Here is a 56,876-nt window from a genome sequence, read left to right on the forward strand (position 1 = left end):
GCTGGGCCTGTTATACCGCGAACTGGGTCGTGTCGAAGCGCTGGTCGAGGATATTCTGCTGGCCAGCCTCGACAGCTGCGTGCTCGAGGGCGAGGCCAGTCTGCCGCGCGACGGTCTGGCACTGGCAGCACTGGCCGAACGCAAGCGTGGTGCCTGGACGGAGCATGCCGAGCGTCTTGCGCGCCTGACCCTGGATATTCTGAAGTTGTGGCACGGTTTGCAGAAGCGCTTCAAGGGCAAGATCGATCTGACCCATGCCGTGGCGTTGAACGATATCAAGCAGCAACTAAGCAATCTGGTCTATCCCGGTTTCGTGCGTGACACCCCCGCGGCGTGGCTGAAGGAAATGCCGCGCCTGCTCAGGGCTGTCGAGCTACGCTTGGAGAAACTGCCGAGCCAGGTGCAGAAAGACCGGGTCTGGAGCGGCGAGCTGTCCGGTCTCTGGAGCCAGTATCAGGCGCGCCTGAACAAGCATGGCCAGGAAGGCAAGCGTGATCCACAGTTGGCGGCCTACCGCTGGCTGCTGGAGGAGTATCGAGTGTCGCTGTTCGCGCAGCAGTTGGGCACCAAGGTGCCGGTATCGGACAAGCGCTTGAGCAAGCAGTGGAGCGCAGTGGACGCCTGAATCTGCCCCGGTCGATTGACCTGGGCCTGCGTGGTGTCCACGTGAATGAGTTGCCCCTAACAATAGAGGAACGACCGTGCATAACGTCGTCATCAGCGGCACCGGCCTGTACACGCCGGCCCAGAGCATCTCCAACGAAGAGCTGGTCGAGTCTTTCAACCGCTACGTCGAAGCGTTCAATGCAGACAACGCCGCCGCCATCGAGCGTGGCGACGAGCAGGCGCTGGCGCCTTCCAGCGCTGCTTTCATCGAGAAGGCCAGCGGCATCAAGAGCCGCTTCGTCATGGACAAGGCGGGGATTCTCGATCCGCAGCGGATGAAGCCGCACCTGCCCGAGCGCAGCAATGACGAGCAGTCCATTCTGTGCCAGATGGCGGTCGCTGCGGCGGAGCAGGCGCTGCAACGGGCCGGTCGCACCGCCGCCGATGTCGACGCGGTGATCGTCGCCTGTTCTAACCTGCAACGTCCCTATCCGGCGGTGGCCATCGAGGTGCAGCAGGCGCTGGGTATTCAGGGTTTCGGCTTCGACATGAACGTGGCCTGTTCCTCGGCCACCTTCGGCATTCAGCAGGCCAGTAACAGCGTTCAGTTGGGGCAGGCGCGCGCAGTACTGGTGGTGAGCCCTGAGATCTGCACCGGGCACCTGAATTTCCGCGACCGCGACAGCCACTTCATCTTCGGCGATGCGGCAACGGCCGTGCTGGTGGAACGGGCGGACCTGGCCACTTCGGCGAACCAGTTCGACATCGTCAGCACCCGTCTGCAGACGCAGTTCTCCAACAATATTCGCAACAACTTCGGTTTCCTCAATCGGGCCGAAGCGTTGGGGGCAGGAGGCGACGACAAGCTGTTCGTGCAGGAAGGCCGCAAGGTGTTCAAGGAAGTCTGCCCAATGGTGGCCGAACTGATCGCCGCCCATCTGGCGCAGAACGACATTGCCGTGCAAAGCGTCAGGCGCTTCTGGCTGCACCAGGCCAACCTGAGCATGAATCACTTGATCGTGAAGAGGCTGCTGGGCCGCGACGCCAGCGTCGACGAGGCGCCGGTGATTCTCGACCGGTATGCCAATACCAGTTCGGCAGGATCGGTGATTGCCTTGCACACCCATCAGGATGATCTGGCACCAGGCTCGCTCGGGGTACTGAGCTCGTTCGGCGCAGGCTACTCCATTGGTAGCGTGATTCTGCGCAAGCGCTGATCGACGACCGCCATGCCAATGAAAAAGGCGCCACCTGCGATGAACTCGCAGGTGGCGCCTTTTTCGTTGCGGCGAAGGGGACTTAGAACTTGGCTTCCAGGTCCAGTTGCAGGGTGTTTACGTCGGCATCGGTGCGGGTCCGGCTGGCAACGTCGGATTCGGCCAGGAAGTAGGTGGCACCGACGGCGAAGTTCTTGTCGATTTCGTAGCCCAGCTTGACCTTGTGGCCGCGCGAGCCAGTGAAGCCGTTGGCGAAGTCGGAATCGGTGAAAGCCCCGACCACGGCGTTGCGCTGCACGTCGCGGTAGTTGTAGTCCAGGCCAAAGCCGGCGAACTTGGTCTTGAAGCCGGTCAGCCAGGCAGTGTCCTGCTTGCCGACCAGAGCGGTGGCTTCGGCATCACCGTTGACCACGTACTGGCCATAGATCGACAGCGGCAACGGCAGACCGGTGATGTCCAGTTGACCGAAGCCTTCGTACAGGGTGAATTCGGTCGAGGCGTTGCCGTTGACAGCGAGCACTGCGGCAGCGTTGGTGGCGTTGTCATTGTCGTAGGAATAGACGCTGCCGCCCAGGGTCATCTTGACGTTGTCGCCCAGCGCAAAGCGCGCGCCGGCCTGACCGGTGTACATGCGCAGGTCGTGCTCGAACTGACGACCTTCGCCGTCGATGTTGTCGGTCAGTACGTAGTAGCCCGTGCTGCCGAACAGCTCAGCGCCGCCCAGGGGCAGCTTGTAGGTGGCGGCCACGCCTTCCGGGTTGATGTCGCCGTCCCAGATCACGTCGCCCATGCTGACCCAGGGTTGGCTCATCTTGCCGCCGATCAAGTGCAGGTCCTTGATGGCAGTAGGGTGCCAGTCCAGGTAGGCCTGGTCGAGCCAGATGGATTTCTTGCTGAAGGCGCCGTCCAGGCTCTGGTTGGTGGAGCGCGCGTCGGCGCTGCTGCCGGTGGCGACGCGGATACCGGCGTCGACCTGCGGGTTGATTTCACTGTAGACCCCGATGCGGGCGCGGATACGCTGGCGGTCCTGGTTGCGATCGCCGCTTGAACCATCACGCTCGCCATCGACGTTGATGCTTTCGTGGCGCAGGCGCACGTCGCCCTTGATCTGCGTCTTTGCGGCCCAGGCGACTTTCTGGTCGAACGCGCTCATCTTCTTCGATTGTTCCGCAGCGGCCACTTGCTGGGCCTGTTTCTCACCGTCGAGCTCGGTCTTCAATTCGGCGTATTGCGCAGCGTTGATCGAGCCGTTGGCGCGCAGCATGTCGAGCAGCTTGGCATCGACTGCGGCACTGGCCTGGGTGCTGATGGCCATCAGGACAGTGGCGCTCAGGCTAACCTTGGTGAGTGTTGAAACACGACGCATGACATTCTCCCTATCGCAAAAAAGGCCGGCAAGCGCCGAGCCTGAAAGTACTTCCGGACGCGCCTGGCAGATGGCGTGGCTGACCCCGGAAAACTGGCGCAAGTATTGCGAGGGGTGATGACAAAACGATGTCAGAACAGTGGCTTGGCGATGACACTGAAATGACTGAATGGCTTGATCCAGAGCCTTCTCTGAATGATGGCACTGTATTGGCGGGTGACCGCGACGAGAGCCTGCGCGATACTGGGCAGCACGTCCCGTCAATTGGAGCCCTACCGATGCCGCTGCATGTAGCTGCCAGCTTGTCCGCCATCGACGCCGCGCAGTGGGACGCGCTGTTGCCTGAACCGCAGCCATTCCTGCGGCATGCTTTTCTCAGTGCGCTGGAGGACAGCGGCAGCCTGGGCGAGCGCTCGGGCTGGGCCCCCGAGCATCTGTTGCAGATCGAAGAAGGGCAGTTGGTAGCGGCCTTGCCCAGCTACCGCAAATGGCATTCCTATGGGGAGTACGTGTTCGATCACGGCTGGGCCGACGCCTGCGAGCGTGCCGGTATCGACTATTACCCCAAGCTGCTGGGCGCGGTGCCCTTCAGTCCGGTGAGCGGCCCACGATTGCTTGCGCGCCGCCCTGGGGATGGGGTCGAGTTGCTGCGCTGTGTGCCGGGCTATCTGGAATTGGAAGGCCTCAGTGGTGCTCACGTCAATTTCACCGACTCCACCCTCGACGAACTGCTGAGGGCCGAGCAGGGCTGGATGGAGCGGCTGGGTTGCCAGTATCACTGGCACAACCGAGGCTATCGCGACTTCGATGATTTTCTCGACGCACTGAGCTCGCGCAAGCGCAAGCAGATGCGCAAGGAGCGCGAGCAGGTGCGGGCCCAGGGTATCGAGTTCGAGTGGCGCGAAGGCGTGCAGGTGAGCGAAGCCGAATGGGATTTCGTCTATGCGTGCTATGCCAATACGTATTTGGTACGCGGGCGTTCGCCATACCTGACCCGTGATTTTTTCAGCCTCTTGGCCGAACGGATGCCCGAGGCTATTCGCCTGGTGCTAGCGACTCATGAGCGGCGGCCGGTGGCCATGGCCTTCAGCCTGTTAGGCGGGGACAGTTTCTACGGACGTTACTGGGGCTGCCTGGCCGAGTATGACCGGCTGCACTTCGAAACCTGCTTCTATCAGGGCATGGACTATGCGATCGCCCACGGCATCAAGCGTTTCGATGCCGGGGCGCAAGGCGAACACAAATTGATCCGGGGGTTCGAGCCGGTGATCACCCGTTCATGGCACTACCTGCGTCATCCTGGGCTGCGCGATGCGGTGGAAAATTTTCTGCAGGCCGAGCGGGCAGGGGTCCTGGCCTACGCCGAGCAGGCGCGGGAGGCCTTGCCGTACCGGCAGGCCTGAACATTCCCTGGGCATGCCTGATGCATCGCGGCAAGCCTTTCGCGGCCGATGACCGCTCCCACAGGGGTGTGGGTGTGACATGCGGTCAACTGTGGGAGCGGTCCGTGGCCGCGAAGGGCGCACTGAGATGTGTCTGGTAGACCGCAGTGTTGCCTTCGCGGGCAGAGCCCGCTCCCACAGGGGGGGGTCAGTCCATGCCTACGAAGCCACCGGTCTGGTGGTGCCACAGCCTTGCATACAGGCCATGCTGCGCCAGCAGCTCGGTATGGCTGCCGATTTCCACCACCTTGCCTTTCTGCAGCACTACCAGGCGATCCATCTTGGCGATGGTGGACAGGCGGTGAGCGATCGCAATCACGGTCTTGCCTTTCATCAGGGTTTCCAGGCTTTCCTGAATCGCCGCTTCGACTTCGGAATCGAGCGCCGAAGTCGCTTCGTCCATGATCAGGATCGGCGCATTCTTCAGCAAAACACGGGCGATCGAGATGCGCTGGCGCTGGCCGCCGGAAAGCTTCACGCCGCGTTCACCGACATGGGCGTCGAAACCACGCCGGCCTTCGCTGTCGGACAGCAGCGGCAGGAAGTCATCGGCGCGAGCCTTGCGTACCGCTTCCCAGACCTGCTCCTCGGTGGCATTGGGCTTGCCGTAACGCAGGTTGTCGAGGATCGAACGGTGCAGCAGAGACGTGTCCTGCGTGATCAAGCCGATCTGTTCGCGCAGACTCTCCTGGGTTACCTCGGCGATGTCCTGGCCATCGATCAGGATGCGGCCGCTGGGCAGGTCGTACAGACGCAGCAGCAAGTTGACCAACGTCGATTTACCCGCGCCCGAGGGGCCGATCAGGCCGATCTTCTCACCCGGACGGATATCCAGGGTCAAACCCTCGATGATGCTGTCGCCCTTGGGGTAATGGAAATGCACGTCTTCGAAGCGCACGTTGCCGCGGTCGACCTTGAGCCGTGGAGCGCCCTTTTTGTCGGTCACGCTGACAGGCTGGGCAATGGTCTGCAGGCCATCCTGCACCATGCCGATGTTTTCGAAGATGCCGTTGACCACCCACATGATCCAGCCGGACATGTTGACGATACGGATCACCAGGCCGGTGGCCAGGGCAATGGCGCCTACCGAGATGAGCGACTGGGTCCACAACCACAGGGCCAGGCCCGTGGTGGCGACGATCAGCAGGCCGTTTATGGTGGTGATGGCGAAGTCCATGGCGGTGATCACCCGGCTTGCCAGTTGGGTTTTCTCGGTCTGCTCGCTGATCGCATCACGTGCGTACTGCTGCTCCATGCTGGTATGGGCGAAGAGCTTGAGGGTGGCGATGTTGGAGTAGCCATCGACAATGCGCCCCATCAGTTTCGAGCGAGCGTCGGAGGACACCACCGAGCGTTCCTTGACCCGTGGAACGAAGTAATACAGCGCGATCACATAGGCGACGATCCACAGGATCAGGGGAATCATCAGCCGCCAGTCGGCTTCGGCGAACAGCACCAGCGCGCTGATCGCGTAGATCAGTACATGCCACAGGGCGTCGACTGCGGCGACCGCCGAGTCGCGCAACGAGTTGCCGGTCTGCATGATCCGCTGGGCAATGCGCCCGGCGAAGTCGCTGTGGAAGAAGTTCATGCTCTGCTTGAGCACGTAGTTGTGGTTCTGCCAGCGAATCAGGCTGGTCATGCCGGGGCTGATCGCCTGGTGTACCAGAAGATCATGCAGGCCGATAAAAATAGGCCTGAACACCAGTGCGACCACCACCATCCAGGTGAGCTCCAGCGCGTTGTCGCTGAAGAAGTGCACATTAGGTGTGCCCTGGGCCATGTCGATGATGCGACTGAGGTAACGGAACAGGGCGACTTCGATCAATGCGCCGATCAAACCCACCACCAACAGCGTGGCGAAGCTGGGCCATACCTGCTTGAGGTAGTAGATGTAGAAGGCCAGGACTTTGTTGGGGGGCGTTTCCGTAGGCGCTTCGCGGAAGATATCGATCCATTGTTCGAAGCGGCGATAAATGCTCAAGCGTGCTCTCCTGTGCGGGTTGACGGTCCTGGCCGGGGCCGGCGGTGCGTGCGGTTCAGTCCACGCGTTTCGCCGATTTGATCATCACCGGATCACTGGGCACGTTCTGCATGCCGCCTTTGGTGATCGTTGGAGCGTTGGCGATGTTGTCGACCACTTCCATGCCCTTGACCACTTTGCCGAAGACCGCATAGCCAAAATCGCGGCCACCATGGTCGAGAAAGTCGTTGTCCTTCTGGTTTATGAAGAACTGGCTGGTGGCCGAGTCCTTTACTTGAGTGCGCGCCATCGCGAGGGTTCCCCGGACGTTGTGCAAACCGTTGTCGGCCTCGTTCTTGATCGGACCCTGGGTTGCCTTTTCACGCATGTCGGCGGTGAAGCCGCCCGCCTGGACCATGAAACCTGGGATCACGCGGTGGAATAGGGTGTTGTTGTAGTGACCCTTATCGACGTAGGCGAGGAAGTTCGCGGTACTGATCGGTGCCTTGGCAGCGTCCAGCTCGACTTCGATCGGGCCCATGCTGGTATCGAGCAACACGTGCGGGTGCTGGGCGTCGGCAGCCATCAGGTGGCTCGCCAGGGAGAGAGAACAGGCGGCCAGAAGGATTTTTTTCAGCATGGATACGAAGTCCTTGAAGAGGGGGAGGCAAATGCTTTGAGCCAAAAGCGGCGCAAGCGTTCGGGGCAATGTGTGGCAAGCGTGCCGCCAAAGGACGGTGAGGGCGAGCCGCAGGGGTAAAATGAATGTTACTTAATGTTCACGGCGCGAAGTTCAGGCGTCTTCGCTCAGGACCGTCTGCTCCATGGCCAGGATCGGCACGTCCAACGGCGCCGTGTCGAAGGTGCGTAGCAGTTCGACGAGAATCTGCGTGGCCGGGCCCAGCGGCTTGTCCTTGTTCGAATACAGATAGAAAGTGGGGTGCCGACTGCCGCCCTGTTCCAGGGGCAGGGCGGCGAGGGTGCCCTCGCGCAGTTCGCGTTCGATCATATGCCGCGGCAACCAGGCGAAGCCCAGGCCGCTGCCGACGAAGCTGGCGGCGGTGGCCAGGCTGCCGACGGTCCAGCGCTGCTCCGCGCCCAGCCAGCCGACGTCGCGCGGTTGCTGGCGGCCCGAGTCACGGATCACCACCTGCATGTGGCCCTGCAGGTCCTGCACGCTCAACGCCCGGCCCGTGGTCAACAGGGCATGTTCGGGGTGCGCAACCGCGATGAACTCGATGGCGCTCATTTCGTTGCCCAGGTAGCCCGGAATGCTGTAGCTGCTGATCGCCAGGTCGGCGACGCCTTCCTGCAGCACTTCCTCGACCCCCGACAGCACTTCTTCGCGCAACCGCACTCGACAGCCGCGGCTCTGCGGCATGAACGCGGTCAGGGCACGAATCAGCCGTGCATTGGGGTAGGCCGCGTCGACCACCAGGCGGACTTCTGCTTCCCAGCCCTGCTCCATGTGGTGCGCCAGGTCTTCCAGCTGGCTGGCCTGCTTGACCAGTTGCCGGGAGCGGCGCAACAGCACGCCACCGGCGTCGGTGAGCACGGCCTTGCGCCCGTCGATGCGCAACAGGGGCACGCCGAGCTGGTCTTGCATACGGGCCACGGTGTAGCTGATCGAAGACTGCGAGCGATGCAGAGCTTCGGCCGCCTGGGCGAAGCCGCCATGGTCGACCACGGCCTGCAGGGTTCGCCATTGATCAAGGGTGACGCGGGGCGCTTTCATCTTCGACTCCTGGTGTCCTGAGCTGGCAGCCCGCCCGAGGGTGTAGCGATCTGTCTCGATGCGACACAGGGTAGAGGAATGATCGGACAAGACAACTTATTTGATGTGTCGTGACAGGTATCCAGGCCTCTTCAATCGAGCCCACGCTTGCTTCACTGGCCTGACCTGCCCCAGATGCGCTAAGGTCCGCGCCTCGCAAATTCGGGACGCACCATGCAATACCTTCTGATCGTCACCCTCATCCAGGCCTTCTCTTTCAGCTTGATCGGCGAATACCTCGCCGGGCATGTCGACAGCTATTTTGCCGTTCTCGCCCGGGTCCTGCTCGCTGGGCTGGTGTTCCTGCCGCTGACCCGCTGGCGCCAGGTCGAGCCGCGCTTTCTGCGCGCCATGCTGCTCATCGGCGCGCTGCAGTTCGGCATTACCTACGTCTGCCTGTACCTCAGTTTTCGCGTGCTGAGCGTGCCCGAAGTGCTGCTGTTCACCATACTGACACCCGTTCATGTGACCTTGATCGAGGATGCGCTGAATCGCCGCTTCAACCGCTGGGCGCTGGTAGCGGCCCTGGTCGCGGTGGCAGGTGCTGCGGTGATCCGCTTCGACCGCGTCAGCCCGGACTTTTTCATCGGTTTCCTGCTGCTGCAGGTCGCCAACTTCACCTATGCTGCCGGCCAGGTCCTGTACAAGCATCTGCTCGCCCGCCACCCCACCGACCAGCCGCAATACCGGCGTTTCGGCTATTTCTACGTGGGTGCCTTACTGGTGGTGCTTCCGGCATTCCTGCTGTTCGGCAACCCCGACCACCTGCCGCAGGCGCCCTTGCAGTGGGGCGTGCTGGCGTTTCTCGGGCTGGTGTCGACGGCGCTCGGCATGTATTGGTGGAACAAGGGCGCAAGCCTCGTGCCGGGGGCGACGCTGGCGGTGATGAACAATCTCCACGTACCGGTCGGTTTGCTGCTCAACCTGTTGATCTGGAATCAGGACGAACCACTGGGACGGCTGTTCCTGGGCGGTGGGGTAATCCTTTTCTCGGTGTGGTTGAGCCGTCTGGGCGTGCGTGACAGCAAGGGGCGAGCATGATGAAAACAGGATCCATGGAAACATCCAAAGGCAGCTGGGCCAGCGTCATCGCGCTGGCACTGGCGGCATTCATCTTCAATACCACGGAGTTCGCACCGGTCGGGCTGCTGACTTCGATCGGTCTGAGCTTCGCCATGCCGACGGCGCAGGTGGGGCTGATGTTGACGGTGTATGCCTGGGTGGTGTCGCTGATGTCGCTGCCAATCATGCTGCTCACCCGCAATATCGAACGTCGCCGGTTGCTGATCGGGGTGTTCATGCTGTTCGTGGTCAGCCATGTGGTCTCCAGTGTCGCCTGGAGCTACGGAGTGTTGCTGGCCAGCCGCATCGGGATCGCCTTTGCCCACGCCCTGTTCTGGTCGATCACGGCATCGCTGGCGGTGCGGCTGGCGCCACCGGGCAAGCACACCCAGGCGTTGGGGCTGCTGGCTACCGGCACGTGCCTGGCCATGGTGCTGGGCGTTCCATTGGGCCGAGTGGTGGGAGAAGCACTCGGCTGGCGCACCACGTTCGTCGGAATCGGTGTGGTGGCGACGGCGGTGGGGCTGTGGCTGGCGAAAAGCCTGCCGGCGCTGCCGAGTCAGAACTCGGGTTCGTTGCGCAGCCTGCCCATGTTGCTCAAGCGTCCAGTGCTGGTCGCGCTGTATGTGACCACGGCGCTGGTGATCACCGCGCAGTACACGGCCTACAGCTACATCGAACCGTTCGTGCAGGCGGCGGCAGGCATGAGCGGGGAGATGACCACGACCCTGCTGTTGCTGTTCGGCGGTGCAGGGGTGATCGGCTCGCTGGTGTTCAGTCGCTACAGCGGTCGCTATCCACGTAGCTTCATGGTGGTGTCGATCGCCCTGCTGGGCCTGTGCCTGATGCTGCTGTTGCCGCTGGCGCGCCACGCCACCTACCTGAGTGCAGTGAGTGTGGTCTGGGGCATTTCGATCATGTGCTTCAGCCTGGCGATGCAGTCCAAGGTGCTCGAGCTGGCGCCGGATGCCACGGACGTGGCCATGGCGCTGCATTCGGGCATCTACAACGTCGGCATTGGCGGTGGGGCGTTGCTGGGCAGTGTGGTGATCACCCAGCTGGGGGTGGCGAACATTGGCAGCGTTGGCGCGCTGATGGCGGGGGCGGGCTTGCTGCTGTGCTGGCACACGACGTATCGGCGCAGTCATCTTGCGCCGACCTCTGAGTGAGTCCTCTGTCATACCGCGTCGATCGCTGACGCGGCTTGCGCCGCTGCTACAGGGGAATCCCGTGTTTCTGGGGTAACGCGTTGAGACCGGATGCAGGGGAATGCGGTGTTTCTGGGGTAACGTGTTGAGGCCGGATGCAGGGGAATGTGATGTTTCTGGGGGAACGCGTTCAGGCCGGATGCAGTGGAATGCGGTTTCTGTAGCAGCGGCGCGAGCCGCGTCGGCGGCGCATGCGGTTTGCCTGGGTGACCGCGCTGTGGCCGGATGCAGCGTCAAAAGCGCAAGTAACGGTTCCGCTTCCAACCCTTTTTAAAATACAATCGATCTCATTTACATCTGATAGGTGCCGATGATGGTCGATCTTGCGGGGGCTGACGTTCGGGCGTTCGAAACGCTCTACCGCGACAATCGCAGCTGGCTGGAGCAATGGCTCGGTCGGCGCCTGGGCAGTGCCTGTGATGCAGCCGACCTCAGCCAGGATACGTTCATCCGGGTCCTGGCCAGCCCCCAGTCGGTTGTCGACCTGCAGAAACCCCGCGCCTATCTCAAGACCGTCGGCAAACGCCTGCTGGTCAATTTCTACAAACGGCGCAGCCTTGAGCAAGCCTATCTGGATGCCCTCGCTACCTCGCCTGCAGACGTCGCACCCTCGCCGGAACAGCGCTGGCAGGTGCTGGAAACCCTGCACGCGCTGGATCAGTTGCTCGACGGCCTGCCCACCGCAGTTCGCCGCGCCTTTCTGCTCAGCCAGCTGGAGGGGTTGGGGTACCGGGAAATCGCGGAGCGGTTGCAGGTCAGCGAGCGCAGCGTCAAGCGCTACATGGCCCAGGCCTACGAGCACTGCCTGTTGGCTGAACTGTGCTGAGCCCGGAGCCAGGCGACGAAGCGCGCCGGGTCGCCCGGTCGGCGGCACGCTGGTGGGTGTGCATCGAGTCTGGCGCGGTCAGCGAGCAGGACCTCGCCCGCCTGCAACGCTGGCGTGAAGCCAGCGACGCTCACGAGTCGGCCTGGCGCCGGGTATCGGCGCTCAAGGGTCGCTTCCAGATTCTGCCGCCGGCGCTGGCCATGGCCAGTCTGGATCGTCCAGCGCCAGGCCGTCGGGACATGCTCAAGGGTTTGCTGGGCCTGGCCGTGGTGGCGCCCGCCGGCTGGTGGCTGACGCGCGAGCTGCCGCTCGACGCCTGGCGCGCCGATGAGACCACCGGGACCGGCGAGCGACGTCGACTGACACTGGCCGATGGCAGCGTGTTGCATATCAACACCTCGACGGCGGTCGATATCGACGCCGAACGACGGCAACTTACGCTGCAGCGTGGAGAAATGATGTTGCGCCTGGCCGATGCGACGCCGTTCGGCATCCGCACGGCACTTGCCGACGTGAGGCTCGATCAAGGTGAAATCAACGTGTGCGAAGGCAGCGGCATCTGCCGTCTGTCGGTGCTTGCCGGGCAGGCAGAGGTTCGGCCCACAGGCTTTGCGCCGTTTACCTTGCGCACAGGGCAACAAATACAGTTATCCAACGCAGGGCCTGGCCCGATCACGGGTTTCGATCCTCGCCAACCGGGTTGGCGCGAAGGCGTGATCGTTGCCCTCAACCAGCCCCTGGGGGAGTTTCTGCGCGAGCTGGACCGTTATCGCTCCGGTATTCTGCGCTGGCAGCCCGAACTGGAAGCCCTGCGGGTCACCGGCAGTTTTCGCCTGGACGATCCGGATCAGGTGCTGAATCTGCTCGCCGTCAGCCTGCCGCTGCGCGTGCGGTGGCGCACGCGCTATTGGGCCACCTTGGTGCCACAGGAAAAACCTGCGTAGCGCCTGTCCCCTTTTGCGCGCTCGCTTGTCATGGAAGGGTAAGCACACTCAAAGAGCCTTCAGCCATGCCCGCACGGCCCCCTCGTTCGTTTCCCCGGTCCACCCGCAAGCCACCGACCCACTATGCTCGTGCGCTGCATCTCAGCGTGCTGCTCGGCCTGGCGCCGATGCCGTTGCAGATGGCCCTTGCCGATGGCGGCGCTCGCGTCTACAGCGTGCCGCAGGGCGATCTCGCCGCTTCCTTGACACGCTTTGCCAGCCAGGCCGGTGTCAGCCTGTCGGTAGCCCCCGCGTTGGTCGACGGTAAGCGCAGCGCCGGGCTGACCGGTGAGTACAGCGTGGAAAGCGGCTTCGCCCAGTTGCTGGCCGGTAGCGGTCTGCGCCTGCAGGCGGCAGGGCAGAATGCCTACATCCTGGTGGCTGCGCCCCAAGGCACGGACGTCGTGGAGATCACGCCCACCACGGTGACCGGTGCCGCGCAAGGCAGTGTTGCGGGCGAGCCGTATGCCGGTGGACAGGTGGCGCGGCGTGGCTCGCAAGGCCTTTTGGGTGCGCGAGACTTCATGGACACGCCGTTCAGCATGACCACCTACACCAGCGAGACCAGCAAGAACCAGCAGGCCCGCACCCTGGGCGATCTGGTGGCCAGCGACCCGGCAGTGCGTACCACCAACCCGGCAGGCGGGCGTTTCGAACAGTTCACCATCCGTGGCTTCAGCCTGTTCAACAGCGATGTGTCGTACAACGGCTTGTACGGAATACTGCCCACGTATTCCATCGACATGGAAATGGCCGACCGAGTGGACATCCTCCGCGGGCCGAGCCAGTTGATCAATGGCATTTCTCCGCGAGGCAGTGTCGGTGGCGGCATCAACGTGGTACCCAAGCGTGCCACCGATACGCCGATCAGCGAGTTCACCGCCAGCTACGCTTCCGACAGCCAGGCCGGCGGCGCGGTGGATATCGGTCGACGCTTTGGTGAAGATGACCGCTTTGGTGTCCGCCTCAATGCAGTGAAGCAGGCCGGCGATACCACCTGGGACGAGCAAAGCGTGGACCGCGAGATGGCCGTGATCGGGCTGGATTTTCGCAGCGAGCGCCTGCGGCTTTCCACTGACCTGGGCCATACCGAACGCGATACCGATGCGCCTCAGGAGCGTGTCCAGGTCGGTGTCAACGCGCGCGTGCCGGGTGCCAACCATGTGCGCGACAACTACGCGCAACGCTGGAGCAAAGCGCGTACCGAGGACACGTTCGGGGCGTTCAATGGCGAATACGATTTGAATGATTCGACCCTGCTGTACGGCAGCATCGGTGCCCGCGAAAGCAACCACGATTTCCTCCGGCACAACGTATCGGTCACCAACGATGCCGGTGACTTCGAGGTACTGCCCCGCGACTTCACCCGGGACGAAAGCGTGCGCACGGCCACGGTGGGCGTGCGCAACTGGTTCCAGACCGGGCCGGTCAGCCATGAGGTGAACCTGGCTGCCAGTCATTTCTACATGGACTTCACCAATGGCGGCGCGCGCTACGCCAGGGGGCGCAGCAACCTTTACAACCCGATAGCCTCGGCAACGCCGACCAACCCCACGCGGCAGGACGCGAAGGTCTATACCGAGAACCGGTTCGACGGCGTGGCGCTCTCCGACACCCTCGGTTTCTTCGACGATCGGCTGTTGTTGACCCTGGGCGGGCGCTGGCAGCGGGTCAAGGTGGATGACTGGAGCGACGGCGTGAAAGGCGATACGGGCTATGACGAGGAAAAGTTCTCGCCGTCGGCGGGGGTGCTCTACAAGCTCAGCGACGAGCTGTCGCTGTACGCCAACTACCTGGAAGGCCTGAGCCAGGGCAAGATCGCACCTTCCACCTCGATCAACGAAGACGAGATATTTCCGCCTTTCATCAGCCGTCAGGTGGAGGTAGGCGCCAAGTATGATCTGGGCAGCCTGGCTATCACCGCTGCGGCGTTTCGCATCAAGCAGCCGGCGTACGAAACCAACGCCGTCACCCGTACCTTCGGGCCCAATGGCAAACGTGAGAACAACGGCGTGGAGTTGAGCGTGTTTGGTGAGCCGCTCACGGGCGTGCGCCTGCTGGGTGGGGTGATGTACATCGACAGTGAGCTGAGCGGTACCACTGCAGGTGCCTTCGATGGCAACCGGGCACCGGCCACGCCCGAGCTCAATGTCAATCTGGGTGCGGAGTGGGATGTGCCGGCGTTGCCTGGTTTGACACTCAGTGGGCGCGGGATCTATTCAAGCGCGCAGTACCTGGATCAGGCCAACAGCAAGGAAATCGACAGCTGGGAACGGTTCGACGTGGGTGCGCGGTACGCGTTCAAGGTGCAGGGCAAGGCCGTCACGCTGCGCGCCAATGTCGAGAACGTGCTGGACAAGCGCTACTGGGCGTCGGCTGGCGCCTCGGACGACAGCGAACCGGGACTGACGCTGGCCACCCCGAGAACCTACCTGGTCTCCGCCACGGTTGGCTTCTGACTGTCTGTGGAAGCGGCCATCTATGGGAGCGGGTGCTGCGGTGTGTCAGGCGTTACACGGTGAGGCCTTCGCGGCCGATGACCGCTCCCACAGGTTGGACGCGGACCCTGTGGGAGCGGGCTCTGCCCGCGAAGGGGGCGCTGCGATGTGTAAGGCGTTACGCGGTGAGGCCTTCGCGGCCGATGACCGCTCCCACAGGTTGGACGCGGACCCTGTGGGAGCGGGCTCTGCCCGCGAAGGGGGCGCTGCGATGTGTCAGGCGTTATGCGGTGAGGCCTTCGCGGCCGATGACCGCTCCCACAGGTAGGCGATTATCGCGAACCCCCAGGTCAATTTTTGCTTGATGTTCATGGCATATTCCGCTGGTTTTATAGGTGTTGGTCGGCAGAAGGGAAGGCGGTGTACGGCGTGCAGTCTCGGGAATTGTTCTTCGCATCGCTTTCAACCTATCGGCGACGAAAGGTCAAGCTGAACCGCGTCCATCGCGCGCCGGACAGGCGGTCGCATCGGCACGCAAAACGGTGATGGGCTGGCAGGCAGCTCGCGGTACTTTTTCAGTCGTGCAGAGTCTACACAGTGACTTTTCTGACAGAGCTTTCGCGCATGCCCACCGTATCTCGTCTTCCACTGTTCGCCTTCGCGCTGGTCGCAGTCATCCAACCAAGCGTGGCCGCATCGCGCAGTGTGCCTTCCATCGATACCGAAGACGCTGCACTGGGCAGTGTCGAGATCGGCGAGGAATCAGGCCGCTTTCACCCGCAACTGAGTGTGGATATCCGCAATGGCGATTTCGCCCGCGGCAACTATGACGATGACGCGGCGAGCCTGGGTCGCGTGCCATTGCATGCCCAGGCTGGTTTTGCCCTCGACCTGCACCAGGCTGTCGACGGTCGTGCCAATGCCTGGCTGGTGTTCAGCACCAGCAACGGTTTTCATGATCCATCGAGCGATGAAACGGTAAGCCCGCGGCGCTGGTACGAAAGCAACAACCTGCTGGGCCTGGTGGTATCGCCGGTCGAAGGGCTGAGGCTGGGGTTTGTCTATACGGTAAAGACCAGTCCGAACGATGTCGCCGACACCACCCAAGAGGCAAGCTTTACTCTGGCCTACCAGGCTGAGTCGGGGTTTGGCGCATGGCGGCCGGGCTTGGCGGTCACCAGCCGTACGCAAGGGGACAGTGGCCGGTATACCCAGGGCAGCGTGGAGCCGGGCGTGGACCTGAGCGATGCTGGTCTGCGCTTGAGTTTTCCCAGCACGGTGGGGATCGGCTGGAATGGATTCTATGGTCCCGATTCCGGCGACCGTCTCTACGCCCGCAGCGGGCTGGCGCTCGAGCAGCCTTTCAAATGGGGGGAAACCCGTTGGAGCGCCCGCGCCGAGGCCTTGGCAATCTACCGCGATGGCACCCTGCGCGAACTCAGCGGCCCGGACGGCGAAACCGACAGCGTGGTGCCCCAGGTGACCATGAGCCTGTCCATGGCGTACTGATAGGTGCCAGTGGTAGCGGTCATCGGCTGCGAAGGCTGCAGTGTGAACTACCTGACACAGAGCGGCGCCTTTTCGCGGCCACGCACCGCTCCCACAGGATATCGGCTCACCAGTGGGAGCGGTCATCGGCCGCGAAAGCTTCACCGCGCAGTGCCTGTACCACCCCGAAGCGCCAGTTCGGCGGCCAAGACACACCTTGATTCAGAATCCCCACTTCGGCAAAAAATGGTAACGGTATGATCTGGCGCATCCCCATCCCTTGCAGAGGTTTCCATGCCGTCCAGACTGATCGCTTACCCGGCCGTCGTCGCGTTGACCGCGCTTCTTGCTGGCTGTGACGCGGCCGAGAATGCTGCGAACAAAGTCATCGAAACGTCCAAGACACAACTGGTCGAAGCTGCGCGCGACACCTTCAGCGAATCCGCCAAGCAGATCAACGAGACGATCGACAAGGCTCAGCAGAGCGCCAAGCCGTGGATGAAGGACGGTGACGAGAAATCCGAAACCCGACACTCTGCAGCCGAACAGCAAGACAAGGCCAAGTCGGAAGGGTGAGTCCTCGCCACTTCTTCCGAACTCACCACGCATCGGGCCTGAAAACCACAGCGGACATGACTAGATCTTGAAGCTGTCCACCAACTGCTTCAAACGGCTGGCCTGCTGGGAAAGCGCATCGCAATTTCGCAGGGTTTCGGTGAGATTGGTCACGCCCTGCTGATTCAGCATGTTGATTTGGCTGATGTCCACATTGAGCGCCTCCACCACCGAAGTCTGCTCCTCGGTCGCCGCCGCAACGGATTGGTTCATGCCGTCGATCTCGCCGATTCGCTGGGTCACGATGGCCAGACGATCCCCGGCCTGGTTGGCCACCGTCATGCTTTCCTGACTGGACGCCTGGCTGGTATTCATCGTCACCACGGCTTCGCGCGAACCCACTTGAAGCGCCGTGATCATCTTGTGGATCTCTTCGGCAGACTCCTGGGTGCGGTGCGCCAGGTTTCGCACCTCATCGGCCACGACTGCAAAGCCACGGCCCGCTTCACCGGCCCGCGCCGCCTCGATGGCAGCGTTCAAGGCCAACAGATTGGTCTGTTGGGAAATACCCTTGATCACGTCGAGGATGTGGCCGATGTTGTCGGTACCCGCGTTCAGGGTTTCGATCTGCTCGCACGACAGGCTGATCTTCTCGGATAACGTACTGATGGCCTCGATGGTGCGCGTCATCACCTGGCGACCATCGTCGGCCTGGCCACTGGCATCGCTGGCCTGACGCGACGCTTGCGCGGCGTTGCGCGCAATCTCCTGAGCTGCAGCGCCCAGTTCGTTGATTGCAGCCGCAACGCTTTCAGTGCGAGCGCTTTGTTCGTCGGAGCCTGCGATGGATTGGTTGGAAGAGTGCATGACCCGTTGGGCCAGCGCATGCACTTCACGGGTGGCCGAGGACACCTCGCCGATGGACGCATGGATACGCTCGACAAACTGGTTGAACGAAGTACCGAGTTCGCCGAATTCATCACGGCTTTCAACTACCAGACGACGCGTCAGATCGCCTTCGCCCTGCGCGATGTCGCGCATTGCCCGGCCCATGGTCACCAATGGACGCATCAATACGTTGATGAGCAGGGTCAGCAGCAAGGCAATGGCCAGCACAGCAACGACCATGGCGATCACGGCCGACGTACGGAACTGGCGCAGTTGGGCGTAGGCCTTGTCCTTGTCGATCGACAGACCCACGTACCAGTCTGCCGAAGGCAGCCCTGTGACCGGCGTGAACGACAGCAGTCTCGCCTCGCCACCGAGGGTGACCTCCTGCAGATTCTTCTCGATTCGCGGCGTGCTGCCGGGGTAGATGTCTTTCAGGTTTTTCATGACCTGATCCTTGTCCGGCGACACCAACACCTGACCGTCTGCGCTGACGAGAAACGCCTGGCCGATACCGCCAAAATCCACCGAGTTGATGATCTGCACCAACGTGTCCAGGCTCAGGTCGCCGCCGACCACACCCATCAATTGACCTTGGCGTTTGACGGGCGCTGCCACCGTGACGACCAGGCCCCCTACCGATGCCAGGTAGGGCGGCGTCAGCATGACCTGATCCGCTGTCACCGCAGCTTTGTACCAGGGCCGCTGACGCGGATCGTACCCATCAGGCATCTTGGTGTCGGGACGCTGGATGAAGGTGCCGTCTGCCTCACCCATGTAGGTGAATTGAAAGTTGGTCGTGATCACAGGCTGGTCCAGCAGGCCCGGGTAGTCAGCCTTGTCGCCCTGATAGGCGATGTTCTGGCGCAGGTTTTCAATCACCAGGATCCGGCCGCTGAGCCAGTTCTTGACGCTGCTGGCGGTCAGCTCGCCCGACTGCTTGACCGATGCGCTGAGGTTTTGCTGGATGGCGCTGCGCTGCAGATAGTCGTTGTAGAGCGTGAACAGTGCGAATGCCAGGATGACGATGCTGCACCCGGCGATCAGGATTTTATGGCTGAATTTCAAGTTCATGGACGCTAGAGGTTCCGGGGCATGGGGGAGCAAAAGCCGGGCGCAGTGCTGAGAATACAGCAGCGCTGTCAGGCAGCAGGTCGGGCTGGGGGCGAGCACCGCATGGCGGCAATCGAGTTGCGCCGATAACGGTGGTCTTGAGCGTTTCGGCTGCGCGCGCGCGAACATGAGAACTGATCGTGGTTTTCCGCCACTTGGTTACCGGCCGAGGAGGGCGCGCTGTGCCTGATACACCGCGGCGGGCCATTCGCGGCCACAGACCGCTCCCACAAAAAACCTGGCCCTCCTGTGGGATACCTGGCCCACCTGTGAAAATGCTGGCCCACCTGTGGGATACCTGGCCCACCTGTGAGAAATCTGGCCCACCTGTGGGATACCTGGCCCACCTGTGAGAAATCTGGCCCTCCTGTGGGATACCTGGCCCACCTGTGAGAAATCTGGCCCACCTGTGGGATACCTGGCCCACCTGTGAGAAATCTGGCCCTCCTGTGGGATACCTGGCCCAACTGTGAGAAATCTGGCCCACCTGTGGGATACCTGGTCCACCTGTGAGAATGCTGGCCCACCTGTGGGAGCGGTCAGCGGCCGCGAAGGGCACACCGCGCGGTGCCTGACACACCGCGGCGGCTCATTCGCGGGCAGAGCCCGCTCCCACAGGAGCTGCGGCATCCCGTAGGAGCGGTCATCGGCCGCGAAGTCGCGTGGTACCTGAAACACCGCGGCGCTTGCTTCGCGGCCACGTACCGCTCCTACGAAGGGAGTTGCTTTCAGTGCGGACCGGTCACTGCGGTCAACCCACCGCGCAGATCGGCGCCGCTGGGCTTCTGGTAGACGCTCAACCCAAACTCGGGCAGCACGGCCAGCAGGTAATCGAAGATATCGCCCTGGATCCGTTCGTACTCGGCCCAGGCCGTGGTGCGCGTGAAGCAGTAGATTTCCAGCGGCACGCCCTCGGCGGTGGCCTCCATCTGGCGGACCATGCAGGTCATGTTCGGCTGGATGTCCGGGTGGGCGTTGAGGTACGCCAGCGCGTAGGCGCGGAAAGTCCCCAGGTTGGTCATGCGCCGCTGGTTGGCGGACAGTTCCGCGACCTCGCCCTGCGCCGCGTTCCACGCCTTGAGTTCGGCCTGCTTGCTACTGACGTAGCCACTGAGCAGGCGAATCTGGGTCAGGCGCAACTGCTCCTGTTCGTCGAGAAAGCGTATGCCGCTGGCGTCGATGTGCAGGCTGCGCTTGATGCGCCGGCCGCCGGACTGCTGCATGCCGCGCCAGTTCTTGAACGACTCGCTCATCAGCCGCCAGGTGGGAATGGAGACTATGGTCTTGTCGAAATTCTGGATCTTCACCGTGTGCAGGGTGATGTCGACGACGTCGCCGTCGGCGCCCACCTGGGGCATCTCGATCCAGTCGCCGACGCGCAGCATGTCGTTGCTGGTCAACTGCACGCTGGCCACGAACGACAGCAGGGTGTCTTTGTAGACCAGCAGGATGACTGCCGACATGGCACCCAGCCCGGACAGCAGCAACAGCGGCGAGCGGTCGATCAGCGTGGCGACGATGATGATGGCACCGAAGATGTACAGGATCATCTTGGCCAGTTGCACGTAGCCCTTTATCGAGCGCGTACGGGCGTGCTCGGTGCGCGCATAGATGTCGATCAGTGCATTGAGCAGGGCCCCCAGGGCCAGCACCAGGAAGAGGATGGTGAAACCCAGCGCGATGTTGCCGATGACGTGCTTGCTGTTGTCGCTCAGCACCGGGATCAGCCCCAGGCTGAATTGCACTACCAGCGATGGCGTCATCTGCGCCAGGCGATGGAAGACCTTGTTGTGCAGGAAGTCGTTGAGCCAGTGCAGCGATGGCCGACGACTGAGCAGCTTGACCGCGTGCAGGGTAAGGAAGCGCGCCAATCGGCCCAGGGCGAAGGCGGCGATCAGCAGCAGGAACAGCGACACACCGGCCTGCAGGACCGGCTGGTCGTCCAGGCCAGTGATGAACGTGACGGTTTGGTGCCAGAGCGATTCGATGTTCATGGGGTGGCGTGCAGCTCCCGGATTGAAAAGGGGCGGGGATTAAAGCCCATCGAGTGGGGCAATCGCCACGTTTGGAAAGATTTGCACGCAATTTACCGACTTACGGGTAAAGAAATTCGGCTAATCGTGCGCAAACCGGTACCCTATGCAGTCGAATTTATGTACTCCGTCGAGGTAACACCCGTGTTTTCCCAATTCGCCCTGCATGAACGCCTGCTCAAAGCCGTCGCCGAGCTGAAATTTGTCGAGCCGACGCCGGTGCAGCTGGCCGCCATTCCCCTGGCATTGCAAGGGCGCGACCTGCGGGTGACGGCGCAAACCGGCAGCGGCAAGACTGCCGCATTCGTTCTGCCGATTCTCAACCGCCTGATGGGCCCGGCCAAGGTGCGCGTCGACATTCGCGTGGTGATCCTGTTGCCCACCCGCGAACTGGCCCAGCAAACCTTGAAGGAAGTGGAGCGCTTCAGCCAGTTCACCTTCATCAAGGCGGGCCTGATCACCGGCGGTGAAGACTTCAAGGTGCAGGCCGCCATGCTGCGCAAGGTCCCGGATATCCTCATCGGCACCCCTGGCCGCCTGCTGGAGCAGCTCAACGCCGGCAACCTGGACCTCAAGAAGGTCGAGGTGCTGGTGCTCGACGAAGCCGACCGCATGCTCGACATGGGCTTCTCCGAAGACGTGACGCGCCTGAGCGACGAGTGCGGCCAGCGCGAACAGACCCTGCTGTTTTCGGCCACCACCGGCGGTGCCGGGCTGCGTGACATGATCGGCAAGGTGTTGAAGGACCCCGAGCATCTGCTGATCAACAACGTCAGCCAGCTGGCCGAAGGCACTCGCCAGCAGATCGTCACCGCCGACCACAATGTGCACAAAGAGCAGATCCTGAACTGGCTGCTGGCCAACGAGACGTATCAGAAGGCAATCGTCTTCACCAACACTCGGGCGATGGCCGACCGTATCTACGGGCGTCTGGTGGCGCAGGAATACAAGGCGTTTGTGCTGCACGGCGACAAGGACCAGAAGGACCGCAAGCTGGCCATCGATCGCCTCAAGCAGGGCGGCGTGAAGATCCTCGTGGCCACCGACGTAGCGGCCCGCGGCCTGGATGTCGACGGCCTGGATCTGGTGGTCAACTTCGACATGCCACGCAGCGGCGATGACTACGTGCACCGCATTGGCCGTACTGGCCGCGCTGGCAACGAGGGCCTGGCGATTTCCCTGATCTGCCACGGTGACTGGAACCTGATGTCCAGCATCGAGCGCTACCTCAAGCAGACCTTCGAGCGCCGGGTGATCAAGGAAGTCAAAGGTACCTACGGCGGACCGAAAAAGGTCAAGGCGTCGGGCAAGGCGGTCGGCGTGAAGAAGAAAAAGACCGACAAGGACAAGAAAGGCGACAAGAAAAGCGTTGCCAAGGGCCCGACCAAGCGCAAGAGCGTCAACCGTCCCAAGGCCGATGCACCGGCGCTGGTAAGCCAAGACGGGCTGGCACCGCTCAAGCGTCGCAAGCCGGCTGTCAGCGAGTAACCTGCGCCAGGCAGGTCGGTCTCCCGCCGGAGGCCAGACCTGCCAAAACACCCCGCAAAGCCGTCTTCGCGCAACTCCCCCGCACCCACCCGGTCCCATGCCTGGCAAGCCCTTTCACTCATGTGTTGGAGGTTCTTCCGGATGACCACTTACGACTGGCAGTTGATCGAGCGGCTTTTGCACGAAGTGCAGAACGGCGCCAATCGGGATTTCACTGTGCACCGCTATGCCCAGGACCACGCCGATGCAACCGCCGCGCAGGGCGACACGCCTGCTGCCGTCGACCAGCTGCAAACCCAGGCGCAAGACTATGAAAAGCTGTTGCTGGCGCGCGGGTTCATCGAGCAGCGTCCTGACAGCGAAGGTGGCACGGGCCGCAATTTCCAGTTGACGATGCGTGGCTCCAGCCTGCTGAGCCTGCTCGACAGCAGCATCCCCGATAACGATCACGGGCTGGAAGTGCTCGACGAGCAGGAAGATGCGCTGGATCCGGCTACCTTCGATGAGTTGGCCAGTAAACCGCAGATTGTTTGAGCCTTTGGCATGGCTTGAAACCGTGTTGCTCTCTTCGCGGCCGATGACCGCTCCCACAGGGGTGATGCGGTATGCCGATGTGGGAGCGGTCAGTGGCCGCGAAAGCCTTGTGACGCGTGGCTTGTTACACTGGCGATTCCTCATTGCCTGAAGGCATCGTCATGTCGTGGTCAATTCGCCGATGAGCATCGAACGCCGTCAGCCCGATGGGTTCGCTCTCAAGGTCATGCTCGGGTTGTGCCTGATCTGGGGTATCCAGCAGGTCACCATAAAATGGGCGGCGCCCGATATCGCCCCGGTGATGCAGGCGGCCATGCGCTCGGGCATTTCTGCGGTCCTGGTGGCCGCACTGATGTGCTGGCGCGGGGGCTGGGCGCACGTGCCCTACACCTGGCGCGCCGGGCTGCTGGCCGGTTCGCTGTTCGGTCTGGAGTTCTTGTTCATTGCCGAGGGTCTTAAACTGACTTCTGCGGCGCATATGTCGGTGTTTCTCTACACCGCCCCGGTCTTCACTGCGCTTGGCCTGCATGCGCTGCTACCCGCAGAGCGCCTGCGGCCCCTGCAATGGCTCGGCATCGCCCTGGCGTTCAGCGGTATTGCCTTCGCTTTTGCCGGTGGAATTTCCTGGCAACATCTGGACCGGCGCATGCTGCTGGGTGATGCGCTGGGCTTGATGGCGGGCTTGTGCTGGGGCGCGACCACGGTGGTGGTGCGCACCTCGCGACTCTCCGACGCGCCCGTTACGCTGACGCTGTTCTACCAGTTGATCGTCTGCGTGGTCGGGTTGTTGATCATCGCTCTGGCTACGGGCCAGTTCACCCAGGTCAGCTTTACCCCGGTCGGTATTGTCAGCGTACTGTTCCAGGGGGTGGTGGTGTCTTTCGCCAGCTTCCTGATCTGGTTTTGGCTGCTGCGCCGCTACCTGGCGTCAAACCTGGCCGTGTTCTCGTTCATGACCCCGGTGTTCGGCGTAACGTTCGGTGTGCTGTTGCTGGGTGAACCGCTGAGCGTGAATTTCATCCTGGGCGCGCTGCTCGTGCTGCTGGGCATTACCTTGGTCAGCGCCGAACAGTGGGTGCGCCGACGGTTGAGAACGTGGATAAGGTAATGAATTACTTGTCTGTCAGATGATCAATACGTAGGACTGCGACTTTTCGACACAAGTGCGTGAATGCATCCTACGTCGCTTAGCGCTATGATCGAATACAAGCGACGGACCATGACCGTCGTTCGGGCTTTTCCCTGAAGGGGGGCGATATGAACGGTAACTTGTACAACTGGCTCCATGATCTGGCTGTCGCACTGGGGCTGGTGCCGCCGCCACCACAGCCTGTGCCCATTCCGGCCGATAACCACCGGCCCCGGCAGCGTCCCCGGCGCTGAGCCCTCCGGGCCCGCCGCGCACCATGCAAAACGCCCCTTACGGGGCGTTTTTCGTTGCTGATAGCGCTCAAGCCGCCTGGGTGTTGGCCCGGCTGGCGTCGACCTTCGCCAGGTACGCATCCAGGCGAGCCGAGGCCGCCTCGTCGACGAACAGCCCCAGCTTGCTGCGACGCCACAAAACGTCGTCGCTGCGCGTGGCCCATTCCTGCTCGTACAGATAATCGACTTCGCGGCTGAACAGCCCCGCGCCCAGCTCCTCGCCCAGATCGGCCACCGACTGTGCACCTTCGATCAAGCGCCAGCTGCGACTGCCGTAGCTGACCGCCCAACGCTCGGCCAGACCGTTCGGCAGCCAGGGAGCTTTCACCCGCATGTCCTGCGCCAGGACCTGCGGTGTGCTCATGTCTTCGCCGCCGGGCAGGGCACTGGTCGCCGTCCAGCTACCACGCATCTGCGCGAAGAATGGCTTCAACTGGGCCATGGCCGACTCGGCCAGCTTGCGGTAGGTGGTCAACTTGCCGCCGAACACCGAAAGGATCGGCGCCTCGCCCTGGCCGCCGCTGAGCGACAGGGTGTAGTCGCGGGTGATGGCCGATGGATTGTCCGATTCGTCGTTGCACAGTGGGCGAACACCGGAATACGTGCGTACGACGTCGCTGCGGCTGACCTGCTTCTTGAAGTGGGCATTTACCACCTTGAGGATGTAGTCAGCCTCGGCGTCGGTGATCTCCACCTTGGACGGGTCGCCTGTGTATTCCCGGTCGGTGGTGCCCAGAATGGTGAAGCGATCCAGGTACGGGATGGTGAACACGATGCGCTGGTCTTCGTTCTGCAGGATGTGCGCCTGCTCGCCTTCGTACAGGCGTGGCACGATCAGGTGGCTGCCCTGGATCAGGCGGATGCCGTATGGGGACTGCAGCTGCAGGTCGTCACGAATGAACTTCGCTACCCAGGGGCCGGCCGCATTGACCAGTGCGCGCGCCTTGAGGGTGAACGTGCTGCCGTCCTCGCGCTGCAGATTGACCTGCCACACACCGTCTACGCGCTTCGCGTCGACACAGCGGGTGCGGGTGTGGATGTGCGCGCCTTTTTCCCGCGCGGCCATGGCGTTCAGTACCACCAGGCGGGCATCGTCGACCCAGCAGTCGGAATATTCGAAACCGCGGGTGATCTCCGGCTTCAACGCACTGTCGGCGCCAAAACGCAGGCTGCGCGAGCCCGGCAGCTTTTCGCGCTTGCCCAGGTTGTCGTAGAGAAACAGGCCGGCGCGGATCATCCAGGCAGGGCGCAGATGGGGCCGGTGCGGCAGGACGAAACGCATCGGCTTGACGATGTGCGGGGCCTTGGCCAGCAGCACTTCGCGCTCGGCCAAGGCTTCGCGGACCAGACGGAATTCGTGATGCTCCAGATAACGCAGGCCGCCGTGGATCAGCTTGCTGCTGGCCGACGAGGTGTGGCTGGCCAGGTCGTCCTTCTCGCAGAGAAACACGGAAAGCCCACGCCCGGCAGCGTCGGCGGCAATCCCCACGCCATTGATGCCACCACCGATCACGGCGACGTCGTAGATTTCAGCCAGCGGTTGGCGGGGCAAGGTCGAATGGGGCATGGCAGCCTCCTGCGTTTATCAAGGAGCGTTCGAATGAGTGCTTTGAATTCGAACATCAATGTTCAATTCCGAAAATACTAGCCCAATACGAAGGGGTTAGCCAGTCGAAGATGATGGAAATTGTTGATCGAAGGGTGCCAAAGCGAAGAAATACGAACATATGACGCTAATGCGGCATAAGGTTGGCGTTGCCAGGCGGGGGGTTGCTGCAGGGCAGGGCGGCTTGCGCCGCTGCCCAAGGGTCAGACGATTTCGAGACGAATCTTGTGTTGTTGCAGCAATTGCAGCAGCGCAGGCACGGGTGGCTGATCGGTGACCAGGCAGTCGATCAGGCTGATCGGGCCCAGGCGGACCATGGCATTGCGGCCGAACTTGCTCGAGTCGGCGGCCAGAATGACCTGGCGCGCATTGGCGATGATCGCCTGGCTGACGCGAACCTCTTGATAGTCGAAGTCCAGCAGGCTGCCGTCTTCGTCGATGCCGCTGATACCGACCAGCGCGAAGTCGACCTTGAACTGGGTGATGAAGTCGATACTGGCCTGGCCCACCACACCGCCGTCACGACGTACGTTGCCGCCGGCCAGCAGCACGTCGAAGTCGTCCTTGCCACTGAGGATCGAAGCCACGTGCAGGTTGTTGGTGATGATCTTCAGGTGGCTGTGGTTGAGCAGTGCGCGGGCGATGGATTCGGTGGTGGTGCCGATGTTGATGAACAGCGAGGCGTGGTCGGGGATCTGTGCGGCGATCGCCTCGGCGATGCGCTGCTTTTCGTCGCGCATCTGGTCGGCACGCATGGCGTAGGCCGTGTTCTCGATGCTTGAATCATAGGCGGCGCCACCGTGGTAACGGCGCAGCAGGTTGACCTCGGCCAGCTGGTTGATGTCACGCCGGATGGTTTGCGGCGTCACGACGAACAGTTGGGCCATTTCCTCGATGCTGACATAGCCGCGTTCGCGTACCAGTTCGAGGATCTGCTGTTGGCGGGGAGGCAGGTTCATGGGGCTTCCTTTGGCTGCCATGCAAAAGGAAGCATGATGCCGCAGGAACGGGCCCCATCGCCAGAAGTGATTCCATGGACCGCAATTGCACAGGCCGGAATTGCCCGGCCCGTGCGCTTACCCGATCACTGCTCTTCGTGCGGTTCCCAGTCACGGGTGCGTTCGACGGCCTTCTTCCAGCCGGCGTAGAGCTTTTCCTTGCCGGTTTCGTCGAGCAGAGGCTCGAAGGTGCGTTCGATCACGGCCTTGCCGCGCAATTCATCCAGGCTGCTCCAGAAGCCGCAAGCCAGACCCGCCAGGTAGGCAGCGCCCAGTGCCGTGGTTTCGCGCATCTGCGGACGCTCCACCGGTGTGCCGAGAATGTCGGCCTGGAACTGCATGAGGAAGTTGTTGGCCACCGCGCCGCCATCCACGCGCAGGGCGCTCAGGCGCTCGCCGGAGTCCTGTTGCATGGCGTCGAGCACGTCGCGGGTCTGGTAGGCAATCGATTCGAGCGCCGCGCGAATGATGTGGTCGACGCGTACGCCGCGGGTCAGGCCGAACAGCGCGCCACGGGCATAGGGGTCCCAGTAGGGCGCGCCCAGGCCGGTGAATGCCGGGACCAGGTAGACACCGTTGGTGTTCTTCACCTTGCTGGCGAAATATTCGGTGTCGTAGGCGTCGTTGACGATCTTCAGTTCGTCACGCAGCCACTGCACGGTCGAGCCACCGTTGAACACGGCGCCTTCCAGGGCGTAGGCGACTTCGCCACGCGGGCCGCAGCCGATGGTGGTGAGCATCCCGTGCTGCGACGTCACGGCCTTCTTGCCGGTGTTCATCAGCAGGAAGCAGCCGGTGCCATAGGTGTTCTTGGCCTGGCCAGGCTCGACGCACATCTGGCCGAACAAGGCGGCTTGCTGGTCGCCGGCGATGCCGGCAATGGCGATGCCGCTCTTGGTATGGCCATAGATTTCCGACGAAGACTTGACCTCTGGAAGCATCTCGCGCGGGATGTCCAGGGTCTGCAGCATCTTCTCGTCCCACTCCAGGGTGTGGATGTTGAAGAGCATGGTGCGCGAGGCGTTGGTGTAGTCGGTGACGTGCACCTTGCCGCCGGTGAATTTCCAGATCAGCCAGCTATCGACGGTGCCGAACAGCAACTCGCCGTTGCGTGCGCGCTCGCGGCTGCCTTCGACGTTGTCGAGGATCCACTTGAGTTTGGTGCCGGAAAAGTACGGGTCGACCACCAGCCCGGTGGTCTGCTTGATGTAGTCTTCCAGGCCATCGCGCTTGAGCTGCTGGCAGATCTCGGTGCTGCGTCGGCACTGCCATACCACGGCGTTGTAGATGGGGCGGCCGCTGTTCTTGTCCCACACCACGGTAGTTTCACGCTGGTTGGTGATGCCGATGGCTGCGACTTGGGCGTGGCTCAACCCGGCCTGGGCCAGGGCTTCGACCATGGTCGCGCTCTGGGTGGCAAAGATTTCCATCGGGTCGTGCTCGACCCAGCCGGCCTGCGGGTAGTGCTGGACGAATTCGCGCTGCGAGGTGCCGACGACATTGGCGTCGCGGTCGAAAATGATGGCCCGGGAGCTGGTGGTGCCTTGGTCCAGGGCAATGATGTAGTTCTTGTTGTCGGTATCGGTCATGTCGATGGCCTTGCGCAAGTGTGCAATAAATGCGGAATGTGGTGTTTGCGCAGGCTCAGGAGGCCTGCACCTTCGATGCGGACGCTTCGGCCGACTCGCTGGCCGAGCTTGGCAAATGGCGTGCGATCAGTACCCGGTAGGCGCCGGCGCCCAGGCAGGCACCTACGATCGGCGCCACGATGGGAACGATGAAATAGGGAATCGTGCGGCCGCCGGTGAAGGCTATTTCACCCCACCCGGCGATGAACGTCATCAGCTTTGGACCGAAATCCCTGGCCGGGTTCATTGCAAAGCCGGTCAGCGGGCCCATGGCACTGCCGATCACGGCGATCAGCAAGCCGACCAGCAGGGGCGCCATGGCACCGCGCGGAAGACCGTTGTGCTCGTCGCCCAGGGCCATGATCACAGCCATCAGGATGGCGGTGATGACCATCTCGACCAGGAAGGCCTGACCGACGGAAAGCGCCGCATGGGGGTAGGTGGAGAAGATACTGGCCGTTTCAAGGCTCGCTTGCGTACCCCTGACGATGCCGTGGGTCTGTTCGTAATCGAAGAACAGGCTGCTGTAGAGCGTGTATACCAGCGCCGCGGAGCAGAACGCGCCGGCCACCTGAGCCAGAATGTAGAAAGGCAGTTTGCGTTTCTCGAAGCCGCCGAACAGGCACAGGGCGATGCTGACTGCCGGGTTCAGATGGGCCCCGGACACGCCGGCCGTCAGGTAGATCGCCATGCTCACGCCGACGCCCCAGATGATGCTGATCTCCCAGAGTCCCAGGCTGGCACCTGCGACCTTGAGCGCCGCGACGCAGCCTGTACCGAAGAAGATAAGCAGTGCTGTGCCGAGAAACTCGGCCGTGCACTGGCCCGACAGGGTCGGTTGTTGCTGTGCGGTCATCGTGTATTACCCCAATTGTTTTTTTTGTCTGACGCGGTTTTCGGCGCCTGGAATCTGCCGTCGTACGATCCCCATCGCACGCCGCAGTACAGCCTTCTTGCACATTGTACTATCGTGCCTATCTTCACAAACGAAAAAATATAGACAAGAAACGCCGCTGTCAAAGGTCGAAAGCGAACGAGTTCGTTCAGTGGGTGCGAACTTTTCCGCGCATTTCCGGCAAAGCCACGGTTGGCGTGGCTTGCCTGCCTGTGTCCTAATGCCGGGCATGTTTTTTATTTGTCTGGAGTCCCTGCATGACCCCCGCCCTGGACCTCTTGAAGAAGCACCGCGCCGAGCATCGGGTGCATGCCTATGAACATGATCCCAAGGCGGCTTCCTATGGGCTGGAAGCGGTGGAAAAGCTCGGTCTGGCCGCCGCGCAGGTATTCAAGACGCTGCTGGCGGCGACCGAAAGGAGCGAGCTGCTGGTGGCGGTGGTGCCCGTGACCGGCACGTTGGATCTCAAGGCGCTTGCACAGGCAGCCGGCGTGAAGAAGTGCGAGATGGCCGATCCGCAGGCGGCGCAGCGGGCCACCGGGTATCTGTTGGGCGGGATCAGCCCGCTGGGGCAGAAAAAGCGCTTGCGGACCTTCATCGATCAAACCGCCGAGGCATTGCCCAGCATGTTCGTCAGCGCCGGTCGGCGCGGGCTGGAAGTCGAGCTGGCGCCGCAGCTGCTGGCCGAGCATACCCAAGGACGCTTCGCCGATATCGGCCGCGCCTGATGAACCAAGGAAATTATTCATCGACTTGACCAGTCGAACGCCGATAGCCAGATGGCTTGGCCACTAACCCCTTTCCGCAACAGCGAGGATTGCCATGCAACTGGATTTCCATCAGGTCGATGCGTTTACCCAACATCCCTTTGCTGGCAACCCGGCGATGGTCTACCGCCTCGACAGCTGGCTGGCCGACGAGCTGATGCAGAAGATCGCCGCCGAGCACAACCTGGCGGAGACCGCGTTCATGGTTCGCGAGGCTCAGGGCTGGCACATCCGCTGGTTCACTCCGCGCACCGAGGTGCCCTTGTGTGGCCATGCCACCCTGGCCAGCGCCTACGTGCTGTTTCATGTCTATGGCGAGACAGCGTCGAGCCTGTCGTTCGCCAGCCGCTCGGGCAACCTGACCGTCAGCCGCGAGGGCGACCGCCTGTGGCTCGACTTCCCGGCGATGATGCCCGAGGAGCAGTTGGGCCTGACCCTGGAGGTGGAACGTGCCCTGGGTTGCGAAGCGGTCGATGTGATGGCGGCGGCATCGCTGTTCGTCCTGCTGGAGTCGGAGCAGGCGGTACGCCAGTGTCGTCCGAACATGGCGGCCCTGGCGCGCTTGCCGTGGCCCGGGGTGATCGTCACCGCCCGGGGCGACCATCAGGATTTCGTTTCGCGCTACTTCGCTCCTGCCATCGGCATCGACGAAGACGCGGTCACCGGCTCCACCCATTGCAGCCTCATCCCGTACTGGTCGAGGCGTCTGGTCAAGACCAGCCTCACCGCTTATCAATGCTCGGCCCGTGGTGGCGAGCTGTTTTGCCGGATGGAAGGCGAACGGGTCAAGATCGGCGGCTATGCCACCTTGATCAGCAGCGGCCGCCTATTGCTCGGCCCCCAGCTCTGATCCAGCCGCAGCCAATGTGCCGGCCTGGTCGTCGAGCAGCGCCATGAAGGCCCGCGCCGCATTCGACAGGGTCCGTTCGGTGTGCAGGATATAACCCAACTGGCGGCTCAGCTGCACACCGGGTAGCTGGAAGCGCGCCACCTGCTCGTCAAGCATGGTGCGCGGCAGCACGCTCCACGCCAGCCCTATCGAGACCATCATCTTGATGGTTTCCAGGTAGTTGGTACTCATGGCGATGTTCGGGCTCAGGCTCTGCGCTTCGAACAGGCGGCTGACGATGTGGTGGGTGAAGGTATTGCCACCCGGAAACACCGCCGGATGTTCGGCGATATCGCTGAGCTTCACCTCCGCCTGCAGCGCGAGTGGGTGCTCGGGGGCAGCGACGAAATCCAGCGGGTCATGCCACACCGGTACCGAGCGCACCAAGTGATGGGGCTCGGGCGCCAAGGTGATCACCGCCAGCTCTGCGCGTCCGTGCAGGATCTCTTCATAAGCCACTTCCGAGTCGAGAAACTGGATGTCCAGGGCGACCTTGGGGTACATCCGCGTGTAGGTGCGCAGCAGCGAGGGCAATCGGTGCAGACCGATGTGGTGGCTGGTGGCGAGGGTCAAGCGGCCGGTCACGTCGCCGCTCAGGTTGGTCAGGGCGCGGCGGGTGTCCTCCAGCACATCGAGAATCTGGTAGGCGCGCGGCAGCAGGGCCCGGCCGGCCTCGGTCAGATTGACTTCGCGGCCCAGGCGATCGAACAAACGCACGCCCAACTGCAACTCCAGCCCGGCGATACGTTTGCTGATTGCCGGCTGGGTCAGGTGCAGGCGATCCCCGGCCTTGGAAAAACTGCCGACTTCGGCGATGGCTATAAAGGCATTGAGACTGGCCAGGTCCATGCGCGGATTCCTTTTGGTTATCCAAAGTATGAAAATTATGAATTTGAGTTATTCAAGATAACCTCATAGCATCACCCCTACAAGCCAAGCGGTTATTGGCATAGAAAAGACAGCAAGACTGATGAGGAAACGTCTGATGGCCGGCAAAACGCTCTACGACAAGCTCTGGGATTCGCATTTGGTCAAGCAGCGCGACGATGGCTCGGCGCTGATCTACATTGACCGTCACATCATCCATGAAGTGACCTCGCCCCAAGCGTTCGAGGGCCTGCGCCTGGCCGGCCGCAAACCGTGGCGCATCGACGCCAACATTGCCACCCCCGACCACAACGTGCCGACCACCCCGGAACGCAAGGGCGGCATTGACGCGATCGCCGACCAGGTGTCGCGTCTGCAGGTGCAGACCCTGGACGACAACTGCGACGAGTACGGCATCACCGAATTCAAGATGAACGACGTACGCCAGGGCATCGTCCATGTGATCGGTCCGGAGCAGGGCGCGACCTTGCCCGGCATGACCGTGGTCTGCGGCGATTCGCACACCTCGACCCACGGCGCCTTCGGTGCCCTGGCCCATGGCATCGGTACCTCGGAGGTCGAGCACGTGCTCGCCACGCAGTGCCTGGTGGCCAAGAAAATGAAGAACATGCAGGTGTTGGTCGAAGGCACCTTGCCGTTTGGCGTGACCGCCAAGGACATCGTGCTGGCCGTGATCGGCAAGATCGGCACCGCCGGCGGCAATGGCCATGCCATCGAGTTTGCCGGCAGCGCCATTCGCGATCTGTCGGTTGAAGGCCGCATGACCATCTGCAACATGTCCATCGAGGCCGGCGCCCGCGTCGGCCTGGTGGCTGCCGATGAAAAGACCGTCGCCTACGTCAAGGGCCGGCCGTTCGCGCCCAGTGGCGCCGATTGGGACAAGGCGGTGGAGTCGTGGAAAGGGCTGGTGTCCGACGCCGATGCACACTTTGACACCGTGGTGCGCCTGGATGCGGCGCAGATCAAGCCGCAGGTCAGTTGGGGAACCTCACCGGAAATGGTCCTGGCCGTTGACCAGAACGTGCCGGACCCGGCGCGCGAGTCGGATCTGGTCAAGCGCGGTTCCATCGAGCGTGCCTTGAAATACATGGGCCTGACCGCCAACCAGGCGATCACCGACATCCAGCTCGACCGCGTGTTCATCGGCTCGTGCACCAATTCTCGCATCGAAGACCTGCGCGCCGCTGCGGTGATCGCCAAGGGCCGCAAGGTGGCCTCGACCATCAAGCAGGCCATCGTCGTGCCAGGCTCGGGCCTGGTCAAGGCGCAGGCCGAGCGCGAGGGTCTGGACAAGATTTTCCTCGAGGCGGGCTTCGAATGGCGTGAGCCGGGCTGCTCCATGTGCCTGGCGATGAACCCGGACCGGCTGGAGTCGGGCGAGCACTGCGCCTCGACCTCCAACCGCAACTTCGAGGGCCGCCAGGGCGCCGGTGGGCGTACCCACCTGGTCAGTCCGGCCATGGCCGCCGCAGCCGCCGTCGTCGGTCGTTTCGTCGACGTTCGTGAATTGATCCAGGGGAACGCAGCATGAAAGCCTTCACTCGACACACCGGTCTGGTCGCTCCGTTGGATCGTGCCAACGTCGACACCGACCAGATCATTCCCAAGCAGTTCTTGAAGTCGATCAAGCGCACCGGCTTTGGCCCGAACCTGTTTGACGAGTGGCGCTACCTGGATGTCGGCCAGCCTTATCAGGACAATTCCAAGCGTCCGCTGAACAAGGATTTCGTCCTCAATCACCAGCGCTATCAAGGTGCCAGCGTGCTGCTGGCGCGGGAGAACTTCGGTTGCGGTTCCAGCCGCGAGCACGCGCCTTGGGCGTTGGACGAGTACGGCTTTCGCGCCGTGATCGCGCCGAGCTATGCGGACATCTTCTTCAACAACAGCTTCAAGAACGGCTTGCTGCCGATCATCCTCAGCGATGAGCAAGTGGATGAGTTGTTCCACGAAGTCGAGGCCGCGCCGGGTTACCAGTTGACCGTGGACCTGGCGACCCAGAGCGTGACCAGCCCGAGCGGCAAGGTCTACAGCTTCGAGATCGACGAGTTTCGCAAGCATTGCCTGTTGAATGGGTTGGACGATATCGGCCTGACCTTGCAGGACGGTGAGGCGATTGCGACGTTCGAGGCTAAGCATCGGGCGAGCCAGCCTTGGCTGTTTCGTGATTGATTGATGTAGGCCCGCAAGGCCACCGAAAATCCAGGCACAAGGAAGCCCAGCCCATGACCCAGCACACCCAAGTCGTGCAGAAACAGTTCGGCGAACAGGCCTCGGCCTATCTGAGCAGCACGGTTCACGCCCAGGGCGCGGAATTTGCGCTGCTCCAGGCGGAACTGGCGGGCCAGTCCGAGGCTCGGCTGCTGGACCTGGGGTGTGGCGCCGGCCACGTCAGCTTTCATTGCGCGCCACTGGTCAAGCAGGTGGTCGCCTATGATCTGTCGCAACAGATGCTCGACGTGGTTGCCAGCGCCGCCAGCGAGCGAGGGCTGGGCAATGTCAGCACCCAACTCGGCCCGGCCGAGCGATTGCCGTTCGCCGATGGCGAGTTCGACTATGTGTTCAGCCGCTATTCGGCGCACCACTGGAGCGACCTCGGCCTGGCCCTGCGCGAAGTGCGCCGCGTGCTCAAGCCCGGTGGCGTGGCCTGCTTCATCGACGTGATGTCGCCGGGCAGCCCGCTGCTCGATACCTATCTGCAAAGCGTCGAAGTGCTGCGCGACACCAGCCACGTGCGCGACTACAGTGCCGGCGAATGGCTCAGCCAAGTCAATGAAGCGGGTCTGCAGGTACGCGGGCACACTCGCCAGCGCCTGCGCCTGGAATACGCCTCGTGGGTCGAGCGCATGCGCACCCCCGAGGTCATGCGCGCGGCCATCCGCACCTTGCAGCAAGCCATGGGCGCCGAGGTGCGCGAGTATTACCAGATCGACGACAATGGCTCGTTCAGCACCGACGTGCTGGTGTTGTGGGCCCAGCGTTGAGCAATCATTCACGACCTGCCCGAGGGCACGCCGTATTACCGGAATTAACGAGGAAAGCATGAGCAAGCAGATTCTGATTCTCCCAGGCGACGGCATCGGCCCGGAAATCATGGCCGAGGCGGTCAAGGTGCTGGAACTGGCCAACGACAAGTTCCAGCTGGGCTTCGAGCTGGCCCACGACGTGATCGGCGGCGCTGCCATCGACAAGCATGGCGTGCCGCTGGCCGACGAGACCCTGGCACGTGCCCGTGCCGCCGATGCGGTGCTGCTGGGCGCGGTGGGCGGGCCGAAGTGGGACAAGATCGAGCGCGACATTCGCCCGGAGCGCGGACTGCTGAAGATTCGCTCGCAGCTGGGTCTGTTCGCCAACCTGCGTCCGGCCATCCTTTATCCGCAACTGGCCGACGCGTCCAGCCTGAAGCCGGAAATCGTTGCCGGGCTGGACATCCTCATCGTGCGTGAGCTGACCGGCGGGATCTACTTCGGCGCGCCGCGTGGTATCCGCGAACTCGAAGGCGGCGAGCGTCAGGCCTACGACACCCTGCCGTACAGCGAGAGTGAAATCCGCCGCATCGTGCGCGTCGGCTTCGACATGGCCCAGGTGCGCGGCAAGAAGCTGTGCTCGGTGGACAAAGCCAACGTATTGGCGTCGAGCCAGCTGTGGCGCGAAGTTGCCGAGGAGATCGGCAAGGATTATCCGGACGTCGAGTTGAGCCACATGTACGTCGACAACGCCGCGATGCAGTTGGTGCGCGCGCCGAAACAGTTCGATGTGATGGTCACCGACAACCTGTTCGGCGACATTCTTTCCGATGAGGCGTCGATGCTCACCGGCTCCATCGGCATGTTGCCTTCGGCGTCCCTGGACGCGCACAACAAAGGCATGTACGAGCCGTGCCATGGCTCGGCGCCGGACATCGCCGGCCAAGGCATCGCCAACCCGCTGGCGACCATCCTTTCGGTGTCGATGATGCTGCGTTACAGCTTCAACCAGCATGACGCGGCCGCTGCCATCGAGCAGGCGGTCAGCCTGGTGCTGGACCAGGGCTTGCGCACCGGCGATATCTGGTCCGAAGGCAACGCACGGGTCGGTACGCAGGAAATGGGTGATGCAGTAGTCGCCGCGCTGCGGAATCTGTAATCTCTTGGGCCCGCTGCGACTTTCAATCGAAAGCAGCGGCCCACTTTTCAAGAAGGTGTAGTTGCGATGAAACGTGTAGGTCTGATCGGTTGGCGCGGTATGGTCGGTTCCGTGCTTATGCAGCGGATGCTGGAAGAGCAGGACTTCGATCTGATCGAGCCGGTGTTTTTCACCACTTCCAATGTAGGCGGCCAGGGCCCGGCGGTCGGCAAGGACATTGCCCCGCTCAAGGATGCCTACAGCATTGAAGAGCTGAAGACACTCGACGTGATTCTGACCTGCCAGGGCGGCGACTACACCAGCGAGGTATTCCCCAAGCTGCGCGAGGCCGGCTGGCAGGGTTACTGGATCGACGCCGCTTCCAGCCTGCGCATGCAGGATGACGCGGTGATCGTGCTCGACCCTGTCAACCGTCGGGTGATCGACCAGCAATTGGATGCCGGCACCAAGAACTACATCGGTGGCAACTGCACCGTAAGCCTGATGCTGATGGGCCTGGGCGGGCTGTTCGAGGCCGGTCTGGTGGAGTGGATGAGTGCCATGACCTACCAGGCGGCGTCGGGCGCCGGCGCGCAGAACATGCGCGAGCTGATCAAGCAGATGGGCAGCACCCATGCCTCGGTGGCCGATGACCTGGCCAACCCGGCCAGCGCCATTCTCGACATCGATCGCAAGGTCGCCGAAGCCATGCGCGGCGAGGGTTACCCGACCGAGAACTTCGGTGTGCCGCTGGCTGGCAGCCTGATCCCCTACATCGACAAGGAACTGCCGAATGGGCAGAGCCGTGAAGAGTGGAAGGCCCAGGCCGAGACGAACAAGATTCTGGGTCGCTTCAAGAGCCCGATTCCGGTGGATGGTATCTGCGTGCGTATCGGTGCGATGCGCTGCCACAGCCAGGCGTTGACCATCAAGTTGAACAAGGATGTGCCGATGGCGGACATCGAAGGGCTGATCAGCCAGCACAACCCGTGGGTCAAGCTGGTGCAGAACAGCCGCGAAGCGAGCATGCAGGAACTGACGCCCACTCAGGTTACCGGCACGCTGAACATTCCGGTCGGGCGCCTGCGCAAGTTGAACATGGGCTCGCAGTACCTTGGCGCGTTCACGGTCGGCGACCAGCTGTTGTGGGGCGCCGCCGAACCGCTGCGTCGCATGCTGCGGATTCTGCTGGAGCGCTGATTCCTCCAGCATGACCGCATCCACCGCCGACGCGGCTTGCGCCGCTGCTACAGGGGACGGTGCAAGGGGTTGTGCGTCCGGGTTCGACGCGTTCTTTCAGGAATGCCGCATCCATCGCCGACGCGGCTTGCGCTGTTGCTCGGGGGTGCGAGATCCCTGTAGCAGCGGCGCGAGCCGCGTCCGGGTTCGACGCGTTCTTTCAGGAATGCCGCATCCACCGCCGACGCGGCTTGCGCCGCTGCTACAGGGGTTGCGGTGTTGGGGGGGGCTTATTGGGGTGGCAAGGTTTCCAGCGCATGTTGCAGGCTGGCTTTCGACAATTCGCCGAGATGACTGCCCAGCAGTTTCCCTTCGCTGCTGTAGAACAGCGTGGTCGGCAGCGCTACAGAACCCAGCGCGCGGCCCAGTTCGCCCTGGGTGTCGAATAACACCTGAGTCAAATCCAGCCCCGTCGTTCCGGCGAAGCTCGCCACGATCTGCGCGGTTTCGCCTTGGTTCACGAACAGAAAACGCACCTCGGGGTGAAGTTTCTGCATTTCCAGCAGCACCGGCATTTCTCGTCTGCAGGGCGGGCACCAGCTTGCCCAGAGGTTGACTACCATAGGCTTGCCGCCGTAGCTGCGCAGCGCTACGAGTTGGCCTGTGGCAGTGTGCAAGGTGACCTCGGGTAACTGTGAGTGTCGCGCCTGCTGATACCAGTGGCTGCCGACGCTGGCGAGCGTCCAGAACAACAGACCGCTGGCCAGGCTCCAGCCCAGCGTGCGGCGCATGGAAGGGCGCCGCCACGCATACACCAGCGCCGTCAGGCCGCTGACCACAAGCCCGGGCCACAACAGGAAGCCACCGTCGCGGATATCGGGAATCTGCCAGAGATCCTGCCGATACTGCGCCCAGTAGCGCAGCACGAAAGCTGCGCGCGCGACCACCAGGCACAACAGGAACAGGCGGAATATCAGCGCTTCGGGATTGCTGCCAACCCCCCTGCGAGCCATCTGCCAGCCCACGATACTGGCAAGGCCCAGGGCCAGCAGTATCAGCAGGTGATGCAGAGAAAGCGCGAACGGCCCCAGGGATAGACTGAGCATGGAGATGGGTCCTGATGAAATGATCCAGCGAGTATGGCGGCGGCAGGGTTAACCGATGGTTAACCAGATCCAGACCGTTGTCACTGTGTGCACTCGATATCGACCCGTAGGAGCGGTCCGTGGCCGCGAAGGGCCAGTGCAGTTCGCACAGATGCACCGCGCTGCGTTTTTCGCGGCCAATGACCGCTCCCACCCTGTATCAAGGGCATAATGTTGTGTTAATCACGGCCTGTCACTGTGGGACCTTCATTCTCCGAGCGCTGTCATGCACGTATTGCTTTGCGAAGACGACGACCTGATCGCCAGCGGCATCGTCGCCGGGCTCAATGCCCAAGGGCTGAACGTCGACCGGGTGGCCACCGCCTCGGCCGCCCAGGCCATGCTGCAGGCAGCCAGCTTCGATGTCATGGTGCTGGATCTGGGCCTGCCCGACGAAGACGGCCTCAAATTGCTTCACCGCCTGCGCCAGCGTGGCGAGGCTCTGCCGGTACTGGTATTGACCGCCCGCGACAGCGTCAGCGACCGTGTCGCCGGGCTGCAGGCCGGCGCCGATGACTACCTGCTGAAACCCTTCGACCTGCGCGAACTGTGCGCGCGCCTGCACACCCTGCAGCGCCGCGTGGCTGGCCGCACCTTGAACATGATCGAACACGGCCCTCTGCGACATGATCCCAGCACCCGCCAAACCTGGCTCGGCGGCCAAGCCATCGACCTGTCCCGCCGCGAGCAGGCGCTGCTGTACGCCCTTTTGCAGAACCGCGGCCGCGTGCTCTCCGGCGAGCAGCTCAAAGACAGCGTCTACGGCTTCAGTGACGAGGTGGAGAGCAACGCATTGAACGTGCACATTCACCATCTGCGCCGAAAACTGGGTAACGGTATCGTCGAAACCGTCCGCGGATTGGGCTACCGCCTGGGCCCGGCCCACGCCGAACCCAAAGGGGTCCCATGAGCCTGCGACTGCGTTTGAGCCTGATTCTGGGCGCGGCCTTCGTGCTCATCTGGGCGCTCGCCGCCACCTGGATGTTCCGCGATCTGCGCAGCCAGATGATGTTCTCTCTGGACCAGCGTCTGGTGGCCTCGGCACGCATGGTCGCCGGCATGGTCGACCGGTTGCCGCAACCGCTTGCGACACCGGGCGAAGGCGCCCGCTTCAGTGCCGACCAATGGAGCATTCCTGATGGCATCGCCTGCCAGATCAGCTCGTTGCGCGGCGAAATCCTCGCTCGCAGCCACAGCAATGCCGACCAGGTGCTGGACGATGAGCGCACCGGTTTTCATGATCAGGAAATCGATGGCGAACACTGGCGCAGTTTCACCCTGGCCCGTGACGATGTGCGAATCACCACCGCCGACCGCGAACTGGAACGCGAAGCCTTGAACCGTTCGGTCATGCTGGCTGCCTCCGCGCCGGTGCTGATGGCCCTGCTCGGCAGCATCGCGATGCTCTGGCTGGGCATCGGCAAGGGCCTGGCGCCTCTCAACCGGATGTGCGAGGCGCTGCGCAAGCGTGATGTCGATGCCCTCGACCCCTTGGTGCTGAAGTCATTGCCGAGCGAACTGCGACCGTTGCTGGACACCCAGAACCAGTTGTTCCTGCGTATCGGCCGTACCCTCGAGCGCGAGCGGCGACTGACGGGTGACGCGGCGCATGAATTGCGCAGCCCGCTGACCGCGATCAAGACCCACTTGCAGGTGGCCCGCATGACCGCCGGCCTGGCCCATGAACAGGCGCTGGCCCATGCCGAGGAAGGCGCCGACCGGCTGCAGCGCACCCTCGAGCAGTTGCTGCTGCTGGCCCGGGTGGAAGGCAGTCTGTCGTTCGACGACGGTGCACCGTGCAGCGCCGAACATGTGGCGCGCCTGGCCATCGGCGATGCCAGCCAGGAGGACCGCTGGCGGGTCGAGTTGCACATGCCGCCGCAGTTGCCGTCGATCGCGTTGGGCATGCCGTCGACCCTCGCGGTACAGGCGCTGCGCAACCTGATCGACAATGCCCTGCGGCACAGCCCCGAGCGGGCGCCGGTGTGGCTGACGCTGGCCACCGAGCCTGGCTGGGTCTGCTTCACGGTGCGCGACTTCGGCCCCGGCATCGGTGCCGAAGACCTGCAACACCTGACCCAGCGTTTCTGGCGCAGCCGCGCCAGTGCCGGTTGCGGGCTGGGCCTGGCGATCGTTCAGGCCATCGCCCAGCGTTGCGGGTGTACCCTGGACTTCGACAGTGGCGAAGACGGCTTGCGCGCCAGTTTCAGGATTCCGGTGCGGCCGCTGTGAGCGACAGTGGCTCAGCGCGCCGAGAGCGCGCTGGCCAGTTGCTGCGGGTCATTGAAGGTCTTGATGTCCACCACTACGCCATCCTTGAGTTCCAGCCACTGCACGGTTTCCCGATCACCGTTGTAACGCGGCGCCACCCGGCCTTCTTCGTCCAGCAGGATGCGGTAGTTGAGTTTCTTCATGCCTGGGATGGCGATCCACTTGGCCACCGAGGGCATCCGCTCGATATCGGCGATGTAGGCCGCATGCCGCGATTCGAGAAAGTCCTTGGGCCGCTTCTCCATGGCAGTGCCCATCAGCTGGGCGGCGTCCATGCTGCGCGCGACGATGATCAACTGGGTCTGGTCGCTGAGCGAGTAGGGTTGTTCGAATTGGTCGAGCAGGGTCCAGGGGCCCAGGCGTTCACCGATTTCCGTGGCCTGGGCAGTAAGGGACAGCAAGCTGAGAAGTAATGCGCAGCAGTATTTCATTGCGGCAAGGTCCTGGGACAGTGGGGCTTACATTAGAGCGGATTGGCCAGGTGGGTACAAAGGTTTAGCGGCACCGTGGGTGACTTTTTCCGTGCTGGTCGATCGCCCGAGGTGTTGCCGGAGCGCGGCGCCGTGGCACAATTGCGCATGTCCAGACCCCAATGCCCTCGCTGCCACCGCCCCCTGGCCCAGTGCCTGTGCGCCCTGATCCCGAACCTGCCCAGCCATACGCGGGTGCTGATTCTGCAGCACCCCAGCGAGGTCGATCACGCACTCAACACCGCGCGCCTGGCTGCGTTGGGCCTGCAGGATTGCGAAATCAGGGTCGGCGAAATCTTCGAAGACCTGCCCCAGTGGCTGGCCCAGCCGGGATATCAGCCCTGTCTGCTGTTTCCCGGCGAACACAGCGAAGCATTGAGCGCCTACGAGCCCGCCGCCCAGCCCAGGCTGCTGGTGGTACCGGATGGTACCTGGCGCAAGGCACGCAAACTGCTGCACCTCAATCCGTTACTGGCCGCCTTGCCTAGGGTTCAGTTGGCAGCCGCCGAGCCTTCGCGCTATCGGCTGCGCAAGGCACCCGGCCCCGGCGCGCTATCGACCCTTGAAGCCATCACCCAGGCGCTGGAAGTGCTCGAATCACCGGCATCCTTTCAGGCTTTGCTCAGGCCCTTCGACGCGCTCATCGAAGGTCAGATCGCTGCCATGGGCGCGGACGTCTATCGGCGCAACCATCAGCGCCATTGATGGATCGGCCAGCCGGCCTGTTCGGCATGTTCGCGCAGCACCGGGTCGGGATTGACCGCATGAGGCGACGGTACTTCCAGCAGCAGCGGCAGGTCGTTGCGTGAATCCGAATAGAAGCTTGCGCCTTCCAGGGTTTCACCCTCGTCGTGCATCCATTCGCGCAGGCGCTTGATCTTGCCCTCGCGATAGGTCAGTACGCCCACCGTATTGCCGCTGTAGGTACCGTGCTTGAGCTCGAGCTCGATGGCCAGCACATCGTCGACGCCCAGGCGCGCCGCGATGGGCCCGACCAGGTGAACGCCCGAGGCGGAAATGATCAGGATGCGATCACCGGCGGCGCGGTGGGCGGCGATGGTGCGGGTGGCGTCGCTGAAAATGATCGGCTCGATGAAATCTTCCACCCACGGCTCGACCAGGTGCTCGACCTCTTCCGGTGTACGCCCGAGCATCGGCTCCAGGCTGAACGCCATGTAGTCTTCCATGGCCAGCCGGCCCTCGTTGTAGGCCTGCATCAGCTCGTGATCGCGGCGCATGAAGGACTCGGGGTCGACCCAGCCCAGGCGACCCATCTGTTCGCTCCAGAGCGAAGCACAGTCACCGTGGATCAGGGTTTCGTCGAGATCGAAAATCGCTAGAGCCATATGAAACCTCCCTTGGAAAGACGCTCAGGCTACCTCACAAAGTGCGTCGGGCCCAATCGTCAGGGACACCTTGTGGCCGTCGGGCAGCAGGTCGGCGGCGGTGCGGTTGAGCACGTCCACCAGCAACTGCACGCCACGCGCCTGCACCCGGTAGCGGATCACGTTGCCCAGCAGGCTATGGCTGCGGATCTCGCCGTCCAGTACACCGTCAGTCCCCAGCTCGATGGCCTCGGGGCGGATCGCCACGCGGGTGTGGATCGGTCGCTGCAGCAGGGCGCTGGCCTGGGTGGCATCGAGCAGGTTGTAGTTGCCGATGAAACCGGCAGCGAACGCATCGACCGGCGCCGTGTACAGGCTCTGCGCATCCCCGCTCTGGACGATGCGTCCTTTGTTCATCAGGAAGATGCGGTCGCTCATGGTCAGCGCCTCTTCCTGATCATGGGTGACGAAAATCGTGGTCAGGCCGAGTTCGCGCTGGATCTGCCGGATCTGCTCGCGCAGGTGCTTGCGGATGCGTGCATCCAGGGCCGACAGGGGCTCGTCGAGCAGCAACAGGCGCGGGCGGGTGACCAGCGAGCGTGCCAGGGCGACCCGTTGGCACTGGCCGCCGGACAACTGATGGGGATAGCGCCCGGCAAACTCGCCCAGTTCCACCAGCGCCAGGACCTCGGCCACGCGGCGTGAGCTTTCGGCGCCCTTGACCTTTTGCATGCGCAAACCGAACGCGACGTTCTGTTCCACGTTCATGTTGGGAAACAGGGCATAGCTCTGGAAGACCATGCCGATGTCGCGCTTTTGCGGGCCGAGCGGGGCAAGGTTTTGGCCATCGAGCAGGATCGTGCCGGCATTGATCGGGGTGAGCCCGGCAATGGCGCGCAACAAGGTCGACTTGCCGCAGCCCGAGGGCCCGAGCAGGGTGATGAATTCGCCTCGCTCGACCGTGAAGCTGATATCGCTGAATACCTCGGTATTGCCGTAGCGCTTATCCAGTCTTTCGACGCTGACGAAGCTCATATCAGTCTTTGTCCTTGTTCAAGCGATTGGCACCCCAGGTGAGCAGCAACACGAAGAGAAAATAGGAGATCACCAGCGCACTGTTGAAATGGCCGCTGCTGTTGCGCATGTTGTTCAGGTAGACCTGCAGGGTTTCGTAGCGGGTGCCCACCAGCAGATTGGCGAACACGAATTCACCGAACAGGAACGAGAACGAGAGCAGCAGGGCGATCATCAAGCCCTTGCGCAGGTTGGGCAGCACCACCAGAACAGCCGCCTGGAACGTGCTGGCGCCCAGCAGTTGCGCCGCGTCCATCAGGTCGCGCAGGTTGATCGCCTGCAGGTTGTTGGTGATGGCCCGGTACATGAACGGCAGGGCCACGGTGAAATAGCAGCCGATCAGGATCCAGGGTGTGCCGACCATGGCCAGCGGTCCCGAGCCGTACAGGTTCAACAGGCCAACCGAGGACACTACCGGGGGCACGGCGAAGGGCAACAGAATGAGAATGTTCATCAGCGCATCCAGCCGCGGAAAGTGGTAGTGCACCACGAACAGCAGCGGCAGGATCACCAGCACCGACAGCACCAGCGCACCGACGCAGACCACCAGCGACTGACCAAAGGCCTGGAGGAATCGCGGGTCGCCCCACAGCTGCAGGTACCACTTGAAGGTCAGCCCGCTGGGAAGGATCGACGCCGACCAACTGGTGGCGAACGAATACAGCAGGGTGCCGGCCAGCGGCAGCAGCAGAATCAGGAACAGCAGCCAGACCACGGTCTTGTGGTAGAGGCCGGGGGCGTCGAGTTCAGCGCGCGACATGGTAACTCCTGCGCAACAGCCATTGATGGGCCAGGGTGACCAGAGTCATCAGCCCCACCAGAATCATGGCCAGGGCGCTGGCCAGGTTGGGGTCCAGACTGATGTCGCCGGCGACCATGGCGGCGATGCGGATCGGCAGCACGTTGAAATTGCCGGTGGTGAGCGCGTACACCGTGGCGTACGCGCCCAGGGCGTTGGCCAGCAGAATGACGAAGGTGCCCAGCAGTGCCGGCGTCAGCACCGGCAGGCCGATGTGGCGCCAGTAGGCCCAGCCGTTGGCACCGAGCAGGGCAGCGGATTCGCGCCAGTCTTCGCGCAACGCGTCGAAAGCGGGGTAGAGCAGCAGCACGCCCAGCGGGATCTGGAAATAGGTGTAGGTGATGATCAGGCCGGTCTTGGAGTACAGGTTGAAATCGTCGATCAGGCCGCTTTGCTTGAGCATCATGGTGATCGCGCCATTGAAACCCAGCAGGATGATGAAGGCGAACGCCAGCGGTACGCCGGAAAAGTTGCTGGTCATGTTGGCGAAGGCGCTGACGAAATCCCGCAGCCGCGAGTCGACCCGGCGCAGGGAGCAAGCGCCGATGACGGCGATGATGATGCCGAACAGGCTCGACCAGAAGCTGATTTCCAGGCTGAACTGGATGGCCTGGCGATAGAACCGCGAGCCGAAGGCCTTACTGAAGTTGTCCAGGCTCCAACCGGCGTCGGTCTGCACGCTGTGGATGGCCACCCAGGCGAGGGGGGCGATCTGGAAGACGAAAAAGAACAGGGCGAAGGGCACCAGCAGGAGCAGGGCCAGGGTTCTGCCGCGGGTGGGGGTGGTCACTGCTGGAGGGCTCCGGGGTTGCGGGTTTCAGGGATGTCGGCGTTGGCTGCTTCGCGGCCGCTGACCGCTCCTACAGGTGTTGCGGGGTAGCGGAGGGGATCGGTGTTGGCCTCTTAGCGGGCAGAGGGCTCGGGCGCCCGCCCCGCGAAGAAGCCTTCATTGATGCACCGCGATCACTGCATCTCGAAGATCACCTGCTCCTGCCACTGCTGGGGCAGAGCTTTGGAGCTTGCTTCCCAGACATCCGGATGCTTGATTGGCGTGACATGGCGATACTGCTCGGCCGGCAGCAGCTTGGCCGCGACATCATCCGGCAGCTTGATGTGGTCGGCACGGATCGGCCGGGCGTAGCCGCGTGCCAGGTTGATCTGCCCGGCATCGCTGAGGATGTACTCGCGGGCCAGCTTCGCGGCATTCGGGTGCTTGGCGTACTTGTTGATGATGGTGGTGTAGCCGGAAATCACCGACCCGTCCGAAGGAATCAGCACATCGAAGCGTTTCGGATCGATCTGGTCGCGATAGCTCAGGCCATTGAAGTCCCAGACCACACCCACTTCGATTTCGCCTTTTTCCAGGGTCTGGATGGTTGGGTTGGCCAGGGACAGGCGTTTCTGCTTGGCCAGTTCGGTGAACAGTTGCAGACCCGGCGCCAGGTTGCTTTCATCGCCCTTGAAGGCGATCGCTGCCGCCAGCACGCCGTTGGCGGCCTGGGCTGCGGTGCTGACATCCCCGATGGCCACCTTGTACTTGCCGTTCTTCAGGTCTGCCCAGCTCTTGGGGGCATCTTCGGGTTTGACCAGCTGCTTGTTGACGATGAAAGCGATGGTGCCGGTGTAGGCCAGCATCCAGTGGCCATCGGCATCCTTGGCCCAGTCGGGGATCTGCGCCCAGGTGGACGGCTTGTAGGCCTGGGTCACGCCCTGTTTGGTGGCGATGGGGCCGAACGCTGCACCGACATCGCCGATATCGGCACTGGCGTTGTCTTTCTCGGCGGCGAACTTGGCCACTTCTTGCGCCGAGCTCATGTCGGTGTCCATGTGCTTGAGGCCGTACTTGTTGGCCAGGTCGTCCCAGGTGCCCTTCCAGTTGGCCCAGGCGTCGGGCATGCCGACGCTGTTGACCATGCCTTCGGTCTTGGCCGCGGCTTCAAGGGTTTGCAGATCGGTATCTGCGGCCGAGGCCATGTTGCACAACGCGATGCTCGAACCTAACAGTGTGGCCAGGAAAAGCTTTTTCATCCGGTGCTCCTATGGGCGCCTATCGAAACGAGGGGGGCGGTCGACGACTGGATTGATCTGGATTCAGCAATACCCGAGCCAACGTAGGTGACGCGCATGACATTTTGACGTCGAGCACGTCGGCCACAGGCATGCCCAGGGCAGTCGTGCCCTTGGAGGCTAAGCGTAGACGAGATTTGCCGCTTAGATTGGTGCTACGCGAGGGCAGTTGCAACCAGGCATGTACGGGAAAGCCCGTACACGTAGGCAGCCTCTGCGAGGCAGGGCTGCAGGACCGCGAACCGGGCCCTGCAACGAGCTGAAGGCATCAGTGGTTCACGGTAAACGCGAGCATTGCCGACAGTTGGCACATCGGCCGACCGCTTTCGGCATGCCACTGATTGAAGGCCGCCTGGACCGCCGCCTGATCGCGCTTGGAGCTGGGCACCTTGTCGACGATCTCCTGGGCGTTGAGCGCAGCCACCACGTCCCAGCTGGGAATGAAGGTGTCTTTGCCGATCATGCGCAGGAAACGGGGTGCCGACAGCCCGCCCATCTGGTTGCCGTGCTTGGCGATGTACTGCCATAGCCCGGTGATGTCCTCGACCGGCCAGTCGGCGATGAAATTACCGAAACTACCATGCTCCATGGCCACGTCGAGAATCATCTGGGCATTGCGCGGGACGCTCTTGAGCTTGCCGAAATGGCGGATGATGCGCGTGTCCTGCATCAGCCGTTCCAGGCGCTCGGCGCCCATGAGCACGATCTTCTCCGGGTCGAAGCCGAAGAAGACCTCTTCGAAGGCGGGCCATTTCGAGTCGACCAGGCTGTGCTTCAGGCCTGCCCGAAAGACCCGCAGGGCCATGGTCGACAGGTAGCGGTCGGCGCTGATCTTGCGCAGTTGCGCCGCAGACTTGGCCGTCGGCAGACGCGCCTCCAGCGCCTTCTGCGAGCCGAAGCGATTAAGGCAGTATTCGTTCAGCCACTTGTAGTCTTGCATGGAACCGGTGTCCTCAACTGCTGGATGAATGCACGGGCAGGTCGCCTTCGCGCAGCCAGACCTCGTCGATGCGGTGGTCCGGTGCCTTGTGCAGAACCATCTGCGCCCGATCGCGGGTCACCAGGATGTTTTCCGTGAGGTTCTTCAGGTTGACCTCTTCCCACAAATAGTCAGCGCGCGCCTGTGCAGCGTCGCCCGATAGAGTGGTCAGGCTCATGAAGCGTTCCATGTACCAATGACGAATGTCGGCGGTAGGCGCATCCAGATAGATGGAGAAGTCGTGGGCGTGGTCCAGTTGGAGGATGTTGAGCCCCTCCAGAATGAGGATGTCCGGCTGGTCGATCAGGTGGAAGTGCTCGTCGATGTCCTTGATCGCCTGGGAGTACACCGGCACCTGCAAACCGCGCGCACCTTGCCTGAGGTCATGCAGAAACGCCTTCAAGTCGTCGGTACGGTAGCTTTCCGGGAAGCCCTTGCGCGGCATCAACTGACGCTGTTCCAGAATCCGGTTGGGATACAGAAAGCCATCGGTGCTGACCACCTCGACCCGCGGTGCTTCCGGCCAGCCCTCGAACCGCTCCTTGAGCAGCGTCGACAGGGTGCTCTTGCCCACCGCGACGCTGCCGGCGATGGCCACCACGAAGGTGTGCCGATGACCTTGATAGTGCTTGCGGATGTGTTCGCTGATCCAGGCCAGCGGCGACTCTTCGCCGAGCGCCGTGGCGGGGTACTTGGTGTAGGTGTGGATGCTCAAGCGTGACCCGCCATCGTGCGATTCAACCTGCGATTCAACCTGAGATTCAACTTAGCCACGCGGTGTGCTCAACAGTTGTGCGGTCTGGCCCAGACGCTTGCCCAGCGCTCGGCAAAGGGTTTTCTCGTGCTCGTCGAGCACACGCTTGCCATCGGCGCCGGCGTGGTGGCTGGCGCCATAGGGGGTGCCGCCGCCCTGGGTTTCCACCAGTGCCGACTCGCTATAGGGCAGCCCGGTGATGAGCATGCCGTGGTGCAGCAGGGGCAGCAACATCGACAGCAGGGTGGTTTCCTGACCGCCGTGCAGGCTGGCAGTGGAGGTGAACACGCCGGCCGGCTTGCCGACCAGGTCGCCACTGAGCCACAGGCTGCTGGTACCGTCGAGGAAGTACTTGAGCGGCGCGGCCATGTTGCCGAAGCGCGTGGGGCTGCCGAGTGCCAGACCGGCGCAGTTCTTCAGGTCGTCGAGGCTGGCGTATACCGCGCCTTGCTCGGGAATTGACGGTGCCACGGCTTCGCACTCGGTCGAGATCGCCGGCACGCAGCGCAGACGTGCCTCCAGCCCGCTGGATTCGACACCGCGGGCGATCTGTCGGGCCATCTCGGCGGTGGCGCCGTGGCGGCTGTAATAGAGCACCAGGATGTAAGGTGTGTTCACGACAGAATCTCCAGTACGTTTTCCGGTGGCCGGCCGATCACCGCGCGCTCGCCGTTGACCAGAATAGGCCGCTCGATCAGTTTCGGGTGCGCGGCCATGGCGCTCACCAGATCGTCCTCGCCCAATGTCGCGTCGGCCAGGTCCAGGGTCTTGTATTCTTCTTCGCCAGTACGCAACAGGGCACGGGCACTGATGCCCAGCTTGCCCAGCAGGGCTTGCAGGGTAACTGCATCGGGAGGCGTTTCCAGGTAGAGCACGATGACCGGCGCAAGCCCGCGGGCCTGCAGCAATTCCAGCGTCGCGCGCGATTTGGAGCAGCGTGGGTTGTGGTAAAGAGTGAGTTGGGTCATGGGGAAAAGTCGCCTCCGGCAGCCAGTGGCGGGTATTCTAACCACGTGGCGGTATTCGGTCGCCTTTTTCGCATGGCCGCAGGAATAAGGAAGGGTAGACCCATGAACTGGCGTATCAAGACCAACCTCGTGCCGTTGGCAGGGCTGCTGCTGGCTGCGGCACTGCTGGGCGGTTGCGGGGGCGACTACGGGCCCGATCAGCATGGCACGCAGGTCAGCGCCAAGACGCTGGACAAACAATGGCTGGTGGTCAACTACTGGGCCGTTTGGTGCGGACCGTGCCGTCGCGAGATCCCCGAACTCAATGCGCTGTCGCAGAGCCTGGAAGGGCAGGGCGTGCGCGTGCTCGGCGTGAATTTCGACAACCTGCAGGGCGACGATTTGAGTGCCGCCGCCAAGACCCTGGGAATCGACTTCACGGTACTGGCCCAGGATCCGGCACCGCGCTTCGAGCTGCCACGCAGCCAGGCCTTGCCCGTCACCTACCTCATCGATGCCCAAGGCAAGGTGCGCGAACAATTGCTGGGTGAGCAGACCGCCGCCGGCATCCAGGCGCGCCTGACAAGCCTGCAGCGCGGCGAAGGCTGACACGCCGATCGCCCACCGCTGGTGCGACGCGCTCGGTAAAAGTGCATTTTGCGGTTTCCTCTATGGTCCGTTGCACAGGGCAATCTCCTGAATCTCAGCCCTGAAGCGCGCCATTGATTGTGGCGCATGGATTGCAAGCACCCTCGCACACAATGCAATCGATGCCGATTGCCCCCACACGACAACGGTGCCGTGCTGCCCGCTCTGATGAGCGAAGGCAGCCGGCGCCGTTTTTGTTTTGCAGCCAGCAGCGAGGAACGCCGATGACCCGCACTTCTGTCCGTAGCGTGTGCCCGTACTGCGGCGTCGGCTGCGGTATCGTCATGACCGTCGAGAACGATCGGGTGGTCAAGGTCAGCGGTGACAAGCAGCACCCGGCCAACGCTGGGCGTCTGTGCACCAAGGGCAGCACCTGCGCCCAGCCCTTGAGTGATCCGGGCCGGATGCAGCATGCCTACGTGCGCCAGGGCCGCAGCCACGAGCCGGTGCAGTCGAGCATGGACATGGCCATCGCAGACGCCGGTAGCCGTTTGCGGCAGATCCTCGATGAACATGGCTCGGATGCACTTGCCTTCTACGTCTCCGGGCAGATGTCACTGGAAGCCCAGTACCTGGTCAACAAACTGGCCAAGGGCTACGTTCGCACCCGGCACATCGAGTCCAACTCGCGGTTGTGCATGGCCAGTGCGGCCAGCGGCTACAAGCTGTCGTTGGGCGCCGACGGCCCGCCCGGTTCCTATGATGATTTCGATCACGCCGACGTGTTCCTGGTGATCGGCGCGAACATGGCCGATTGTCATCCGATCCTGTTCCTGCGCCTGCTGGACCGGCTCAAGGCGGGAGCCAGGATGATCGTGGTCGACCCGCGGCGCACGGCCACCGCCGACAGGGCCGACCTGTTCCTGCAGATCGAGCCGGGCACCGATCTGGCCTTGCTCAATGGCTTGCTGCACCTGCTGCATGCGAACGACGCTACCGACTCGTCTTTCATCGCAGCGCACACCGAGGGTTGGGACGAAATGCCGGCCTTTCTGGCCGACTACACCCCGGCCCGGGTAGCCGAGATCACCGGCCTCGACGAACAGGCGATCCGGCAGGCCGCGCAGTGGATCGGTGGCGCCGCGAACTGGATGAGTTGCTGGACCATGGGGCTGAACCAGAGCATCCAGGGCACCTGGAACAGCAATGCGCTGTGCAACCTGCACCTGGCAACCGGCGCCATCTGCCGTCCGGGCAGTGGGCCGTTTTCCCTGACCGGCCAGCCCAATGCCATGGGCGGGCGCGAAATGGGCTACATGGGCCCTGGTCTGCCCGGCCAGCGTTCGTTGTTGGTGGCCGCGGACCGGACCCATGTCGAGCGGCTGTGGAACATCCCTTCCGGCAGCCTGCGCAAGGAAGGCAACGCCGGTACCATCGACCTGTTCCGGCAGATGGGCGAGGGCGCGATCAAGGCCTGCTGGATCATCTGCACCAACCCGGTGGCCAGTGTCGCCAACCGCCAGCAAGTGATCGAGGGCTTGCAAGCCGCCGAACTGGTGATCACCCAGGACGCGTTTCTCGATACCGAAACCAACCGCTACGCCGACGTTCTGCTGCCGGCCGCACTGTGGGCCGAGGCGGAAGGGGTGATGATCAACTCCGAGCGCAACATGACCTTGATGCCCAAGGCCGTGAACGCACCGGGGCAGGCCTTGGCCGACTGGCAGATCATCGCCCGCGTGGCCTGCGCCATGGGCTTCACCGAAGGCTTCGACTACGCCAGCGCCGAGCAGGTCTACCAGGAGCTGCAACGGTTCGACAACCCGCAGAGCGGCTACGACATCCGTGGCGCAGGCTATGCGCAACTGCGCCAGCAGCCATGGCAATGGCCCTCTGCGCCTGGCCAGGACGATCCGCGCAGCCCGATTCGCTACCTGACCGACGCCGGGCCGCGTTTTCCGACCGCCAGCGGCCGCGGTCGCTTTTTCGCCCGTCCACACCTGCCGCCCGCCGACCTGCCCGACGGACAGTTCGCAATGGTGCTCAACACCGGTCGTCTGCAGCACCAGTGGCATACTCTGACCAAGACCGGCAAGGTCGCTGCGTTGAACAAGCTCGATCCTGGCCCGTTCATCGAGATTCACCCCGACGATGCCGAGCGTCTGGGCATCGGCGAGGCCGATCAAGTGCAGGTCCGCTCGCGGCGCGGCCAGGCGGTATTGCCGGCACGCATCAGCGACCGAGTGCGGCCAGGCAACTGCTTCGTGCCATTTCACTGGAACGATGTGTACGGCAGCGACCTGGCCATCAATGCGTTGACCAGCGACGCTGCCGATCCACTGTCGCAACAGCCGGCGTTCAAGTATGCCGCCGTGGCCCTGCAACGGGTCGGCTCGCCGAAGATCAGCTTGCACAACCTCGATCCAGAGCGGGCTCACGCCGTTGCGCCGCTCACCGGACAAGCGGGGACCCTGGTGCTCTGGGCCTCGCAGACCGGCAACGCGCAGGCCATCGCCGAGCGCTGCGCGCAGACCCTGCGCGAACGCGGTGCCCTGGTACTGCTGCGCGGCATGGACGCGATCACCCCCGCCGACCTGTTGGCCGCGCGCGACGTATTGCTGGTGACCAGTACCTTCGGCGACGGCGACGCACCGGACAACGCCGTAGGCCTGTGGGCGCAGCTGCAGGCCGAGCGGATCGAGCGCTGCTCGGGCCTGCGCTACGCTGTGCTGGCTCTGGGCGATTCAAGTTACGGACAGTTCTGTGGCTTCGCCCGCAAGCTGGACGAACGCCTGCACCAACTGGGCGGGCAGCGCCTGCTTGCCCGTGTCGAGTGCGAACCCGACGATCAGGAACTCGCCGAGCAGTGGACGCAGGACGTCGGCCTTTTGCTTGCTGGCGCAGCAACTGGCAGCACGCCTGCGTTGGCGACTCAGGACCCGCCGCTGTACACCCGCAAGCGGCCATGGCTCGCGCGGGTCCTGCACAATCAAGTGCTCAATGCGGCAGGTACCGAGAAGGAAGTTCGCCATGTGGTGTTCGACCTCAAGGACAGCGGACTGGTGTACGAGGCGGGCGATGCGCTCGGGGTATGGCCGAGCAACTGCATGAGCCTGGTCGAAGAACTGCTGGCTTGCCTGGGCCTGGACAGCAGCGAGCGGGTGATGCTCAAGGGGCAGGGCGAACAGCCGCTGGCAGTGGCGCTGCACAAGCATCTGGACATCACTCGTATCACCCCGCAGTGGCTGGCGTTCATTGGCCAGCGCTGCGCCGATCCGCTGCTGGCCACGCTGCTCGCGCCGGAGCGCGCCGGCGAGTTGCAGCAATGGCTGTGGGGTCGGCAACTGATCGACCTGCTCGAAGCCTTTCCCATCACGCTCACCACGCCGGAACTGCTCGGCTTGCTCAAGCCACTGCAGCCGCGGCTGTATTCCATCAGTTCGAGTGCCCGCACCGACCCGCGGCAGGTGCACATCACCCTGTCAACGGTGCGCTATCACTGCAACGAGCGCGTGCGCAGCGGGGTGTGTTCGGGTTTTCTGGCGGATCGCTCGGCGGCCGCGCTGGTACCGATCTTCGTGCACAAGGCCAGCGGGTTTCGCGTACCCAGCCAAGCCGACACGCCGATGATCATGGTCGGGCCGGGGACGGGCATAGCGCCGTTTCGCGCCTTCCTCCACGAACGGCAGGCGCTCGGCCACAGCGGACGCAATTGGCTGCTGTTCGGCGAGCAGCGCGAGCTCAGCGACTTCTACTACCGCGACGAGCTGCACGCCTGGCTGCGCAGCGGCCATCTGCACCGGCTGGACACAGCGTTCTCCAGGGATCAGGCGGAAAAGATCTACGTGCAGGACCGCCTTCGCCAGCAGGGTGCCCAGGTCTGGCAATGGTTGCAGCAAGGTGGCCATTTCTATGTGTGCGGGGATGCCAGCCGGATGGCCAAGGATGTCGATGCGGTGCTGCGGCAGGTAGTGGCCGAGCACGGCGGCATGAGCGAGGTACAGACCGAGGCTTATATGGCGCAGCTCAGTCGCGACAAGCGCTACGTGCGGGATGTGTACTGAAACGGTGCGGTGTGCACTGGGATGGGTCTTGTTGTCAGTGAGGGCTTCTTCGCGGCGAGCCCTCTGCCCGCGGAAAGGCCCTGCCTGACACACACCAAACCACCCTGGCACGCAATCTGCTTTCACCTTGGCCAAGTCCCGGTGATCAACGACGATCACCCCACCGGACAACCTCAATTCGACCATCAGGCAAAGGCGCCTGGGGGATTCGCTCCAGGCGTTTTTTTTTGCCCGATGGTCAAGGCACCGTGACCCGCTTGGAGATACCTATGAATGCGCTCGTGAACCTCAGGCCCCGGCAGAAGCTCATCGTTATCGGCAACGGCATGGTGGGTCATCATTGCGTCGAGCAACTGATCGAGCGCAGCGCGATCGATCGCTACGAGATCCATGTCTTCGGCGAAGAGCGCCAGCGCGCCTACGATCGGGTGCACCTGTCTGAATACTTCGGCGGCTCGTGCGCCGAAACCTTGGCCCTGGGCGACGCCCAGCTGTATTGCATGCACGGTGTCACCCTGCACCTGGGGCAGCCGGTACTCGAGATCGATCGCCAGGCCCGCGAAGTGGTCACCGCCACTGGGCGGCATGGCTACGATGTGCTGGTACTGGCCACCGGCTCGTTCCCCTTCGTGCCGCCGATCCCAGGTTGCGAAGGCAGCGCAAGGCTGGTCTATCGCACCCTGGATGATCTGGACGCCATTCGCGCAGCGGCAGCCGGTGCGCGTCGTGGTGTGGTGGTCGGCGGCGGGCTGCTCGGCCTGGAAGCGGCGAATGCCTTGAAGTCGCTCGGCCTGGAAGCTCATGTAGTCGAATTCGCTCCGCGTCTGATGCCTGTGCAACTGGACGTCGACGGCGGCGCTGCCTTGCGTGCGCGCATCGAAGCGCTGGGTGTGGGCGTGCACACCTCCCGTGCCACGCAGAACGTCGAGGCTGGCGAGACCCATCGCTACCGGATGAACTTCGACGGCGACGAGTTTCTGGAAACCGACCTGATCGTGTTCTCCGCCGGCATTCGTCCCCAGGATGCGCTGGGCCGCGCCTGCGGGCTGGAGATCGCCGCCCGCGGCGGCATCGTCATCGACCCGCACTGCCGCAGCAGCGACCCGGCGGTGTATGCGATCGGCGAATGCGCTTCGTGGAACGGCAGCGTCTTCGGCCTGGTGGCCCCGGGCTACAGCATGGCCCGCAACGTCGCCTGTGAGCTGGCCGGGGAGGCGCCGGTCGCGTTCAGCGGCGCCGACATGTCGACCAAACTCAAGCTGCTGGGTGTCGACGTCGGCTCCATCGGTGATGCCCATGCCACTACGCCGGGCGCCAAGAGCTACCGTTTCATCGACGAGGCCAACGCCAGCTACCGTCGCCTGGTGGTGGACGCCAGCGGCAAGCAGGTGCTGGGCGCTGTACTGGTCGGCGACAACAGTTACTACGACACCCTGCTGCAATACGCCCAGAACGGCATCGCCCTGCCGGCCGATCCTTCGACGCTGATCCTGCCGTTGTCCGACGGTGCACCGACCCTGGGCGCCGATGCGCTGCCGGACACCGCCATGATCTGCTCCTGCCACAACGTCAGCAAAGGCGCGATCTGTTCCGCCATCGACGGTGGCTGTGGCGACCTGTCGGCGCTCAAGTCGCAGACCAAGGCCTGCACCGGTTGCGGCGGCTGCGCCGCGCTGCTCAAGCAAGTGTTCGAGCACGAGCTGATTGCCCGCGGCGTCAGCGTCGACAAGAGCCTGTGCGAACACTTCGCCTACACCCGCGCCGAGCTCTATGCCCTGGCCCGTGTCGAGGGCATCGCCAGCTTCGAGGACATGCTTGCCCGCCACGGCCGCGGCGCAGTGGGGTGCGACGTGTGCAAGCCCACCGTCGGCAACATCCTCGCCTCCTGCTGGAACCAGCCGATCATGGACCCCTCGCTGGTGCCGCTGCAGGACACCAACGACACGTTCATGGCCAACATGCAGAAGAACGGCACCTATTCGGTGGTACCGCGCATTCCAGGCGGTGAGATTACCCCGGACAAGCTGATCGCCATCGGCGTGGTGGCGAAGAAGTACGATCTGTACACCAAGATCACCGGTGGCCAGCGCATCGACCTGTTCGGCGCCCAGTTGCACGAGTTGCCGGAGATCTGGAGCGAATTGATCGAAGCCGGCTTCGAGACCGGTCATGCCTACGGCAAGTCGACCCGCACCGTGAAATCCTGCGTGGGCAGTACCTGGTGCCGCTACGGCGTGCAGGACAGCGTGGCCATGGCCCTGCGCATCGAGGATCGCTACAAGGGCCTGCGTTCGCCGCACAAGCTCAAGTTCGCCGTCTCCGGCTGCACCCGCGAGTGCGCCGAGGCGCAGAGCAAGGACATTGGTGTGATTGCCACCGAGAAGGGCTGGAACCTGTATGTTTGCGGCAACGGCGGCATGCGTCCGCGGCACGCCGAGCTGTTCGCCACCGACTTGGACGATGAACAGTTGATCCGCTACATCGACCGTATCCTGATGTTCTACATCCGTACCGCCGACAAGCTGCAGCGCACCTCGGTGTGGCGCGAAAACCTCGAGGGCGGGCTGGAGTTTCTCAAGCAGGTCGTGCTGGAGGACAGCCTGGCCCTGGGCGCCGAACTCGAAGCGCAGATGCAACGGGTGGTCGATCACTATGAATGCGAATGGGCCAATGCCCTGAAGGATCCGGAAAAGCTCAAGCGCTTCCGCACCTTCGTCAACGACAAGCGTGCGGACCCCGGTGTGCAGTTCGTCAAGGAACGTGGCCAGCGCCGCCCGGCGCAGGCGGGCGATGTGGTCACGTTGATCCCGGTGATGGAGGAGGTGTTGTGATGCAGGCGGCCAAGGCGGTGCAGGCGATGGACTGGCAAACAGTGTGCGATCGAGCGGACTTGATCGCCAATTCTGGTGTAGTGGTATGGCTGGACGGCGACCAGGTGGCAGTCTTCTACCTCCCCGACGCGGGCGAGGGCAGGGTGCTGCACGCCATCGACAACCACGACCCGCGCTCGGGCGCCAATGTGCTGGGGCGTGGCAT

50 protein-coding genes and 1 pseudogene (2 of these 51 cut by a window edge) are annotated in these 56,876 nt (G+C 63.1%); 28 read left to right on the forward strand and 23 right to left on the reverse strand.

Going from position 1 to position 56,876, the window contains the following annotated elements; translation table 11 throughout:
* Positions 1-625, forward strand: the 3' end of a protein-coding gene (gene hrpA, locus IFT98_RS00765) for an ATP-dependent RNA helicase HrpA (protein ID WP_192049773.1). It extends 3,287 nt beyond the left edge of the window; only the last 625 of its 3,912 coding nucleotides appear in the window; its start codon lies beyond the left edge, outside the window; its stop codon occupies positions 623-625.
* A 76-nt stretch (positions 626-701) separates the two neighbouring features.
* The gene (locus IFT98_RS00770) at positions 702-1,823 is read left to right on the forward strand and encodes a beta-ketoacyl-ACP synthase III (RefSeq protein WP_192049771.1); all 1,122 of its coding nucleotides are present in this window, start codon (positions 702-704) and stop codon (positions 1,821-1,823) included.
* Positions 1,824-1,905: 82 nt separating this feature from the next.
* On the opposite strand, the gene IFT98_RS00775 is transcribed toward IFT98_RS00770, so the two are convergent.
* Positions 1,906-3,189 (reverse strand): putative porin, encoded by a 1,284-nt coding sequence (locus tag IFT98_RS00775; protein WP_192049769.1) that lies wholly within the window; start codon positions 3,187-3,189, stop codon positions 1,906-1,908.
* 278 nt (positions 3,190-3,467) lie between these two features.
* On the opposite strand from IFT98_RS00775, the gene IFT98_RS00780 reads away from it, so the two are divergent.
* Positions 3,468-4,592 (forward strand): GNAT family N-acetyltransferase, encoded by a 1,125-nt coding sequence (locus IFT98_RS00780; RefSeq protein ID WP_192049767.1) that lies wholly within the window; start codon positions 3,468-3,470, stop codon positions 4,590-4,592.
* A gap of 187 nt (positions 4,593-4,779) precedes the next feature.
* Here the strand turns inward: IFT98_RS00780 and IFT98_RS00785 are convergent, their stop codons facing one another.
* From IFT98_RS00785 to IFT98_RS00795, 3 genes are all read right to left on the reverse strand, one after another.
* Positions 4,780-6,609, reverse strand: coding sequence for an ATP-binding cassette domain-containing protein (locus tag IFT98_RS00785; RefSeq protein WP_122713612.1), 1,830 nt, complete (start codon positions 6,607-6,609; stop codon positions 4,780-4,782).
* A gap of 61 nt (positions 6,610-6,670) precedes the next feature.
* Positions 6,671-7,234 carry a peptidylprolyl isomerase gene (locus tag IFT98_RS00790; RefSeq protein ID WP_192049765.1) on the reverse strand — a complete coding sequence of 188 codons (564 nt, stop codon included), beginning with the start codon at positions 7,232-7,234 and terminating at the stop codon, positions 6,671-6,673.
* Positions 7,235-7,387: 153 nt separating this feature from the next.
* On the reverse strand, positions 7,388-8,329 hold the full coding sequence (locus tag IFT98_RS00795) for a LysR family transcriptional regulator (protein ID WP_192049763.1): 942 nt from the start codon (positions 8,327-8,329) through the stop codon (positions 7,388-7,390).
* A 213-nt stretch (positions 8,330-8,542) separates the two neighbouring features.
* On the opposite strand from IFT98_RS00795, the gene IFT98_RS00800 reads away from it, so the two are divergent.
* The 7 genes from IFT98_RS00800 (at position 8,543) to IFT98_RS00830 (ending at position 16,949) form a co-directional block, all read left to right on the forward strand.
* Positions 8,543-9,409, forward strand: a complete 867-nt coding sequence (locus IFT98_RS00800) for a carboxylate/amino acid/amine transporter (protein WP_192049761.1) — start codon at positions 8,543-8,545, stop codon at positions 9,407-9,409.
* A 14-nt stretch (positions 9,410-9,423) separates the two neighbouring features.
* On the forward strand, positions 9,424-10,599 hold the full coding sequence (locus tag IFT98_RS00805; RefSeq protein WP_192049759.1) for a sugar transporter: 1,176 nt from the start codon (positions 9,424-9,426) through the stop codon (positions 10,597-10,599).
* A 352-nt stretch (positions 10,600-10,951) separates the two neighbouring features.
* Positions 10,952-11,464: a sigma-70 family RNA polymerase sigma factor gene (locus IFT98_RS00810; protein WP_192049758.1), complete on the forward strand. Its 513-nt coding sequence runs from the start codon at positions 10,952-10,954 to the stop codon at positions 11,462-11,464.
* A complete protein-coding gene (locus IFT98_RS00815) occupies positions 11,461-12,408 on the forward strand; it encodes a FecR domain-containing protein (protein ID WP_197976707.1) in 948 nt (315 codons plus the stop codon). The genes IFT98_RS00810 and IFT98_RS00815 overlap by 4 nt, the downstream gene beginning before the upstream one ends.
* A gap of 167 nt (positions 12,409-12,575) precedes the next feature.
* Positions 12,576-14,906: a TonB-dependent receptor gene (locus IFT98_RS00820; protein WP_244650989.1), complete on the forward strand. Its 2,331-nt coding sequence runs from the start codon at positions 12,576-12,578 to the stop codon at positions 14,904-14,906.
* Positions 14,907-15,509: 603 nt separating this feature from the next.
* Complete coding sequence (locus IFT98_RS00825) at positions 15,510-16,394, forward strand: hypothetical protein (protein ID WP_244650975.1); 885 nt, start codon at positions 15,510-15,512, stop codon at positions 16,392-16,394.
* Positions 16,395-16,667: 273 nt separating this feature from the next.
* Entirely contained in the window at positions 16,668-16,949 is a 282-nt protein-coding gene (locus IFT98_RS00830) for a hypothetical protein (protein WP_192049752.1), read from the forward strand.
* Between the two features lie 60 nt (positions 16,950-17,009).
* Here IFT98_RS00830 and IFT98_RS21130 read toward each other — a convergent pair whose 3' ends face one another.
* The 3 genes and pseudogenes from IFT98_RS21130 to IFT98_RS00840 form a co-directional block, all read right to left on the reverse strand.
* Positions 17,010-17,795: a methyl-accepting chemotaxis protein gene (locus tag IFT98_RS21130; protein ID WP_446730838.1), complete on the reverse strand. Its 786-nt coding sequence runs from the start codon at positions 17,793-17,795 to the stop codon at positions 17,010-17,012.
* A gap of 69 nt (positions 17,796-17,864) precedes the next feature.
* Positions 17,865-19,058: pseudogene (locus tag IFT98_RS21135) on the reverse strand (HAMP domain-containing protein); the annotation flags it as partial.
* A gap of 599 nt (positions 19,059-19,657) precedes the next feature.
* Positions 19,658-20,923 carry a mechanosensitive ion channel family protein gene (locus IFT98_RS00840; protein ID WP_192049748.1) on the reverse strand — a complete coding sequence of 422 codons (1,266 nt, stop codon included), beginning with the start codon at positions 20,921-20,923 and terminating at the stop codon, positions 19,658-19,660.
* 183 nt (positions 20,924-21,106) lie between these two features.
* Between IFT98_RS00840 and IFT98_RS00845 the strand changes: the two genes are divergently transcribed.
* From IFT98_RS00845 to IFT98_RS21100, 4 genes are all read left to right on the forward strand, one after another.
* Positions 21,107-22,450: a DEAD/DEAH box helicase gene (locus IFT98_RS00845; protein ID WP_163007604.1), complete on the forward strand. Its 1,344-nt coding sequence runs from the start codon at positions 21,107-21,109 to the stop codon at positions 22,448-22,450.
* A gap of 141 nt (positions 22,451-22,591) precedes the next feature.
* Complete coding sequence (locus IFT98_RS00850; RefSeq protein ID WP_192049746.1) at positions 22,592-22,984, forward strand: transcriptional regulator; 393 nt, start codon at positions 22,592-22,594, stop codon at positions 22,982-22,984.
* Between the two features lie 181 nt (positions 22,985-23,165).
* Positions 23,166-24,092 (forward strand): DMT family transporter, encoded by a 927-nt coding sequence (locus IFT98_RS00855; protein WP_192049744.1) that lies wholly within the window; start codon positions 23,166-23,168, stop codon positions 24,090-24,092.
* A 149-nt stretch (positions 24,093-24,241) separates the two neighbouring features.
* Positions 24,242-24,367, forward strand: a complete 126-nt coding sequence (locus tag IFT98_RS21100; protein WP_286916280.1) for a PA1414 family protein — start codon at positions 24,242-24,244, stop codon at positions 24,365-24,367.
* A gap of 67 nt (positions 24,368-24,434) precedes the next feature.
* Here IFT98_RS21100 and glpD read toward each other — a convergent pair whose 3' ends face one another.
* The 4 genes from glpD to IFT98_RS00875 all read right to left on the reverse strand — a co-directional run bounded on the left by glpD (position 24,435) and on the right by IFT98_RS00875 (position 29,494).
* Complete coding sequence (gene glpD / locus IFT98_RS00860) at positions 24,435-25,973, reverse strand: glycerol-3-phosphate dehydrogenase (protein WP_192049742.1); 1,539 nt, start codon at positions 25,971-25,973, stop codon at positions 24,435-24,437.
* Between the two features lie 242 nt (positions 25,974-26,215).
* On the reverse strand, positions 26,216-26,971 hold the full coding sequence (locus tag IFT98_RS00865) for a DeoR/GlpR family transcriptional regulator (protein ID WP_043187404.1): 756 nt from the start codon (positions 26,969-26,971) through the stop codon (positions 26,216-26,218).
* Positions 26,972-27,096: 125 nt separating this feature from the next.
* Entirely contained in the window at positions 27,097-28,599 is a 1,503-nt protein-coding gene (gene glpK / locus IFT98_RS00870; protein WP_122713609.1) for a glycerol kinase GlpK, read from the reverse strand.
* 55 nt (positions 28,600-28,654) lie between these two features.
* Entirely contained in the window at positions 28,655-29,494 is an 840-nt protein-coding gene (locus IFT98_RS00875; RefSeq protein WP_192049741.1) for an MIP/aquaporin family protein, read from the reverse strand.
* Between the two features lie 296 nt (positions 29,495-29,790).
* Here IFT98_RS00875 and ybaK point away from each other — a divergent pair, with 296 nt between their 5' ends.
* Entirely contained in the window at positions 29,791-30,261 is a 471-nt protein-coding gene (gene ybaK / locus IFT98_RS00880) for a Cys-tRNA(Pro) deacylase (RefSeq protein WP_122713210.1), read from the forward strand.
* A 94-nt stretch (positions 30,262-30,355) separates the two neighbouring features.
* Positions 30,356-31,150: a PhzF family phenazine biosynthesis protein gene (locus IFT98_RS00885; protein WP_192049739.1), complete on the forward strand. Its 795-nt coding sequence runs from the start codon at positions 30,356-30,358 to the stop codon at positions 31,148-31,150.
* On the opposite strand, the gene IFT98_RS00890 is transcribed toward IFT98_RS00885, so the two are convergent.
* The gene (locus tag IFT98_RS00890) at positions 31,127-32,038 is read right to left on the reverse strand and encodes a LysR family transcriptional regulator (protein WP_192049737.1); all 912 of its coding nucleotides are present in this window, start codon (positions 32,036-32,038) and stop codon (positions 31,127-31,129) included. The genes IFT98_RS00885 and IFT98_RS00890 overlap by 24 nt on opposite strands.
* 136 nt (positions 32,039-32,174) lie before the next feature.
* Between IFT98_RS00890 and leuC the strand changes: the two genes are divergently transcribed.
* The 5 genes from leuC (at position 32,175) to asd (ending at position 37,378) form a co-directional block, all read left to right on the forward strand.
* Positions 32,175-33,608 (forward strand): 3-isopropylmalate dehydratase large subunit, encoded by a 1,434-nt coding sequence (gene leuC, locus IFT98_RS00895; RefSeq protein ID WP_122713207.1) that lies wholly within the window; start codon positions 32,175-32,177, stop codon positions 33,606-33,608.
* Positions 33,605-34,246 (forward strand): 3-isopropylmalate dehydratase small subunit, encoded by a 642-nt coding sequence (gene leuD / locus IFT98_RS00900; protein ID WP_192049735.1) that lies wholly within the window; start codon positions 33,605-33,607, stop codon positions 34,244-34,246. The genes leuC and leuD overlap by 4 nt, the downstream gene beginning before the upstream one ends.
* A 53-nt stretch (positions 34,247-34,299) precedes the next feature.
* Positions 34,300-35,058 (forward strand): class I SAM-dependent methyltransferase, encoded by a 759-nt coding sequence (locus IFT98_RS00905; protein WP_192049733.1) that lies wholly within the window; start codon positions 34,300-34,302, stop codon positions 35,056-35,058.
* Between the two features lie 58 nt (positions 35,059-35,116).
* Positions 35,117-36,199: a 3-isopropylmalate dehydrogenase gene (gene leuB / locus IFT98_RS00910; RefSeq protein ID WP_192049730.1), complete on the forward strand. Its 1,083-nt coding sequence runs from the start codon at positions 35,117-35,119 to the stop codon at positions 36,197-36,199.
* 66 nt (positions 36,200-36,265) lie between these two features.
* Positions 36,266-37,378 (forward strand): aspartate-semialdehyde dehydrogenase, encoded by a 1,113-nt coding sequence (asd, locus tag IFT98_RS00915; RefSeq protein WP_056843281.1) that lies wholly within the window; start codon positions 36,266-36,268, stop codon positions 37,376-37,378.
* 269 nt (positions 37,379-37,647) lie between these two features.
* On the opposite strand, the gene IFT98_RS00920 is transcribed toward asd, so the two are convergent.
* Positions 37,648-38,463, reverse strand: coding sequence for a TlpA disulfide reductase family protein (locus tag IFT98_RS00920; protein ID WP_192049728.1), 816 nt, complete (start codon positions 38,461-38,463; stop codon positions 37,648-37,650).
* Positions 38,464-38,728: 265 nt separating this feature from the next.
* Between IFT98_RS00920 and IFT98_RS00925 the strand changes: the two genes are divergently transcribed.
* Positions 38,729-39,412 (forward strand): response regulator, encoded by a 684-nt coding sequence (locus IFT98_RS00925; protein WP_192049726.1) that lies wholly within the window; start codon positions 38,729-38,731, stop codon positions 39,410-39,412.
* Positions 39,409-40,734, forward strand: a complete 1,326-nt coding sequence (locus IFT98_RS00930) for an ATP-binding protein (RefSeq protein WP_192049724.1) — start codon at positions 39,409-39,411, stop codon at positions 40,732-40,734. Before IFT98_RS00925 ends, IFT98_RS00930 begins: the two co-directional genes overlap by 4 nt.
* An 11-nt stretch (positions 40,735-40,745) precedes the next feature.
* Here IFT98_RS00930 and IFT98_RS00935 read toward each other — a convergent pair whose 3' ends face one another.
* Positions 40,746-41,204, reverse strand: a complete 459-nt coding sequence (locus IFT98_RS00935; RefSeq protein WP_122713199.1) for an FAD/FMN-containing dehydrogenase — start codon at positions 41,202-41,204, stop codon at positions 40,746-40,748.
* Positions 41,205-41,351: 147 nt separating this feature from the next.
* On the opposite strand from IFT98_RS00935, the gene IFT98_RS00940 reads away from it, so the two are divergent.
* Positions 41,352-41,948 (forward strand): tRNA-uridine aminocarboxypropyltransferase, encoded by a 597-nt coding sequence (locus IFT98_RS00940; protein WP_192049722.1) that lies wholly within the window; start codon positions 41,352-41,354, stop codon positions 41,946-41,948.
* Here IFT98_RS00940 and IFT98_RS00945 read toward each other — a convergent pair.
* The 9 genes from IFT98_RS00945 to arsC all read right to left on the reverse strand — a co-directional run bounded on the left by IFT98_RS00945 (position 41,936) and on the right by arsC (position 49,209).
* Positions 41,936-42,589 (reverse strand): HAD family hydrolase, encoded by a 654-nt coding sequence (locus IFT98_RS00945; protein WP_122797313.1) that lies wholly within the window; start codon positions 42,587-42,589, stop codon positions 41,936-41,938. The two genes, IFT98_RS00940 and IFT98_RS00945, sit on opposite strands and share 13 nt — an antisense overlap.
* A 24-nt stretch (positions 42,590-42,613) precedes the next feature.
* The gene (locus IFT98_RS00950; RefSeq protein WP_192049720.1) at positions 42,614-43,603 is read right to left on the reverse strand and encodes an ABC transporter ATP-binding protein; all 990 of its coding nucleotides are present in this window, start codon (positions 43,601-43,603) and stop codon (positions 42,614-42,616) included.
* Position 43,604: 1 nt separating this feature from the next.
* A complete protein-coding gene (locus IFT98_RS00955; protein ID WP_122713195.1) occupies positions 43,605-44,402 on the reverse strand; it encodes an ABC transporter permease in 798 nt (265 codons plus the stop codon).
* On the reverse strand, positions 44,389-45,231 hold the full coding sequence (locus IFT98_RS00960; protein ID WP_192049718.1) for an ABC transporter permease subunit: 843 nt from the start codon (positions 45,229-45,231) through the stop codon (positions 44,389-44,391). The genes IFT98_RS00955 and IFT98_RS00960 overlap by 14 nt, the downstream gene beginning before the upstream one ends.
* A gap of 173 nt (positions 45,232-45,404) precedes the next feature.
* The gene (locus IFT98_RS00965) at positions 45,405-46,469 is read right to left on the reverse strand and encodes an ABC transporter substrate-binding protein (RefSeq protein ID WP_192049716.1); all 1,065 of its coding nucleotides are present in this window, start codon (positions 46,467-46,469) and stop codon (positions 45,405-45,407) included.
* A gap of 307 nt (positions 46,470-46,776) precedes the next feature.
* On the reverse strand, positions 46,777-47,448 hold the full coding sequence (locus IFT98_RS00970) for a DNA-3-methyladenine glycosylase I (protein ID WP_192049714.1): 672 nt from the start codon (positions 47,446-47,448) through the stop codon (positions 46,777-46,779).
* Positions 47,449-47,461: 13 nt separating this feature from the next.
* Positions 47,462-48,202 carry a type I pantothenate kinase gene (locus tag IFT98_RS00975; RefSeq protein ID WP_122713191.1) on the reverse strand — a complete coding sequence of 247 codons (741 nt, stop codon included), beginning with the start codon at positions 48,200-48,202 and terminating at the stop codon, positions 47,462-47,464.
* A gap of 51 nt (positions 48,203-48,253) precedes the next feature.
* A complete protein-coding gene (gene wrbA / locus IFT98_RS00980; RefSeq protein ID WP_192049712.1) occupies positions 48,254-48,859 on the reverse strand; it encodes an NAD(P)H:quinone oxidoreductase in 606 nt (201 codons plus the stop codon).
* Positions 48,856-49,209 (reverse strand): arsenate reductase (glutaredoxin), encoded by a 354-nt coding sequence (gene arsC / locus IFT98_RS00985; protein ID WP_192049710.1) that lies wholly within the window; start codon positions 49,207-49,209, stop codon positions 48,856-48,858. Before arsC ends, wrbA begins: the two co-directional genes overlap by 4 nt.
* A 102-nt stretch (positions 49,210-49,311) precedes the next feature.
* On the opposite strand from arsC, the gene IFT98_RS00990 reads away from it, so the two are divergent.
* The 4 genes from IFT98_RS00990 to nirD all read left to right on the forward strand — a co-directional run.
* Positions 49,312-49,797, forward strand: a complete 486-nt coding sequence (locus IFT98_RS00990) for a TlpA disulfide reductase family protein (RefSeq protein WP_192049708.1) — start codon at positions 49,312-49,314, stop codon at positions 49,795-49,797.
* A 263-nt stretch (positions 49,798-50,060) separates the two neighbouring features.
* On the forward strand, positions 50,061-53,840 hold the full coding sequence (locus tag IFT98_RS00995; RefSeq protein ID WP_192049706.1) for a bifunctional nitrate reductase/sulfite reductase flavoprotein subunit alpha: 3,780 nt from the start codon (positions 50,061-50,063) through the stop codon (positions 53,838-53,840).
* A gap of 269 nt (positions 53,841-54,109) precedes the next feature.
* A complete protein-coding gene (nirB, locus tag IFT98_RS01000; RefSeq protein ID WP_192049704.1) occupies positions 54,110-56,671 on the forward strand; it encodes a nitrite reductase large subunit NirB in 2,562 nt (853 codons plus the stop codon).
* Positions 56,671-56,876: the 5' portion of a nitrite reductase small subunit NirD gene (gene nirD / locus IFT98_RS01005; protein ID WP_192049702.1), read on the forward strand. It continues 157 nt past the right edge of the window; only the first 206 of its 363 coding nucleotides appear in the window; the start codon lies at positions 56,671-56,673; its stop codon lies beyond the right edge, outside the window. Before nirB ends, nirD begins: the two co-directional genes overlap by 1 nt.

It is taken from the genome of Pseudomonas sp. CFBP 8770 (assembly GCF_014841705.1).
Taxonomy (GTDB): Bacteria; Pseudomonadota; Gammaproteobacteria; order Pseudomonadales; family Pseudomonadaceae; genus Aquipseudomonas.

What these genes read in the sequence shown, in the direction of transcription:
- IFT98_RS21100 (WP_286916280.1), top strand. Translation starts at nt 24,242, where the DNA reads ATGAACGGTAACTTGTACAACTGGCTCCATGATCTGGCTGTCGCACTG.
- glpK (WP_122713609.1), bottom strand. Translation starts at nt 28,599, where the DNA reads ATGACCGATACCGACAACAAGAACTACATCATTGCCCTGGACCAAGGC.
- IFT98_RS00990 (WP_192049708.1), top strand. Translation starts at nt 49,312, where the DNA reads ATGAACTGGCGTATCAAGACCAACCTCGTGCCGTTGGCAGGGCTGCTG.
- asd (WP_056843281.1), top strand. Translation starts at nt 36,266, where the DNA reads ATGAAACGTGTAGGTCTGATCGGTTGGCGCGGTATGGTCGGTTCCGTG.
- IFT98_RS00850 (WP_192049746.1), top strand. Translation starts at nt 22,592, where the DNA reads ATGACCACTTACGACTGGCAGTTGATCGAGCGGCTTTTGCACGAAGTG.
- IFT98_RS00825 (WP_244650975.1), top strand. Translation starts at nt 15,510, where the DNA reads ATGCCCACCGTATCTCGTCTTCCACTGTTCGCCTTCGCGCTGGTCGCA.
- IFT98_RS00865 (WP_043187404.1), bottom strand. Translation starts at nt 26,971, where the DNA reads ATGAACCTGCCTCCCCGCCAACAGCAGATCCTCGAACTGGTACGCGAA.
- leuC (WP_122713207.1), top strand. Translation starts at nt 32,175, where the DNA reads ATGGCCGGCAAAACGCTCTACGACAAGCTCTGGGATTCGCATTTGGTC.
- IFT98_RS00930 (WP_192049724.1), top strand. Translation starts at nt 39,409, where the DNA reads ATGAGCCTGCGACTGCGTTTGAGCCTGATTCTGGGCGCGGCCTTCGTG.
- IFT98_RS00830 (WP_192049752.1), top strand. Translation starts at nt 16,668, where the DNA reads ATGCCGTCCAGACTGATCGCTTACCCGGCCGTCGTCGCGTTGACCGCG.
- IFT98_RS00955 (WP_122713195.1), bottom strand. Translation starts at nt 44,402, where the DNA reads ATGTCGCGCGCTGAACTCGACGCCCCCGGCCTCTACCACAAGACCGTG.
- IFT98_RS00780 (WP_192049767.1), top strand. Translation starts at nt 3,468, where the DNA reads ATGCCGCTGCATGTAGCTGCCAGCTTGTCCGCCATCGACGCCGCGCAG.
- IFT98_RS00790 (WP_192049765.1), bottom strand. Translation starts at nt 7,234, where the DNA reads ATGCTGAAAAAAATCCTTCTGGCCGCCTGTTCTCTCTCCCTGGCGAGC.
- leuB (WP_192049730.1), top strand. Translation starts at nt 35,117, where the DNA reads ATGAGCAAGCAGATTCTGATTCTCCCAGGCGACGGCATCGGCCCGGAA.
- IFT98_RS00800 (WP_192049761.1), top strand. Translation starts at nt 8,543, where the DNA reads ATGCAATACCTTCTGATCGTCACCCTCATCCAGGCCTTCTCTTTCAGC.
- IFT98_RS00885 (WP_192049739.1), top strand. Translation starts at nt 30,356, where the DNA reads ATGCAACTGGATTTCCATCAGGTCGATGCGTTTACCCAACATCCCTTT.
- IFT98_RS00775 (WP_192049769.1), bottom strand. Translation starts at nt 3,189, where the DNA reads ATGCGTCGTGTTTCAACACTCACCAAGGTTAGCCTGAGCGCCACTGTC.
- IFT98_RS00890 (WP_192049737.1), bottom strand. Translation starts at nt 32,038, where the DNA reads ATGGACCTGGCCAGTCTCAATGCCTTTATAGCCATCGCCGAAGTCGGC.
- leuD (WP_192049735.1), top strand. Translation starts at nt 33,605, where the DNA reads ATGAAAGCCTTCACTCGACACACCGGTCTGGTCGCTCCGTTGGATCGT.
- IFT98_RS00965 (WP_192049716.1), bottom strand. Translation starts at nt 46,469, where the DNA reads ATGAAAAAGCTTTTCCTGGCCACACTGTTAGGTTCGAGCATCGCGTTG.
- IFT98_RS00795 (WP_192049763.1), bottom strand. Translation starts at nt 8,329, where the DNA reads ATGAAAGCGCCCCGCGTCACCCTTGATCAATGGCGAACCCTGCAGGCC.
- ybaK (WP_122713210.1), top strand. Translation starts at nt 29,791, where the DNA reads ATGACCCCCGCCCTGGACCTCTTGAAGAAGCACCGCGCCGAGCATCGG.
- IFT98_RS00810 (WP_192049758.1), top strand. Translation starts at nt 10,952, where the DNA reads ATGGTCGATCTTGCGGGGGCTGACGTTCGGGCGTTCGAAACGCTCTAC.
- IFT98_RS00855 (WP_192049744.1), top strand. Translation starts at nt 23,166, where the DNA reads ATGAGCATCGAACGCCGTCAGCCCGATGGGTTCGCTCTCAAGGTCATG.
- IFT98_RS00945 (WP_122797313.1), bottom strand. Translation starts at nt 42,589, where the DNA reads ATGGCTCTAGCGATTTTCGATCTCGACGAAACCCTGATCCACGGTGAC.
- glpD (WP_192049742.1), bottom strand. Translation starts at nt 25,973, where the DNA reads ATGCCCCATTCGACCTTGCCCCGCCAACCGCTGGCTGAAATCTACGAC.
- IFT98_RS00805 (WP_192049759.1), top strand. Translation starts at nt 9,424, where the DNA reads ATGGAAACATCCAAAGGCAGCTGGGCCAGCGTCATCGCGCTGGCACTG.
- IFT98_RS00935 (WP_122713199.1), bottom strand. Translation starts at nt 41,204, where the DNA reads ATGAAATACTGCTGCGCATTACTTCTCAGCTTGCTGTCCCTTACTGCC.
- nirB (WP_192049704.1), top strand. Translation starts at nt 54,110, where the DNA reads ATGAATGCGCTCGTGAACCTCAGGCCCCGGCAGAAGCTCATCGTTATC.
- IFT98_RS00820 (WP_244650989.1), top strand. Translation starts at nt 12,576, where the DNA reads ATGCCGTTGCAGATGGCCCTTGCCGATGGCGGCGCTCGCGTCTACAGC.
- IFT98_RS00940 (WP_192049722.1), top strand. Translation starts at nt 41,352, where the DNA reads ATGTCCAGACCCCAATGCCCTCGCTGCCACCGCCCCCTGGCCCAGTGC.
- IFT98_RS21130 (WP_446730838.1), bottom strand. Translation starts at nt 17,795, where the DNA reads ATGCACTCTTCCAACCAATCCATCGCAGGCTCCGACGAACAAAGCGCT.
- IFT98_RS00875 (WP_192049741.1), bottom strand. Translation starts at nt 29,494, where the DNA reads ATGACCGCACAGCAACAACCGACCCTGTCGGGCCAGTGCACGGCCGAG.
- IFT98_RS00970 (WP_192049714.1), bottom strand. Translation starts at nt 47,448, where the DNA reads ATGCAAGACTACAAGTGGCTGAACGAATACTGCCTTAATCGCTTCGGC.
- IFT98_RS00840 (WP_192049748.1), bottom strand. Translation starts at nt 20,923, where the DNA reads ATGAACATCGAATCGCTCTGGCACCAAACCGTCACGTTCATCACTGGC.
- IFT98_RS00905 (WP_192049733.1), top strand. Translation starts at nt 34,300, where the DNA reads ATGACCCAGCACACCCAAGTCGTGCAGAAACAGTTCGGCGAACAGGCC.
- IFT98_RS00920 (WP_192049728.1), bottom strand. Translation starts at nt 38,463, where the DNA reads ATGCTCAGTCTATCCCTGGGGCCGTTCGCGCTTTCTCTGCATCACCTG.
- IFT98_RS00950 (WP_192049720.1), bottom strand. Translation starts at nt 43,603, where the DNA reads ATGAGCTTCGTCAGCGTCGAAAGACTGGATAAGCGCTACGGCAATACC.
- IFT98_RS00925 (WP_192049726.1), top strand. Translation starts at nt 38,729, where the DNA reads ATGCACGTATTGCTTTGCGAAGACGACGACCTGATCGCCAGCGGCATC.
- arsC (WP_192049710.1), bottom strand. Translation starts at nt 49,209, where the DNA reads ATGACCCAACTCACTCTTTACCACAACCCACGCTGCTCCAAATCGCGC.
- IFT98_RS00995 (WP_192049706.1), top strand. Translation starts at nt 50,061, where the DNA reads ATGACCCGCACTTCTGTCCGTAGCGTGTGCCCGTACTGCGGCGTCGGC.